Here is a 57,671-nt window from a genome sequence, read left to right as displayed (position 1 = left end):
TTCCTCTTCAGGTTCCGCAAAGGGGTCTGGCTGAGCTACTTCCTCAGCAGCGCTCAGTACCTGGTTACTATTCTCGCTGTCCTCCGTATTTCCAACCTCCACACGACGCAGCCGCACAACATCGCCAGGGGCGAACATTTTGTCTGCGGCTTTTAACAATGGCCCACGGGCACTTTCAGAGATATATGGGCGTATGGATTTAAGACCGTTTTCCCAGGGGACTTCAACTACTCGGCGGTTGCGCAATTGAACTTGCAACAGCTTCGGCTCTACCGCCGTTACTACTCCCGGCTCCAGACCGCCCAATACCGGTATCTCATTGAGTAAGTCGATAAGTTGGTCGCTGTCGTGTAGCAGCTCTGGAGGTAGGCGCTGCTCTGGGCCGCGGTAGCCGTGGCGGGCGTCGTAGGTTTCCAGACCATGTTGTAAGGCCTTACGTGCTTGGTCCTGCAGGCGACTGTCAACGGTGGTAATGACCTGGTAGCCATCGGTATAGGCGTTGTCACCAAACAGCTCTACCGCTTCTTTACGGGCCATCTCGGCAATGTAGGGGGCGTCCAAATCCAGGTCGCGGCTGTGATAGCTGGACGTTACCGGAGCGGTGATGGAATGTTTATATTCGTCTTGGTCGATATAGTCCAGGTCGAGCATCCGCTTCAGTATCCAGTTGCGGCGTACTAGAGCCCTGGTTGGGTTGGCAATGGGATTGAAGGTGGAGGGAGCCTTGGGCAAGCCAGCCATCATGGCCCACTGTGCCAGGTTCAGCTCCTTGATATCACGGCCATAGTACACATGGGCTGCGGCCTGGAAGCCATAGGCGCGGTTACCTAAGAAGATCTTGTTGATATAAAGGGCGAGAATTTCGTCTTTACTGAGTTCGCGCTCAATCTGTAAGGACAACAGGATTTCATTGAACTTGCGTACAAATCGTTGCTCTCTGCTCAAGAAAAAATTACGCGCCACCTGCATGGTCAGAGTGCTGCCGCCCGATTGGATGGAGCCGGTTCGTATCAGTTGCGAGGCCGCGCGCATTAACCCCTTGATAGAGACGCCATTGTGGGAATAAAAGCTTGCGTCTTCGGCGGCCAATACTGCTTTGATAAACGGTTCCGGGGTCTGTTCAATGGTGATAGGGTTGCGCCGTTTCTCCCCGAACTCGCCAATCAGCTTCATGTCCTGTGAGTAAACACGCAGGGGGGTCTGCAGACGTATGTCCCGTAGGCTCTCAACGGAGGGCAGCCCGGGCTTCAGATAGAGATAAATACTGGCGAAAGTCATGGCTGCGCCGGCTGTTCCGGCCAGGCAGAGCCAGAGCAGTGCTAGTAGACGATTTCGGGCTTTTACGGTCATGAAACTGCTTCTGTGTACTTCATCTTTATGAGTCGGTGAATAATTATACGAATATTGTGCGCTATTACCTATGCAAATGCTGGTTGAAGCGGTAATTTAAAGTGCTATAACATCAAACTTTCATAACCCACGGAAAAGATAAGAAAAATGGGAATTTTCCCTTTTTTGGACAAAGGCCCTAAGGCCATGCTGGGACTCGATATTAGCTCGACCGCAGTGAAGTTGCTGGAGCTAAGTCGCAATGGCAATAAATATCGTGTCGAAAGTTATGCCGTGGAACCCCTGCCACCCAATGCGGTGGTGGACAAGAACATCAATGATGTCGGTGCCACAGCTGAGGCTATTCGTAAGGTGGTACGCCGATCTAAAACCCGTTTGCGCCGCGCTGCGGTAGCCGTTTCTGGCTCGGCTGTGATCACCAAGACCCTGGAAATGCCTGCGGATCTTTCCGATGAGGATCTGGAGGCGCGTATAGCTCTTGAGGCAGACCAGTACATTCCCTACCCGCTTGAGGAGGTGAGCCTGGACTTCGAAGTGCAGGGGGCATCTGAAAAGGGCGAGGAGCAGGTGGAAGTTCTGCTCGCGGCATGTCGCAGCGAGAATATTGAGCAGCGGATTTCCGCTCTCAGCGAGGCCGATCTGGAGGCTGGTGTAGTCGATGTGGAAGCTTATGCCATAGAGCGGACATACACCCTGCTGGAGGATCAATTCCCACCTCAGGAGCAAATGGTTGTTGCAGTAGTTGATATTGGCGCCACCATGAGCGCCTTGTCAGTTCTTATTGATGGCAAAACTGTTTACACACGAGAACAGCTTTTTGGTGGTCGCCAGCTTACCGACGAAATCCAGCGCCGCTATGGTCTTTCCGCGGAGGAAGCCTCTCTGGCCAAGCACCAGGGCGGTAGTGGATTACCGGATGATTACTATGCAGAGGTACTGGAGCCCTTTCGGGATGCGGTAATCCAGCAGGTTACCCGCTCATTACAGTTCTTTTACTCTTCCACTTCCTACAGCGATGTGGATTACATCCTACTCAGCGGTGGCGTTGCAGCAATGGAGGGGTTATCCGAGTTAGTTGGTGAGAAATTGGGTAAACCCACTCTAGTCGCTGATCCTTTCCATGGGATGAGCCTCTCCTCGCGAATTAATCGCCAATCTCTGGCCAATGAGGCACCTGCGTTGATGATTGCCGCAGGGTTAGCGATGCGGGAGAAGGAGTACTGATATGGCCAAGATTAACTTACTTCCCTGGCGTCAGGAATACCGAGCTAAGAAGCAAAAGGACTTTCAGCAAGTAGCCTTTCTTGTGGTCTTGGCTGCTGGATTATCTGTTTTCTTGTGGATGAAAGCTGTGGATAAACAGGTATCCGATCAGGAAGAGCGTAACCGAGTGCTTCAGATCAAAATTAATGCCCTTGATAAGCAAGTAGCTGAAATAAAGGAACTCAAGAAAAAAAGGCAAGAACTGATTGACCGTATGCGAGTTATCCAGGAGTTACAGGGTAACAGGCCTCTGGCTGTACGTTATTTTGATGAATTGGTACAGGCAACACCCGAAGGGCTTTGGTTGCTAGAGATTAAACGCGAAGGTGGAAATTTGGACCTGTCTGGGATTGCGGAGTCTAACAACCGGGTATCATCTTTTATGCGTAACCTGGACCAGTCTGATTGGTATGAGTCGCCTGCATTGACTGATGTCACTGCAAGTCCGGAGTATGGTGAGCAGGCCAGTGCATTTCAGCTTGCTATTAAGTTGAGCGGCCGCGGAGAGAATGATAGCGGTGAAAGTGAGCAAGTAGGTACTGGCGACTAAAGGAATTTAACAATGGCTCTCGCAGATACTCTTAAGCAACTTCAAGATCTCGATATCAATGATATCGATTTTTCTAGAGTTGGGGTGTGGCCCTTGGCAGGCCGTATTGCTCTTTTACTGATTATTTCATCTATCTTGGTTGCGGTCGGGTACTACTTATGGATTGGTAATCTTTATACCAACTTGGAGAGAGCTGCCAATAAAGAAAGAGAACTTTTTGGCCAGTTTGAAATTAAGCAGTTTGAAGCTGCGAACCTCGATGTTTACCGTGACCAACTAGTGGAGATGAAGGAAACTTTTGGCGCTTTATTGAAGCAATTACCGAAAGATACTGAGGTACCAGGTCTGCTTGAGGATATTGATGAGTATGGCCGTGGGAGCGGGCTTACTATTGAGAAGGTAGCCTTAGAGGATGAATTAATTGGTGAGTTTTACGTAGAGCTGCCTATTCGTATTGAAGTTCAAGGTGGGTATCATGAATTTGGCTCTTTTGTGAGCGGAATTGCTGGCATGCCCAGGATTGTGACTCTCCATGATTTCACTATTTCAACCAACAAAGATGGCGGCGGCCTGCTTGAAATGGTGATCAATGCGAAAACATATCGCTACAAGGATCAGGAGGAAGAAGGATGATCAGAAATGTAGTCATTGGGGCTACCCTTCTTGCTCTTACAGGCTGTAGCTTGGATGCAGATCATAGTGACCTTCATGAGAGAATGGCTGAAATCGAGCGAAGGCCTAAGGGGCAGGTCGAGCCTATCCCCACCTTTACCCCATATAGTCCATATGTCTATAGCTCAGCAGCACAACGCAGCCCTTTCACTCGTCCAATATTAGAGTCGGAGCAGCGATTAGTTGGTCGTAGGCTGGAAGTCGCTCCAGATTTAGCCAGGCAAAAGGAGCTTCTAGAGAGCGTAAATTTTGATGCCTTATCTATGGTGGGTACACTATCTATTAATGGCCAGTTATGGGCACTGGTCGAAGACGGAGATAGCGGTATCCATAGAATCACCGTCGGTAATTACTTGGGCAAAAATCATGGGCGGGTAGTGAATGCGACAGCTTCACAGCTCGACGTATTAGAAATTATACCAGATGGTACCGGAGGCTGGATTGAGAGGCCGAGGGCACTCGCGTTGGAAGAGAAGGACAACGGATAATGATTAATAAGCATTTTGCCAAGTTTTTGGTCCCTTTCCAGTTATTACTGCTTGCCGTATTCATATTTGCTGCTGCATCGAAGGCTCAGGCTAACCAGCTTAATGATATCCAGTTTTCTGAATTGCCGGGAAGCAAGGTGCAGTTACGCTTAACTTTTAGTGATATTCCTCCAGAGCCCACTGGCTATACCATTGAACAGCCCGCTCGTATCGTAATGGATTTTGTAGGTGTTGAAAGTGTATTACCTGAAAAGAAGTATTCTCTCGGAATTGGTGCTGCTCGAAGTGCTGTGATCGTTTCTAGTGAAGACCGTACCCGCTTAATTGTAAATCTGGATGAGCTTCCTGTTTATACCAGTGAGCGCCAGGGGAATCAGTTGGTGATGGAAATTGGAGCTGGTACGGCAGCAACTTCTACTGTGGATATTCAGTCAGATTCTTCCTCCCGCGAAGTTGGTCTTGACCTGGGTGGTAGTAAGAAGTTTCGTGCGTCTGAGGATGTCGGCATAAGTAATGTAGACTTCCGTCGAGGCAAAGGAGGAGAGGGTAAAGTCATAATTAGCCTATCGAATCCGGCAGTGAATATTGATGTGGAGCGTACCAAGGGGAAAATTTATCTGACTTTTTTAGGGGCAACATTGCCTGAATCATTACGTCAGCGCTTAGATGTTACTGACTTTGCTACACCAGTCGAATCTATAACCGTAGACTTTGATGGGCGTAATACGGTTATTGCCGTTGATCCCGTAGATGTTGAGTATGACTACTTGGCTTATCAGGCGGATACGGAATATGTTCTAAGTGTTAAGCCTTTGTCTAACGAAGAAATTCGTGAAAAAGAAAAGGAGTTTCAGTTTACCGGTCAGAAAATATCCCTGAACTTCCAAGATATAGAAGTACGCTCAGCACTTCAGATTTTCGCAGACGTTACAGATCTGAACTTGGTTGCCAGTGATACAGTTCAGGGCCGTATTACGCTACGTCTTGATGGAGTTCCCTGGGATCAGGCCTTAGCTTTAATTCTAAAGGCAAAAGGCTTAGATAAGCGTCAGGAGGGCAACATCATTATGGTTGCTCCGGCAGCAGAAATTGCGGAGAGAGAGCGCCAGGAATTAGAGAGTCGCAGGCAATTACGAGAACTTGCGCCATTGAGGACAGAATACATTAGTGTTCGATACGCTGATGCTGGTGAGTTATTCAAGTTATTTTCTGGCCAAAATGGAGATGACCAAGGACAAGGGAGTTTTGCAGGGGGCAGCGAGGATACAAGTGAGGCAAGTATCTTGTCTAGTCGAGGTAGTGCGATCGTTGATGAGCGAACTAATACTATCATCCTTACTGATACGGAGGAAAAAATCGCTCAGTTCCGGGAGCTGATAGAAGCGATTGATATCCCTATTCGCCAGGTAATGATTGAGGCTCGTATTGTTACTGCAAATAGTGACTTTGAGCGTGAGCTTGGGGTTCAGTGGGATTTTGTAACCCATGATGGTGGGTCGGGTCTTTTCTCTGGGAAACAAAACTTAAAAGATGAAACTACATTTGGTGCCTTGGAGGGGGAGTTTGAGCCCTTGTTGGTTGATTTGGGCGTAAGTAATCCCGCAGGTAATATCGCCTACTCAATTTTAAAAAATGACTTTTACCTGGGATTAGAACTCTCTGCTATGGAAGAGGTGGGCATAGCTGAAATTATCTCCCAACCTAAAGTTGTAACTGGTGATAAGCAAGAAGCTACCATTCAATCCGGTGTAGAGGTTCCCTACCTGGAGGCTACATCGTCAGGAGCCGCTTCCGTCACATTCCGAGAAGCTGTTTTAGAGTTGAAGGTTACACCTCAGATAACACCGGATAATAATATAATCATGTCCCTGAGTATTGAGCAGAATAGTGTAGGGGATTTGTTTAGTGTAAGCGGTACTACTGAGGTCCCAACCATTAATGTTAATACCCTAACGACCAAGGTATTGGTTAATAATGGTGAAACAATCGTCTTAGGCGGTGTTTTTGAGAGCAACGTTATTGAAGGTGAAACCAAAGTTCCCTTTTTGGGGGATGTTCCTTTCCTAGGTAATCTGTTTAAGAAAACTATCAGAACAGATGATAAGCGTGAAATACTGATGTTCATAACCCCCCGTATTATGGAAGACGAGAACTTTTACTCTAAGTGATTAACCGTTCCATATTTTTAGTCGGCCCTATGGGGGCCGGCAAATCTACTATCGGCAAATTGCTTGCTGCACAATTACAGCTGCCGTTTGCCGATACCGATAAGGTACTGGAAGAGCGGACCGGTGCCGATATTCCCTGGATTTTTGATGTAGAAGGGGAGGCGGGATTTCGTCGTCGTGAAAGCGAAGTGCTTGAAGAGTTGTGCCATGGAGAGTGCCAGGTTATCGGCACGGGTGGAGGCATAGTACTGCTGGAAGAGAACCGCAGACAATTGCAGAAGTATGGTCACGTTGTCTATCTGCAGGCCAGCGTGGATCAACTATTCGAACGCACTTCCAAAAACAGTAACCGGCCGCTTTTAAGAGTCCCTGATCCACGTGCGCGTATCGAAGAAATATTGCACCAGCGCGAATCCCTGTATCGTGAAGTAGCTGATATTATTTGTGACACAGACCACTTAACGCCCAAGCAGGCTTCAGCTCTGGTGGTTGAACGCTTACAGGGCTCCCTCTCCCAATAACCCCTTAGCACACTATGCTAAAGTGCGTCTCATTTACTCAATTCGCTGATTCTCAGCGGTAGCGGGAAGGAGAGCACAATGCATTGCCTGAATGTAGAGCTGGGGGAGCGTAGCTACCCCATTACTGTCGGTTCAAAACTTCTGGGTGATCCACAGTATCTACTGCCCTATATTCGAGGACAGCAGGTCTGTATTGTTACTAATGAAACCATTGCCCCCTTATATCTAGCGCAATTAAAGAAAGGCTTGTCCAGCTTCGATAAGGTCGACGTTGTCGAATTGCCTGATGGAGAGTCCTTTAAGACCCTGGATACCCTAAACCGTATCTTTGACACCCTGCTAGAGCAACGCCATAACCGTACGACAACCCTGATTGCGCTCGGTGGCGGGGTTGTTGGGGATATGTGTGGCTTCGCAGCTGCCAGTTACCAGCGTGGTGTAGATTTCATTCAAGTGCCTACAACCCTCCTCGCACAGGTGGATTCCTCCGTTGGGGGCAAGACTGGTGTTAATCACCCACTCGGCAAAAACATGATCGGGGCTTTTTATCAGCCGCGCTTGGTTTTGGCGGACATGGACACCTTGCGGACTCTGCCGGACAGGGAGTTCTCTGCCGGTATTGCTGAGGTCATTAAATATGGGCTGATTTGCGATGAACCATTTTTTTCCTGGATTGAGGACAATATCGACGCCCTGCTGAGTCGCGATCCGCAGGTGCTGGCCTACGCTGTTGATCGCTGTTGCCGGGATAAGGCCAAAGTGGTGGCTAACGATGAGCGGGAGGCTGGGCGACGCGCCATATTGAATTTTGGCCACACGTTTGGTCACGCCATTGAAGCCGTACAGGGCTATGGGCGCTGGTTACATGGCGAAGCGGTTGCGGCGGGGATGGTGATGGCACTGGAGCTTTCACGTCTGCAAGGCGATGTAGATGAAGTGCTGCTAGAACGGGTGCGGAGCCTCCTGAATAAAGCTCAGCTACCGCAGCAATCCCCAGTGGACATGACGGTTGATCATTTCCTGAAAGCCATGCAAGTGGATAAAAAGGTGGTGGATGGAAAGCTGCGACTAGTGTTGTTAAAGGCATTAGGTGATGCAAAAGTAGTCGATGACACACCTAGGGAGATGGTTATAGAAGCGCTAAAGAACTGTGGTGCCAAGTGATGATCACCTCGCAAGACTCCTGTATCGGAGGACTAGATCACTGGAAACCACCTATACAGGAAATATATCTGCCTAATTAAGTTTTCGCAGATATAAAAACTGTAAAATATTGAAAATCCAGTGTTGGACAAGTAATATTGCGCGCCCCCCGAAAATAATGGCGGGGTATGACGACCGCCAACAAGAACAATAAAAAAAGCCCCACCAGAGGGCTTTTTTTATCTCGGGATCTTTTAGCTAGGGACCGCAGGAGAGTGTAGCGCGAGCTTTGAGCATTTTTTGCCCATAGCAGGCATGACTTTGGAAGTGCCTGTGGTCCCCCAATCGATAGTGACGAGGAATTCTATGGGTAGCAGTCTGTATCAGTTGGATGAGTTTAAAGACAACTGCGGTTTTGGTCTGATCGCTCATTTGCATGGAGTGGCGAGCCACAAGTTGGTGCAGACAGCCATTGAATCCCTTACCTGCATGACCCACCGTGGTGGTATCGCCGCCGACGGAAAGACCGGCGACGGTTGTGGCCTGCTGCTTCAGAAGCCCGATGCATTCCTGCGCAGCGTAGCCCGTGACCTGTTTGGTGCCGAACTGACCGATAACTATGCAGTAGGTTCGGTAATGTTGCCCCTCGGCGAAGGCGAGGCCCAAAGCGCACGCCAAACCATAGAACGTGAGTTGGAGGCCCAGGGGTTACATATCGTCGGCTGGCGTACTGTGCCCACCAATCCAGAATGTCTCGGACCTATTGCCCACGACTGTCAGCCACACTTTGAACAGTTGCTGATCAATGATGCCAAGCAGCCGCTGGGAGAAGCCCGCTTCAATGCGCGTTTATATGTTGCACGCCGCAGAGCTGAGCAACGGTTAAGTGGCGATGTCTATATCGCCAGTCTCTCCACCAGTGTCCTTTCCTACAAAGGCTTGACGATCCCGGCGGACCTACCAAAGTTTTTTCCAGAGTTAGCCGATCCGCGCCTGGAAACCGCAATTTGTGTATTCCACCAGCGCTTCTCCACCAACACCATGCCACGCTGGCCATTGGCGCAGCCCTTTAGGATGTTGGCCCACAATGGTGAGATCAATACCATCACTGGTAACCGTAACTGGTCAGTAGCGCGCACCAGCAAGTTCGTTACAGAGTTGATACCGGAGCTGAATGAACTGGCCCCCTTGGTAAATCGCGAGGGTTCCGACTCTTCCAGCCTCGATAATATGCTGGAAATGCTGCTGGCTGGAGGGATGGAATTACACCGTGCGCTGCGTATGCTGGTGCCGCCCGCATGGCAGAATGTTGAGGGTATGGACGCAGATTTACGCGCCTTTTACGAGTATATTTCCATGCATATGGAGCCCTGGGATGGACCCGCGGGCCTGGTGATGACCGATGGCCGCTATGCGGTCTGTACACTCGATCGCAACGGTTTGCGCCCATCCCGCTGGGTGATTACTAAAGACGATATTATTACCGTGGCCTCAGAGATCGGCGTCTATGATTACGCGCCTGAAGACGTGGTAGCCAAGGGGCGCCTCGGGCCCGGCCAGATGCTTTCCGTGGATACCCTCGAAGGTAAGCTGTACCACACCGCCGACATCGACAATATGCTCAAGCGGGCCCAGCCTTATAAGCGCTGGCTGAAGGAGAAAGCGCGACGTATTCGCTCGAAACTGGTTACCGCCCCTGTCGATAACAATTTTTCCCACCAGCAGTTCAAGGTCTACCAAAAATTATTCAGTTCCTCTCTGGAGGAGCGCGATAAGGTAGTGCGCCCCATGGCGGAAGCCGGCCAGGAAGCGGTCGGTTCCATGGGTGACGACACGCCGATGGCAGTTTTGTCGCGCTACAATCGCTCCCTTTATGATTACTTCCGCCAACAATTTGCCCAGGTCACAAACCCGCCCATAGACCCGTTGCGGGAGACAGTGGTGATGTCCCTGGAGACCTGTCTGGGGCGTGAGAAATCTGTATTTGAGGAGACGCCAGAACACGCTGACCGGGTGATTTTGTCTTCCCCGGTTCTGTCCCATATGAAATACACCGCACTGCTATCGCTGGATCGCCCCGGCTTTGATGCGGAAATATTTGATCTGAATTACGATCCTGCTGAGCAGGGCCTGAAAGTTGCAGTTGAAAGATTGTGCGAGAGGGTTGAGGCTTCAGTGCGCGCTGGCACAGTAATCGTAGTTCTTTCAGACCGCGATATTCGCGAAGGCCACTTGCCTATTGACGCGTTGCTCGCCACCGGCGCAGTGCACCACCATCTGGTGCATGCTGGCCTGCGCTGTGATTCCAATGTTGTGGTAGATACCGCCAGTGCCAGAGATGCGCACCAGCTGGCTTGCCTGGTTGGTGTCGGTGCCACGGCTGTACATCCCTACTTTTCTTACAGCATCATCAATCACCTGATCGATACCGGTGAACTTTTGCTGGATGCTGCAGAAGCACAAAAAAATTATCGCAATGGCATTATCAAGGGCTTACTGAAAATCCTTTCAAAGATGGGAATTTCCACGGTAGCTTCTTATCGCGGTGCCATGTTGTTTGAATTGGTGGGCCTCTCCAAGGATGTTGTGGACCTGTGTTTCCCCGGCGCACCTACCCGTATTGAAGGCGCCGGATTTGTTGAGCTGCAGGCGGATATGGCCTCCCGCGCCAATATTGCCTGGAAGGCGCGCAAACCGGTCTCTCCCGGCGGGCTGCACAAATATGTACATGGCCAGGAATATCACACCTTTAATCCGGATGTTGTGACCGCGCTGCGCCGTGCCGCCAGTACAGGGGATTACTCTGCCTGGCGTGATTATGCGGAGTTGGTAAACCAACGCCCGGTAGCGACTTTACGGGATATGCTCGGATTCAAAGAGAATCTCGAGCCAGTGCCATTGGAAGAAGTGGAACCTGTTGCGCAAATTGTGCGCCGCTTTGACTCTGCGGCGATGTCTCTGGGGGCGCTGTCTCCTGAGGCTCACGAATCTCTGGCGCAGGCAATGAATCGCCTGGGTGGCCGCTCCAATAGTGGCGAAGGCGGTGAAGACCCGGCGCGCTTTGGTACCGACAAAGTGTCCAAGATCAAGCAGATTGCCTCCGGCCGTTTCGGGGTGACACCGCACTACCTGGTGAATGCGGAAGTATTACAGATCAAGGTGGCCCAGGGGGCCAAGCCCGGCGAAGGTGGTCAGTTGCCCGGCGGCAAGGTGAATGGCCTGATCGCACGACTGCGCTACTCGGTGCCTGGCGTGACCCTGATCTCACCGCCACCTCACCACGATATCTACTCTATTGAGGACCTGGCCCAGCTGATCTTCGACCTGAAGCAGGTTAACCCCGATGCGTTGGTGTCAGTGAAGTTGGTATCGCGCCCAGGGGTTGGCACCATCGCTGCCGGTGTGGCCAAGGCTTACGCGGACCTGATTACCATTTCCGGCTACGATGGTGGCACCGCCGCCAGTCCGATTACCTCTATTCGTTACGCGGGGTCTCCCTGGGAGCTGGGTCTGGCGGAAACCCACCAGACCCTGCGAGTCAATGATTTGCGCGATAAAGTGCGCGTGCAAACCGATGGTGGCCTAAAGAGCGGCCTCGATGTGATCAAAGCAGCCATTCTTGGCGCCGAGAGCTTTGGTTTTGGCACTGCGCCGATGGTCGCCATTGGTTGCAAATATCTGCGTATCTGCCACCTGAATAATTGCGCTACCGGCATCGCCACTCAGCGCAAAAACCTGCGCGATGAGCACTACATCGGCACCGCCGAGATGGCCATGAACTTTTTCCGTTTTGTTGCCGAGGAGACTCGCGAGTGGATGGCGCGGTTGGGGGTGCGCAGCCTGGAAGAGTTGATTGGCCGCGTGGACCTGCTACGTGTTTTGGATGGCGAGACCGATAAGCAGAAGAAGCTCGATCTGTCGCCGCTGCTGCATACCGATGAGCTGCTCGATAGCAAACCGCAAACCTGTCAGCTTGCCAGAAATGAACCCTGGGACAAGGGCGAATTGGCCGAGCGTATGGTGGAAGAGATCCTGCCTTCCATTGAGGGTCTCGCTGGAGGTGAGTTCAGCTATCACGTGACTAATTGCGATCGCTCTCTGGGAGCACGCCTGTCCGGTGAAATCGCCAAGCGTCACGGTAATCAGGGCATGGTGGAAGCACCGATTAAATTGAGTCTCAAAGGAGTAGCTGGACAGTCGTTTGGTGTATGGAATGCCGGTGGACTGGAAATGTATCTGGAAGGGGATGCCAATGACTATGTCGGCAAAGGCATGGCCGGCGGCAAACTGGTGATCCGTCCCCCGGAGAACAGTACCTTCGCTTCCCAGGACACCAGTATTGTCGGCAATACCTGCCTTTATGGTGCCACCGGGGGCAAGCTGTTTGCCGCCGGCCGTGCCGGTGAGCGCTTTGCTGTGCGTAACTCCGGCGCCTTTTCCGTTGTGGAAGGGGCCGGTGACCACTGCTGTGAATATATGACTGGCGGTATGGTTGCAGTATTGGGACGCACCGGTTTTAACTTTGGTGCCGGTATGACCGGCGGATTTGCCTATGTGTTAGATCTGGAGCGGGATTTCTTCGACCGTTGTAACCATGAACTAATTGAGCTACGCCGGATCAGCAGTGAGATTCTGGAGCCGCACCAGAGTCACCTGCGCGAGGTAATTGAGGAATATACCAGCGAAACCGGCAGTGCCTGGGGTGAGGAGTTGCTGGATAACTTCGACGATTACCTGAGCCGTTTCTGGCTGGTTAAACCCAAGGCGGCAAGTCTTGCGGATCTTCTTTCTGACGTGCGCAAGCGCGGCGAATAAGGCTGGGGTGGAGAAACAGTATGAAAGACAGACTGAATAATGATTTCCAGTTTATCGACGTGTCCCGCATAGATCCGCCGAAGAAGGATATTATTACCCGCACCAATGAATTTGTGGAGATATACCAACCCTTCAGCGAGAACCAAGTAGCCAGTCAGGCGCACCGTTGCCTGGACTGTGGTAATCCCTACTGCGAGTGGAAGTGCCCGGTACACAATTATATTCCCAACTGGCTGCAATTGATTAGTGAGGGGAATGTGATTGAGGCGGCGGAACTCTGTCACGAGACCAATACTTTGCCGGAGGTCTGTGGCCGCGTATGCCCACAGGATCGTCTGTGTGAGGGAGCTTGTACCCTTAACGATGGTTTTGGTGCTGTGACCATTGGCAATGCGGAAAAGTATATTACCGATACTGCCTTTGCCCTGGGCTGGCGCCCGGACTTGAGCAATGTGGAAAAGACCGGCAAAAAGGTTGCGATTGTGGGCGCCGGCCCCGCCGGTCTGGGTTGTGCCGATATCCTGGTGCGCAATGGTGTGCAGCCGGTGGTATTCGACAAACACCCGGAGATCGGCGGTTTGATTACTTTTGGTATCCCGGAGTTCAAACTGGAAAAGTCAGTGATGCAAAAGCGTCGCGAAGTGTTTGTCGAGATGGGGGTGGAGTTTTGCCTCAATACCGAAGTGGGCAAGGACATAAGCTTCGAGCAGTTGCTCAGCGATTACGATGCGGTTTTCTTGGGCATGGGTACCTACAACTATATGCGCGGAGGCTTCCCTGGTGAGGAACTGCCGGGAGTTCATGATGCCCTGCCGTTCCTGGTGGCCAATGTGAACCGCAATATGGGCTGGGAGAAAGATCCTTCCGAATTTGTATCGGTGGAAGGCAAGCGTGTGGTGGTACTTGGCGGTGGTGATACTGCCATGGACTGTAACCGCAGCTCGATTCGCCTCGGTGCTAAGAGCGTGACCTGTGCCTATCGCCGCGATGAGGAAAATATGCCCGGTTCTCGTCGTGAAGTGGCTAATGCCAAGGAAGAAGGGGTTCAATTCCTGTTCAACCGTCAACCGGTGGAGATTGTCGGTGATGGCAAGGTCTCTGGGGTTAAGGTGGTGACCACAGAACTGGGCGAACCAGATGAAAATGGCCGTTGCCGTCCACGGGTGGTGCCCGAATCAGAAGAGGTGATACCCGCGGATATTGTATTGGTGGCTTTCGGCTTTCGCCCGAGCCCAGCTGAGTGGTTTTCCGAGCACAATATTAAGGTTGCCGATTGGGGTGGCGTTGTCGCCCCAGAGAAACAGAAGTACAAATTCCAGACATCGAATCAGAAAATCTTCGCTGGTGGCGATATGGTGCGCGGTTCGGATTTGGTGGTAACCGCTATCTGGGAAGGGCGTCAGGCCGGTGAGGGTATCCTCGACTACCTGGATATCTGAGTTCCTCCTGTCGGTTATGGGAGGGGGCTACTCCTCCCTGCTCTCTACTTTGCTGCTGTTCTCTACCAGTGTGAGCGTGTTTTTGACAAAGACCCTCTGCGTCTTTTCCAGCCTGAATATCCCGTCGGGTTTAGCAGGCCAAACACCGCTATATTTTTTCCACCCTGTTTATAGTGGCCCCGCCCCCTGTACAATGGCCGCCTTTTTAGCCCGCTCGGTGTGCATATGTCTGATACCAAACCGTCCGAATTGAAAAACGACCGCTTCCTTCGCGCTCTACTGCGCCAGCCCGTGGATCGAACGCCAGTGTGGATGATGCGCCAGGCGGGCCGCTATCTGCCAGAGTACCGTGCCAGCCGAGCCGAGGCCGGTAGTTTTATGGACCTGTGTCGCAACACCGAGCTGGCATGTGAGGTGACCCTGCAGCCCCTGGAGCGCTATCCCCTGGATGCGGCGATCCTGTTCTCTGATATTCTCACCATCCCCGATGCCATGGGATTGGGTCTTTATTTTTCCGAGGGCGAGGGGCCGAAATTCCACAAGCCCCTGCGTACTGCTGCGGACATTGAAGCCCTGGAAGTGGTCAACAGTGAACGCGATCTGGATTATGTAATGAATGCGGTGTCCACCATTCGCCGCGAATTGAATGGGCGCGTACCGTTGATTGGTTTTTCCGGCAGCCCCTGGACACTGGCTACTTATATGATCGAGGGTGGCTCCAGTAAGGATTTCGCCCGCTGTAAGGAAATGCTTTATAACCGTCCCGAGCTGATGCACCAGTTGCTGTCAGTACTGGCCGACTCTGTCACTGATTACCTGAATGCACAGATTCGTGCTGGCGCCCAGGCAGTACAGATTTTTGATACCTGGGGTGGAGCACTTAGTCACAGTGCCTATCGCGAGTTCTCCCTGCATTATATGGCGCGCATCCTGGGTGGCTTGATCAAAGAAGTGGACGGTCGCCGGGTGCCGGCGATCCTGTTCACCAAAGGCGGTGGCCAGTGGTTGGAGGCGATGGCGGAAACTGGCGCAGACGCCCTGGGACTGGACTGGACTACAGATATCGGCATTGCCCGCGCCCGAGTCGGTGAGCGGGTGGCCTTACAGGGCAACCTCGATCCTTCAGTGCTCTATGCCAGCCCCGAGAGAATACGCCAGGAAGTGGCATCGATACTGGAGGCATTTGGTCACGGTTGCGGCCATGTATTCAACCTTGGCCATGGAATTACGCCAAAGGTCGACCCCGCTCATGCCGGCGCCATGATTGAGGCTGTAGTGGAGCTTTCTGCGAAGTATCACGTTTAATTGTGGTAACTAGTGTCTGAGTCTGTGAATGCAGTCTCACTTTGGGCGGGTGCTCGTCAATATCTCTCCGTGATATAAATGTGCGCCTGCTCCAGAGGGTCCCGGCTTTTTGCCCAACCTTGTGGTTTGGGCAGCTTTCAGGCAATTATCTCAGCGGTCGGCACCTCTCCAAGTGGCAATAGAACAGGCAAAAATCTCTGTTGGTGACCTTCAACGCGGCATGTTTGTATCCAGGCTGGACAGGCCCTGGACCCGGACACCTTTTGCGTTACAGGGTTTTTATATCCGCGATCTGGAGGAGGTTCGTCAGCTGCAGAAATACTGCCGCTTTGTCTATGTAGATGTTCACAAAACCGTTGGCAGCGCAGGTGCAACCTTGCGTCGCTTGGTTGGCCGCAGTAATGCCAGTGCGACCGCACAGGGGCGCAGTGCCTCCCGCGTTTCCATTCCCTGTCGCCCAGTCGCAGTTTCCCACAAAGCCTATCCACCACCGCAACCCGCCCGGCGTGAGGCTGGCAACGCGCGCAAGCTGCATGGGCAGATTTTACATGGGATGGGGCAGGTAGTGGGCTTGGTGGCCAGTAACCGTCCACTGCCGTTACAACAGGTTAACCGGGTGGTGGAAGACCTGGTGGAGAGTGTATTGCGCAGCCCAGATGCATTCGCCTGGCTGGCGCGGGTACGCGATAGGGATGAGCACACTTATAGTCACTCGGTACGCGCCAGTATCTGGGCAGTACTGTTTGGCCGCCATATCGGTCTGGCCAGGCGTGAACTGTTACTGTTAGGTGTGGCTACCCTGCTCAAGGATGTGGGCAAATTGGCGATTTCCGCTGAAGTGTTGCAGATGAAGCAGCGCAATCCACGCAGCGAGCTGGAATATCGAAAGTTTGTGCAACACAGTACAGGTATGCTCGCCGCCGATGCACAGATTGACCCCCAGGTAATAAATATTGTGCGCTGTCACCGCGAACGCCATGATGGCAGCGGCTACCCGGACGGCCTGCGCGGCGACAAGATACCGGTGTTGGCCCGTATGTGTGGAATCGTGACATATTACGATGAGGCCACAAACCCTCGCGGGGCCAGCGAACCAGTGGCCCCATCTAGTGCAGTCGCGGGCCTGTATGACTTGCGTGGTATCGCTTACCAAGAGCAGTTGGTCGTTGAGTTTATCCAGGCGATAGGGTTATATCCCACAGGTACCCAGGTTGAGCTTTCTAACGGTGAAGTGGGTGTAGTGGTGGAGCAATCCTATGGTCGGCGCCTCAGGCCCAAGGTGATGATTGTGTTGGATGAGCAAAAACGCCAATTGAGCAAGCCCCGCCTGTTCGATTTGGCTGCCGCCGAGGACCGTGAGAAAAAGCTGGTTGAGCGAGGTAAGATGAGTGCCCATGAGGGAATCAGCATTGTGCGTGATATAGAGCCCGGCGCTTACCCGCAGGTGGATACTGCTGCAGTGCGGGATAATTATCTGTTTAAAGGCAGTGGACAGTTATCTCGCTTTGTTTCGCGCCTAGTGAAATAGCTGAACGCTTCAAACGAATAAATTATCCGCGAAGGGCGGTGTGATCCGCCCCCTCAAACTTGCCTGAGTATCAGTCTTTCTCCGCGACTAGGTTGCCAAAGTGTTCACCCATCTGCACAGGAGATTCCGCCTCCAAAGCGTCCAACCAGCGCACCTGATCCGCGCCAAATAGCATGATCACTGTCGAGCCCAGTTTAAAGCGACCCATCTCCTCGCCCTTTTCCAGGTGAATCGGCGCATTATCGAGATAATTGGTGCTGCGTACTTCGCGTCTATGCGGGGTTACCTGGCCTGTCCAAACGGTCTCAATTCCGGCAACAATCATGGCGCCGACCAAGATCATCGCCATCGGACCGGCGGCGGTATCGAATACACAAACCAGACGCTCATTGCGAGCGAACAGGCGAGGCACGTTTTCCGCAGTGACTGTGTTGACTGAGAACAGTTGGCCTGGCACATAGGTCATGCTGCGCAGGGTGCCGGCGATGGGCATATGTACCCGATGGTAATCCTTGGGTGACAGGTAAACCGTGGCAAAGTGGCCATTATCAAACTCTGCTGCCAATTCAGGATTTCCGCCCACCAGTTCCAACAGGCTGTAATCATGCCCTTTGGCCTGGAATATACGGCCATTGTGGATGCCTCCAAGTTGGCTGATGGCGCCATCTGCCGGGCAGGCAAGGCTGGATTCACCAGCGACAATTGGACGTGCATCCTCTTTTAGTTCACGGGTGAAGAAATCGTTAAAGGTGCGATAGGCGGTGTAGTCGGTCTCCTTCGCCTCCAGCATATTGACGCCATATTTCTCCACAAACCAGCGGGTAAATGGGTCTTTGATCGATTTGATTTCGGTGTTTGCCAGCCAGCCGGCAGCGCGGGACAAGACGTGCTGCGGGGTGAGGTATTGCAGTGCGGCAAAGAGTTTTGGATTCATAGAATTACAACGTTTCTCGGTGATTCTTACTGTTTTACCGGCGTATCGGGCAGGTTGCCCCACTCGCTCCAGGAACCGGGATAGGCACAAATATCGAAGCCCAAGGATTTACCCACGAGCCAGGTAAAGCCGGAACGGTGGTGACTCTGGCAGTGGGTAACGACCCGGTGCTTATCATCGATCCCCAACTCGGCGAGAAACTCTCTCGCATCAGTGCGAATACGCAAGTCGCGCTGGGGGTCCATAAGTTGGGTCCACTCGCAGTTGATGGCACCAGGGATATGCCCACCTTTCATGGCCAGTACCCGTTCGCCCGAATATTCCTGCGGTGATCGTGCATCCCAGACAGTGAAATTCGGGTTGTCCAGTTGCGCCTGGATTTGCTCGGCATCCATGGTTGAGGCTGTGTCGATGGATACCTCGATATTACTGGGGGTGATCTGCGGCTCCTCAGTGGTGAGAGGCAGCCCCGCACCGCGCCAAGCGCGCATGCCACCATTTAAGTAGCTGTAGTTGCGGTGGCCAATCACCTCCAGTGTCCACAGGAAACGTCCTGCCCAACCGCCACCCTCGTCATCACAGGCGACTACATGGGTTTCCGGACGCAGACCAATAGAGCGGAATATATGAGTCAGCTGATCCAGATCTGGCAGTTTCCCCGGTGCCGGAGGTGTACCCGCCATCAAGACATGGAACGGCAGGTGTAAGGCACCCGGAATATGGCCGCTCAGATAATTTTGGCTGGAGCTAAGATCGACAATTAATAGCTCTTCGTGTTCCAGCTCGGCGACGAGATCCTCCGCCTCAATAATCAGGTTCAATATTTATTCTCCGATTCCAGGCTGTTACGCAGGTGCAGAAAACTGTTCATACGGCGCTGGCTAATTTCGCCATTGGTTAGTGCCTCGTGGATGGCGCAGCCGGGCTCCCCCTGGTGGCGGCAGTCGCGAAAGCGGCAATGGCCAATAAATGGGCGGAACTCAACGAACCCCTCCAGTAGTGCGGCCTCCTCCATGTGCCATAGGCCAAACTCCCGGATGCCGGGGGAGTCTATCAGATCGCCACCACTGGGCAGATGAAACAGTTCCGCCGCGGTGGTGGTGTGAGTCCCCTTTAGAGTGGCTTCCGATAAGGCGCCGGTGCGCGCTCCGGCGCTGGGGAGCAGGGCGTTTACCAGAGAGGATTTACCCACGCCAGACTGGCCTACAAAAACACTGCTGCCCTGGGCCAGGGTTTCCAGCAATTGGGGCAAGCCCTCCCCGGTTTTGGTGGAGAGTTTGAGTACCGGATAGCCCAGATCGGGGTAGGGAGCCAGCAGCTCTTCCAGGGTCTTGCAGTTGCTGTCGTCGATCAGGTCTATTTTGTTCAGCAACAAAATAGGGGCAATACCCGTGGTTTCCGCAGCCACCAGGTAGCGGTCGATGGCGTTTGCAAAGGGCTCAGGATAGGGGGCGATAACAATAACAATGCGATCGATATTGGCGGCCACAGTTTTCAAGTCACCGTAGCGATCTGGTCGCTGCAGTTCCGATGTACGGGGTAGGCGCGCGCCGACAACGCCATAGCCACCGTCGCTCTCACTGGTAGCCGGGCGCCAAGCTACCTGGTCGCCAGTAACCAGTGTCTCGATATTGGCGCGTAGGTGGCAGCGCTGACGCAGGGAGGAATCACTCTCACTTTCCACCAATATCTGGGTGCCGTAATTGGCGATCACCAGGCCGGTCTGTTCCTGGGCCAGCTGGACTTCATCCATCGCTTGTTCTGCTGACTGTTCGCGTTTGCGCGCGCGCGCCTCTCGCTCTTGCTGGATTTTGCTGATTCGCCATTGTTGGCGTCGGTTCAATTTGCGTTTACTCATGCGCTGGCACCTGGGGATCAGCGGCGGATTATAGCTATTGCAGGGGAGTTGCGGTAACTTGCGCGGAAAGTTTGAGGAGAACCCTGTGGACCAGAACAACCTGATCTGGATTGACCTGGAAATGACTGGCCTCGATCCGGAAAAAGAGCGCATTATCGAGATCGCTACCATAGTGACCGATTCGCGCCTCAATATCCTCGCCGAGGGCCCAGCTCTGGTGGTTCACCAGAGTAGTGCGCTGTTGGATGCCATGGATGATTGGAACACTGAGCAACATGGTGGCTCCGGTTTGGTGGCGCGGGTAAAAGAGTCAAATATTTCCGAGCGGGAAGCGGAGCGGGAAACCCTGGAGTTCTTGCGGCACTGGGTGCCGGAGGGCGCTTCTCCTATGTGCGGTAACTCTATCGGCCAGGATCGCCGCTTTCTGGTCAAATATATGCCGCAGTTGGAATCCTATTTCCATTATCGCAACCTGGATGTGAGCTCGGTGAAGGAACTGGCCAGGCGCTGGCGCCCGGAAGTACTGGATGGTGTAAAAAAACATAGTAATCATCTGGCTCTGGATGATATCCGCGATTCGATCGAGGAGCTGCGCCATTACCGCGAGACATTTTTTCGTCTCTGATTCTCTGTTTCATTTTGTGTATCGCCGCGCCCCTTATCTGGGGGCGCGCTTGATCTTGCGCTTGCGCTTTCGGCCACTGCGCAAACGTGCCAGGGCCCAGTCGATATGCTCAAGCACCAGCGGTGTGGCAATTTTTCGCGCGTGTTCCAGGGTATCAAAAACCGCATCGCTGGCTTCGCCATTGCCGAGAGCAACCGCCAGGTTGCGCTGCCAGCGCTCGTAACCAATACGGCGAATTGGCGAGCCTTCGGTCTTGCGCAGAAACTCTTCCTCGCTCCAGTTGAACAGCGCCAATAGCTCGCCGTTATCCAGTCCGTGGCGCGGGTGGAAATCCTGCTCGGCGGTGGGCTTGGCGAATTTGTTCCAGGGGCAGATTGTCTGGCAGTCGTCGCAGCCAAAAACACGGTTGCCGATGGGCTCGCGAAACTCTTCGGGGATTGACCCTTTATTTTCGATGGTTAGATAGGAGATACAGCGGCCCGCATCCAGGGTGCGGGGGCCGATAAATGCATCAGTTGGGCATACCCGGAGACAAGCCACACAGTCGCCACACTCGTCGGCAAAGTCACCCTTGTCAATAGGCAGGGGGAGGTTGGTATAGATCTCGCCGAGGAAAAAGAACGAGCCGGCCTTTGAATTGATCAGTAAACAGTTCTTGCCCACCCAGCCGAGACCGGCCTTGCGGGCCAGTGCCCGCTCCATTACCGGGGCGCTGTCAGTAAAGGCGCGTCCCTTTGATTCGATACCGTGTTCGGCACAGAAAGCATCAATTTTCTTGGCCAGGCTGGCCAGGCGTTTGCGAATCAACTTGTGGTAATCGCGCCCATTGGCATAGCGGGAGACATAGGCCTTGCTGGAGTCTTTCAGCACCTTGATTGGTTGGGTATCTGGAGGCAGGTAGTCGAGGCGCACACTGATAGCTCGGATGGTACCTTCCTCCAGTAGTTCTGGGCGCCAGCGCTTTTCTCCGTGAGCGCCCATCCACTCCATATCTGCGTTGTAGCCCGCATCAATCCAGGCACGCAGGCGCTCGCCATCCTCTTCCAGCTGGCAATCAGTAATGCCTACTTGCTGAAAGCCCAGCTCACGCCCCCAGATTTTAATCAGGTCGGCTAATTCGGCGAGCAGTGATTCGGTCATAAGTAAAAGCAGCTCGATATCCCGTGCAAGCACATTGTTTGGCCGGGGCGGTATACTTTGCTGTCAGTGCAACTGACAGCGATGCAATCGCCTATTTTGCCACAGATGAATTCTTGACCACATTGCGGGAGCCGCATGGATACGCCACAACCTCTGTACAGTGCCGAATCGGTACGGGAACTCGACCGACAAACCTTAGCTGCGCTGGAAATCCCTTCCATTCAATTAATGAAACGCGCTGGCCGCGCCGCCTTTAAGCATTTGCAGGCGCAATGGCCTGATATTGGCCGCATCCAGGTCTTTTGCGGCGGCGGTAACAATGGAGGGGATGGCTATGTAATTGCGGCCCTGGCAGCGCAAAAAAAGATACCGGTTACTGTTTATGCCTGTACCGATTCGAAAAAACTGCAGGGTGATGCGCGTGAGGCTCACGACTATGCCCGTCGCGAGGGTGTAAAGGTGTTGACCTCTCTCGCCGAGCTGGATAGTGCCGACGGTGACACGCTGATTGTGGACGCCCTGCTCGGAACTGGGTTTAGTGGGGAATTGCGCACAGATGTCGCCCACGCAGTGGAGAGAATTGAGAAAAGCCCTGGACCGGTCTTAGCCGTGGATATCCCCTCCGGCCTGAGCGCCGATACAGGAGCCGCCGGCTTCGCTGTCACGGCAGATATGACGGTGACTTTTATTGGGCGCAAACTGGGCCTCTACTGCGGCCGGGGTCCGGCACTGTGTGGCGAGGTGAAGTTCGAGGACTTGGGTGCTCCTGCGCAAGCCTATAGCGCCGTTCAGGCCTTGGCACAACGCTACACGGCGGCGAGTATTAAACGCCTACCGGCGCGCGCAGCGGATAGTTTTAAAAATCAGTTTGGCCATATCCTGATCGTTGGTGGCGACAGCGGCTTTGGCGGAGCAGCATTAATGGCCGCCCAGTCCAGCGCGCGCGCTGGTGCTGGCTTGATTTCCCTGGCCACCCGCCCGGAGCACTTGTCCGCAGCTTTGACTCGCTGCCCTGAAGTGATGGCACACCCGGTTATTTCCGGACAGGAACTGGAGCCACTTATTGAAGGCCCCAGTGTTATTGCGGTAGGCCCTGGCCTCGGTCGCTCTCCCTGGAGTGAGCAGCTGCTTGCCCGCGCTGGCCGTGCAAAGGTGCCCCTGGTGGTGGATGCCGATGCATTGAATATCCTGGCCGAAGGCCGGGTATTGGCCGGCATGAAGCGAGATGACTGGGTACTGACCCCCCATGTGGGAGAGGCGGCGCGTCTGCTTGGCATTGATACCGCGGAAGTCATGGCCAATCCCCGTGCGGCAGCTCTCGCAGTTCAGCAGAAATTCAGTGGTGTGGTGATACTTAAGGGTGCGGGTACTGTGATCGCCCATGAAAGTGGTGTCGACCTGATTAACGCAGGCAATCCGGGTATGGCTTCCGGTGGTATGGGCGACCTGCTGACGGGAATTGTTGCTGCACTGATCGGCCAGCACCTGCCATTGGTGGAGGCGGCTCGCCTGGCGGTATGGCTGCATGGAGAAGCGGGTAACCGTGCCGCAGAGGAGGGTCAGCGCGGTTTATTGGCGACCGATTTACTGCCCTGGATTCGACGGTTGGTGGACTGACTGTGAGTGAACTCAAATTGTATTTAGCGGACGAAGAGGCAACGGTGGCTGGCGGAGAGGCGTTGGGCCGAGCCTGCCTGGCCAGTGGTCTACAGGAGGGGCTGACCCTGTACCTGAACGGTCAATTGGGTGCTGGAAAAACCACTTTTTGCCGAGGAGTGTTGAGAGCATTTGGCCATGAGGGCGCAGTAAAGAGCCCCACTTATACATTGGTGGAGCCCTATGAAATGGGCGCCCAGCGGGTTTATCACTTCGATCTGTACCGGCTTGGTGATGCTGAAGAGTTGGAGTTTATGGGAGTGAGGGACTATTTCGCCCCCCACTGTCTGAGTCTGGTGGAATGGCCGGAGCGCGGTGCCGGTGTATTGCCGGAGCCGGATTTGCAGCTGGACCTGGAAGTTCCAGATAGTGGCAGGCAGCTACTATTGACTGCCTGCACCGGCCGAGGCAGCGCAGTGCTCGGTATGATGGAAAAATTGTTGCGGGACTAATGAGCAGACCTTGTTTAGAGGGTGCGTGAATAACAATAAGTGAAAGGACTGGGATGTAATGAGTTTGATGTGGCGGACACTGGTGGCCTTGGTTTTTGGGCTGGCGATGATAGTGCCGCTGGAGGCGGCAGAAGTGGAGGGTGTGCGTCTGTGGCGTGCGCCGGATCATACGCGCCTAGTTTTTGATTTAAGCGGGCCGGCGGAACACAAGCTCTTTACCCTGAGTGGGCCGCACCGGGTAGTGGTGGATATTGCTGATACCAAGCTGCAGGCCCAGTTGGATGCACTGGATTTAAAAGATACTCCTATCGCTCAGTTACGCCATGCGCGTCAAAACAAGAAAGACTTACGCGTGGTGCTCGACCTCAAACAACAGATCAAGCCGCGCAGTTTCGCTCTGCGCCGCCACGAGCAGTTGCCAGATCGCTTGGTAATAGACCTTTACGACAAGGTCAAGAGCGAGGAAAAAACCCTGCAACAGGTCAGTCGGGAGCGAGATATTGTAGTGGTTATTGATGCCGGGCATGGTGGTGAGGACCCCGGGGCCCTGGGGCCCGGCAGGCTGCGGGAGAAAGATGTGGTGCTGGCCATTGCCAAACAGCTGAATAAGCGAATTAATAGTAAGCGCGGCTTTAGCGCCAAGTTGGTGCGCTCCGGTGATTATTACGTTGCACATCGCGATCGGGTAAATTTTGGTCGCAAACGGGGGGCTGACCTGTTTGTCTCTATCCATGCAGATGCTTTTACCCGCAAGGATGCCCGCGGTGCTGGTGTCTATGCTGTATCCACCCGGGGCGCCACCAGTGAAACGGCGCGCTTCCTGGCCCAGCGGGAAAACGAATCGGACTTGATTGGGGGTGCTGGCAGCCTGAATCTGGGGGATAAGGATGACACTCTGGCCGGTGTATTGTTGGATCTGTCCATGACCGCCACCATGAATGCGAGCCTGGATATTGGAGCCAGTGTACTGACACAGCTGGGATCGGTGACCCATTTACACAAGAAGCGGGTGGAACAGGCCAACTTCGCTGTGTTGCGCTCGCCTGACGTGCCTTCAATCCTGGTGGAGACTGGCTTTATCACCAATCCCCAGGAATCAAAGCGCCTGCGTGACCCGAAATTCCAACGTAAACTGGCACAAAAAATCAGCGACGGTATAGTGGCCCACTTCAGCAGTCGCCCACCGGCGGGAACCTGGCTGGCGGTTAATCAGGATGCTAGGGAGCGGCGCCATGTTATAGCCCGCGGCGAGACCCTGTCCGGTATTGCTGCGCGCTACAAGATTTCAGTGGCTGCGTTAAAAAAAGCCAATGGCATCAATACCTCTATTATCCGTGTTGGGCAGACGCTGAGCATTCCCTCAGGCTAACAACACTTGAAACCAGACGCCTTATCGGACCGGTCAAAGCAGCACTAACAGGCCAGAATCCATGCACGAACGTATCCAGCAATTATCGCCCCGTCTTGCCAACCAGATCGCCGCTGGTGAAGTTGTGGAACGCCCGGCTTCGGTGGTCAAAGAGCTGCTGGAAAACAGCCTCGATGCCGGCGCCACACGCCTGGAAGTGGATATCGACAACGGCGGTATCAAGCGTATGAAAGTGCGCGATAACGGAAAAGGAATCGAGCGCGAGGACCTGCCTATGGCACTGGCCCGCCATGCCACATCGAAGATCCACGCACTGGAGGATCTGGAGGCGGTTGCTACCTTGGGCTTTCGCGGTGAGGCTCTCGCCAGTATTTCCTCGGTGGCACGCCTGGCCCTGACCAGCAGCCGCGATGAGAGTGGTAAGGGCTGGCAGGTGAGTGCGGAGGGCCGCGATATGCAGGCGCAGCTGGCGCCGGCGGCCCACCCGCGCGGCACCACGGTGGATGTGCGTGACCTGTTTTTTAACACTCCGGCAAGACGGAAATTCTTGCGTACGGAAAAGACCGAATTCAATCGCGTTGACGACACCATCAAGCGATTGGCACTGTCCCGTTTCGATGTTTCCATCAGTCTGCGTCATAACGGCAAGGGTGTGCACAACTTGCGCGCGGGTAGTGGCCGTGTGGAGATGGAGCGACGTGTGGCCCAGATCTGCGGCCCTGCGTTTATGCAGAATGCCCTACATATCGATGTCGAGCGCAGTGGTTTGCGCCTGTGGGGCTGGGTGGCTGAGCCTGCGTTCTCGCGTTCCCAGGCCGACCTGCAGTTCTTCTATGTCAACGGCCGCGCCATCCGCGACAAGGTGGTAAGCCACGCGGTACGCCGCGCTTTTGCCGATGTGCTCTATCACGGTCGCCACCCAGCATTTGTACTTTATCTGGAGCTGGACCCGGCATCTGTGGATGTCAATGTGCACCCCACCAAGCACGAAGTACGCTTCCGCGATGGCCGTCTGGTACATGACTTCCTGTTTGGTAGCCTACATCGAGCGCTGGCCGATGTACGCCCCGGACAAAAGGAGGAAACTGTTGAGGAAGTAGTGGCAGAGGCCGCTCAACCTACGGATACGGGAAGAGCTTCCGGGATCCAGGTTGGAGAGTTTGCCGGGCAGCAGAAAATGCCGCTGAGCAGTAAACCATCCCCGGCAAACCTGCAACAGCAGATGAACGCTTACGGTACTCTGCATCGGCCATATCAGGAAAATTCTGCAGTTGCTGAGCCGGTAGCTGTCGGGACCGAACCGACTACCAGTGTGGCTGGGGTGGCGACATTATCTGTGGCTGACGAGACGGGCTCTGGCGAAGAGGTACCTCCGCTGGGGTTCGCCATTGCTCAATTACATGGGATTTATATTCTCGCGCAGAATGAGCAGGGCATGATTGTGGTGGATATGCATGCCGCCCATGAGCGTATTGTGTATGAGCACATGAAAACTGCTCATGCCGCTGGCGGTATCCAGGCGCAGCCGTTGCTGGTACCGGTGAGTCTGGCGGTAAGCCAGCGAGAGGCGGACTGTTTCGAAGAGCGCAGTGAGGTTTTTACATCCCTCGGTTTTGTACTGCAGCGAGCCGGGCCTGAGACCCTGTTGGTGCGCCAAGTGCCCACCATGCTGCACGGGGCAGAAGTGGAGCAACTGGTACGCGATGTTCTCTCTGATTTGTTAGGACAGGGGGATAGCGAGCGTATCGGTGAGCGAATTAATGAAATTCTAGGCACTATGGCCTGTCATGGCTCGGTGCGTGCCAACCGCCGCCTGACGCTACCTGAGATGAATGCCCTGTTGCGGGATATGGAGCGCACCGAACGCAGTGGCCAATGCAATCACGGCCGCCCCACCTGGACCCAGGTTAAACTGGCGGATATGGATAAGTGGTTTATGCGTGGTCAATAGCCGCGTGTTAAAAATGGGTGGTGATTTGAACGAGCACACACCAGTTGAGAGACCCCGCGCAATTTTCCTGATGGGCCCCACTGCATCGGGCAAGACAGATTTGGCCATGGCATTGGCAGATAATCTGCCGGTAGAGTTGATCAGTGTCGACTCGGCCCTGGTTTATCGTGGCCTGGATCTGGGTTCCGCCAAACCGAGCCCTGAAGAGCTGGTGCATTACCCCCATCGTCTTATCGATATTTGCGATCCCAGTGAGTCCTATTCCGCAGGGGAATTCCGTAGGGATGCTCTCCAGGCTATGGACGAAATCAGTGCAGCGGGTAAGATTCCTTTACTGGTGGGCGGAACTATGCTGTATTTCCGTGCTCTCCTAGAAGGTATGGCAAAACTGCCTGGGGCCGATGCACAATTGCGTGCAGACATCGAGGCGCGTGCGGAACGAGAGGGTTGGCCGGCTTTGCACGCAGAACTGGCCGAAGTAGACCCCGAATTGGCGGCGGAGTTACATCCGAACCATTCAGTGCGAATTGAGAGGGGGCTCGAAGTCTACCGTCTCACCGGAGAGCCTCTTTCCAAGCTGCGTCGTGAGCAAGCTGGAGGTGGGGTACAGGAGCGGTACAAAGTGAACCAGCTGGCGATTATGCCGAGGGACCGTGCCCTGTTACACCAGCGCATAGAGCTGCGTTTTAAGCGGATGCTCAATGATGGATTTGTTGAAGAGGTGCGCGATCTGCGCGCTCGCGGCGACCTGCACGAGGACTTGCCTGCGATCCGAGCGGTAGGTTATCGCCAGGTGTGGCAGTTCCTGGATGGCCGTATCGATTACGATGAAATGGTTACTGCGGGTATTGCCGCTACGCGGCAGCTGGCCAAGCGCCAGTTGACCTGGTTGCGACGCTGGCCGGAGTTACAAACTTTACATACTCAGAATACAGATGGTGAGGAGCGTGAGAATGACGAAATATTGGCGGAAGCCTTGAAATTTCTCGCTTGAGCATCCATAACGTGGTTGGGCTAATAAACGACAAGCTCATTCAGTCAGTTTTCAAAGGGCCGGCCTTTTCCGGCTTGCTACTACACTACTTACACGCGTATTCAACCTCAGTCGTTTTTTGATCCGCGCACTTCGCGGATACGATTGCAGCCTGCATACCGCATTCAGCTTTTTGACAAGGAGAAAAAAGATGTCAAAAGGGCATAGCTTACAAGACCCTTACCTCAACGTACTGCGCAAAGAGCGTATCCCGGTTTCTATTTATCTGGTGAACGGCATCAAGCTCCAAGGACAAATTGAATCTTTCGACCAATTTGTGGTGTTACTCAAAAATACCGTCAGCCAAATGGTATACAAGCACGCCATTTCTACTGTTGTACCGTCTCGCGCTGTACGCGTGCCCCTGCTTAACCCGGCGGCGCAGCATGGTGGTGAAGGTAACGGAGAAGGCGGTGAGCGCGAATCCTTTAGCTAATTGAACCGCGCAATTTGACCAGCGCCCCCATTACCGGGGCGCCAGCAGCCGAGCGAGCCCTTAGCGGTTTGCCAGCTGCCACTTCAGCCTGGAAGGCGGGTTATTGCCCGTTTCCGCAATAGAGATTTCCCATTGTTTTTCGATCGACCGGAATCCGGTGAGCTGGCCGTACTGGTACACCTAGAACTCTCCGCAATCGACAGTCCCGATGACCCTCGTGAATTTGAGGAGTTGGCCCTCTCTGCCGGAGCAGATCCGGTCAGCTTTATCTTTGGCCAGCGTGCAACGCCGGACCCGAAAACTTTTGTCGGGCGCGGTAAACTGGAAGAAATTCACCAAGTGGTAAAAGATCAGGGCGCGGAGCTTGTGATCTTCGATCATATCCTTTCCCCGAGTCAGGAGCGCAATATTGAGCGCGAACTGAAATGCCGGGTGCTCGACCGGACTGGCTTGATCCTGGATATTTTTGCCCAGCGCGCGCGTACCCATGAGGGTAAGTTACAGGTGGAGCTGGCACAGTTGCGCCATATGGCCACCCGGCTTGTGCGTGGTTGGACCCACCTGGAGCGCCAGAAGGGGGGTATCGGCCTCCGTGGACCGGGCGAAACTCAGTTGGAGACGGATCGCCGCCTGTTGCGTGCACGTATCGACTCCATTGAGAAGCGCCTAGAAAAAGTCCGGCGCCAGCGGGAGCAGGGTCGGCGCGCGCGTTCTCGTGCGGAAGTGGCCACAGTATCGCTGGTGGGTTACACCAATGCCGGCAAGTCCACCTTATTTAATCGCCTCACCGATGCCGAGGTCTATGTGCGCGATCAGCTGTTCGCCACACTGGACCCGACCATGCGCCGGGTTGAATTACCCAATGTTGGCGCCATGGTATTGGCAGATACAGTAGGTTTTGTATCGCACCTGCCGCATAAGCTTGTGGAGGCTTTTCGAGCCACACTGGAGGAAGCCGCCCAGGCCACCCTGTTGCTGCATGTGGTAGATGCCGCTGCAGAGAATCGCCTGCACTTGATCGAAGAGGTGCAGAGTGTACTTGAGGAAATTGGCGCTGCGGACCTGCCGCAGTTGTTGGTGTATAACAAGATTGACCTGCTGGCTGATTGCGAGCCGCGCATCGATCGCGATGAGAGCGGCGTGCCGCGTGCGGTGTGGCTGTCTGCGGCGAATGGTGTTGGCTGTGAGCTGCTAATCGAAGCGATCGCTGAGCGCCTGGGCGAACAGATGGTGCGTGGTCAGCTGGTGGTGAAACCCCAGCACTCCCGCCTGCGCGCGCAGTTGTACCAGATCAACGCCATCCAGAGCGAGATTTATCGCGATAATGGCGACTGTGAGCTTCAGCTATTGTTACCGCGCAGCGACTTCCAGCGTCTGCTGGCCCGGTTCACAGTCGATGGTGAAGGTCCCGAATGGTTGCCGAAGGAAGATGGTGAGGAGGATAGTAGCGAGCAGGAGTATTAACCCCCTGCTTGCCTTAGAGAAAGAATTCTACGCGACTGCGATTGCGACAAACTTGCCTCCAGCTGAGTTCTGGCGGCAATATTTTACCGGCGGGGGATGCTAGAATCCGCCGGAGACAAAGCTTAAATGATCAGAGTTGGAGTAAGTTAAATGGCCTGGAATGAGCCGGGTGGCAAAGACAAAGACCCGTGGGGCGGTGGCGGCGGTGGCAATCGTAATAACGATGGCCCGCCAGACCTTGATGAGTTATTTCGTAAAGTCCAACAAAAGTTGGGCGGCCTGTTCGGGGGGGTAGTCCCAGTACAGGCACGGGTAATTTTCCCTGGATGCTGCTTATTGGTCTCGCCGTATTGATTTATGGGGGCCTGGGGATCTATCAGGTCAATGCCAACGAGCAGGCGGTGGTATTGCGCCTGGGCAAATACCACTCAACAGAATCTGCCGGATTACACTGGAATCCACCGCTGATCGATAGTGTTACCAAGGTCAATATGACCGAGGTACGTACCGAGCGCACTACTGGCCAGATGCTGACCGAAGACGCCAATATCGTTGAAGTGGTATTGACCGTACAGTGGCAGGTTGGTGATGCCGAGTCCTATGTACTGCGTGTGCGTGACCCTGTAAAAAGTCTGCAGGAGGCGACTGACAGTGCCCTGCGCCATGTGGTCGGTTCCCTGACCTTGAACGGCGTAATCTCTCAGAACCGGACCCAGGTATCCACAGATACCCAGCAGCGTCTGCAGGAATATCTGGACCTCTACCAGACCGGTATTCTTGTCGATGTGGTCAACTTGACCGACGCCAAGGCTCCTCGCGAAGTTCAGGACGCATTTGATGACGTAACCAAGGCCCGTGAGGACGAGGTTCGTTTGCAGAATGAAGCTCAGGCCTATGCCAACCAGGTAATCCCGGTGGCTCGCGGTCAGGCCCAGCGGATTATCGAAGAGGCTGAGGGTTATAAGGCTCGCGTTGTGGAGAGTGCCCGCGGTGAGGCGGTGCGCTTCGAGAAGCTGCTGACTGAATACCAACTCGCCCCGGAAGTGACGCGTGAGCGCCTTTATCTGGACGCGGTTCAGGAAGTGATGTCCAGCACCTCGAAAGTGATGGTGGATGTCGAAGGTGGCAATAACATGATGTATTTGCCATTGGACAAATTGGCCCAGGAAAGCACCAGTCAGGCGGGACAGCGCAAAGACACTTCACCGATAGTGATTGAGGAAGTCTACCAGCGTATTGTCGAGCGCCTGCGCCAGGACGCTACCAATGGCCGTCGCAGCCAGTCTGTCCGCTAGGAGGTGGTGGAATGAACAACAAAACTTTGGGAATTATTGCCGTCCTACTGGTCGGCATTCTGGTGATTTCCTCCAGTGCCTTCGTGGTGAAGGAAACCGAAAAAGCGGTGCTGCTGCGATTTGGTGAGCTGGTTCGGACTTATTACGAGCCGGGGCTTTACTTCAAGATTCCGTTTGCAGAAAAACTGCGCAAGTTTGACGCGCGTATCCAAACGGTTGATTCCAGCCCGGTGCGTATGCTCAACAGCGAAAACAAGTTCATGATGGTGGATTCGTACGCCAAGTACCGTATCTCCGACGTGAGCAAGTTTTACATTGCCACACGTGGTGACGAGCGCAATGCAGTTCGTCTGTTGTCGGAGCAGATCAATGACCGCCTGCGTAACCAGTTTGGTGTGCGCGATCTACACGAAGTGGTCAGTGGTGAGCGCGATGAACTGATGTCAGAGATCACCAAGAACCTGAACCAGATTGCACAGAAGAACCTGGGTGTGGAAGTGATCGACGTGCGCGTAAAGCGTATCGACCTGCCACCGGAAGTTTCTGAGTCGGTATTCCAGCGTATGCGCGCCGGCCGTGAACTGGAAGCGCGGGATCACCGCGCCAAGGGTCAGGAGGCCAGTGAGCGTATCAAGGCTAACGCAGACCGCCAGAGGGTAGTGATCGAGTCCGAGGCCTATCGCCAGTCTGAAGAGCTGCGTGGTGCCGGGGATGCGGAGGCAGCCGGAATTTATGCCGCGGCCTATAACAAGAATCCCGAGTTCTACAGCTTTACCCGCAGCCTGCAGGCCTATAAAGAGTCTTTCCAGAGTAAGTCCGATATGCTGCTGGTGGACCCAGATAGTGAGTTTTTCCGCTATCTGAAGGACCCCAAAGGGCAATAAATCAACCTGCCGGGCAAATGGCAGCGGCTGTCCTTGCGACAGCCCTACCTTCCTGCCGGCAGTTGGTGCTAAAATCACGCAAACCGGGCCTCGCCCGGTTTTTTTGTGGAAGGTGCTGGCGCACCTCATTAACCCTGATAAACCTGTTTCATCATGACTCAAGCTGATCGCTGGATGTTGCCGGATGGCATCGCTGAAATTTTGCCTGCGGATGCCGTTCAGGTTGAGACCCTGCGCCGCCGACTTCTGGACCTCTACCATTGCTGGGGGTACGAGTTGGTAATACCGCCGATGCTGGAGTTTACCGAATCCCTGTTGATTGGGATGGGGCGCGATGTGGATCTGAGTACCTTTAAGGTCACCGACCAGATCTCTGGCCGTACTCTCGGCATTCGCGCCGATATCACTCCACAAACCGCGCGGATTGATGCACACAGTTTCCCTCGCGTTGGCGCCAACCGGCTGTGCTACGCGGGCCAGGTTCTCTATACCCGGCCGCGCACTGCTATGGGCTCGCGCGCTCCACTCCAGGTCGGTGCTGAGTTATTTGGCGAGGACCGTTTAAGCGGCGATATTGAAGTAATCTCGCTGATGCTGGAGAGCCTGCAGGTTGCCGGCATTGAGCAGATATACATGGATCTCGGTCATGTGGCTATTTACCGCAGTCTTGCCGAAGCGGCGGGGTTGAGCGAGGCCCAGCGTGGTGAACTATCTGCCCTGTTGCAAAACAAGGCGAGTGCCGATGTGCGAAGCTGGGTTGCCGCAAATGTTGCAGATGTGCAGGTGGCCGCCTGGCTGCAGGCGTTGCCGAGTCTTGCCGGTGGACTGGAATGTCTGGCAAGGGCTCGCGAGCTGCTCAGTGGAGCACCTGAGCCGTTGCTGGCGGCACTATCCGATTTGCTTCAGGTGGCTGAAGCCCTGAGCGAGCGCTACCCGGCAGTGGAGCTATTTTTTGATTTGAGCGAAGTGCGCGGATACGACTACGAGACAGGGCTGGTTTTTGCTGCTTACACCCCTGGTCACGGCCAGGCTCTCGCCAACGGCGGACGTTATAACGGTATTGGTGCGGTATTTGGGCGGGATCGCCCGGCTACAGGCTTCAGTAGTGATCTGGTGGCCCTGAATACCCTGGGTAATCGGGCCGTGCCAAGCGCCGGGGCCATTCGTGCTCCGGAATCCAGTGGTGTGGAGGGTGCCGAACTTTGGCGCATAGTTGATGAGCTGCGCAAGCGTGGAGAGGTGGTAATCGCTACCTTGTCTGATGGTGCGGATAGCGATCTTCACTCGCGCTGCGACCGCGAGCTGGTACTTGAGGGCGGTTCCTGGGTAGTAAAATCGCGGGACTGATTGATAGTGGGCGCAGTGGATGTGCCGGTATAGGTGCGGTGTATGCCGCAAGATCCATTGATGTCGGGGGCCTAAAACTCCCGCAGAGAGAAACCTGAGTTAGAGATTTTTACAGATGGGCAAGAACGTAGTAGTGCTGGGAACCCAGTGGGGTGATGAGGGCAAGGGCAAGATTGTCGATTTGCTGACAGAGCAGGTCTCCCTGGTGGTGCGCTTTCAAGGCGGACACAACGCCGGCCACACCCTGGTCATCGATGGTGAAAAAACTGTATTGCACCTGATCCCCTCGGGTATCCTGCGCCCCAGCGTAACCTGCCTGATTGGCAACGGCGTGGTGCTATCCCCCGAAGCACTCCTCGAGGAGATGAAGGACCTGGAAGAGAAGGGTGTTCCAGTCAGGGATCGTTTGCGCCTGTCACCGGCCTGCCCGCTGATTCTGCCAGTACATGTGGCGCTTGATGAAGCTCGTGAAAAGGCCCGCGGTGATAATGCGATTGGAACCACTAAACGCGGAATTGGCCCGGCCTATGAAGACAAGGTTGCCCGTCGCGGTTTGCGCCTCGGGGATCTGTGTAATTGGGACAATTTCTGCAACCAGCTCAAGGAGCTGATTGATTATCACAATTTTGCCCTGACCCAGTACTACAAGGTGGAGTCGGTCAGTTACGAGGACACCCTGGAGTTGGCGAAAGTCTGGCGCGAGCAGTTGGTGCCGATGATCACTGATGTAGCCAGTGATCTGCACGACGCTCGTGAGCAAGGTGAGCATATTCTGTTTGAGGGTGCCCAGGGATCCCTGCTGGATATCGACCACGGCACCTATCCGTTTGTAACCTCCTCCAACACCACGGCCGGCGGTACAGCCACAGGCTCCGGTTTTGGCCCCCTGTATCTGGACTATGTGTTGGGTATCACCAAGGCCTACACCACCCGTGTGGGTAGTGGCCCTTTCCCGACCGAGCTGGACTGTGAAGTTGGCAGTCACCTGGGTGTGAAGGGTAAAGAGTTTGGTGCAACTACCGGGCGTGAACGCCGCACCGGCTGGTTCGATGCAGTGGCAGTGCGCCATGCGATCCGTATCAACAGCATTTCCGGCCTGTGCCTGACCAAGCTCGATGTGCTTGACGGTCTAGAGGAAGTGAAGGTCTGTGTGGGTTACCGCAACAACGCTGGCGAAGAGATGCCAGTGCCTTTTGATGCCGCTGGCTGGGAGGGTGTGGAACCGGTTTACGAGAGTATGCCAGGTTGGACCGAGAATACTTTCGGTGTGCGTCGTGAGGCGGATCTGCCGGCTAATGCCAAGGCCTATATCGCTCGTATTGAGGAGCTGGTGGGAGCGCCGGTAGACATTGTTTCTACCGGTCCAGACAGGAATGAGACTATTGTTCGCGCTTCTTCCGCTCTTTGTGAAATGGGAATCCAAAACGCCAGCGAATAAGTCTTGCTGACCCGGTTGTGAATAGCCGGTCTGATCCTGGCCTTGCTATTTTAGGTGAGGCCTCTGATCATTAGACCTGATTCAAGTTATTGGTCGGGTGCTTTCAGAGCGCTCGGGACCAGAATTCAACCGGGCCAATCTATGACTTCAACCGTTTCCGTTGCCAGCCGCTATAGCTTCGCAGAAGAAATTGCCAATAGCGTCACTCATGGTGTCGGAGCCCTTCTAGCCATCGCTGGCCTGGGCGTTCTCTGCGGTTTTGCCGCTTTGCGTGGCGATGCCTGGCATATCGTCAGTTCAAGCGTTTACGCGTCAACACTGATCCTGTGTTTCCTCGCCTCTACCCTGTATCACTCGGTCAGCCATATCGGCGCCAAGGCAATACTGCGTACCTTGGACCACTCTTCAATTTTCTTACTGATAGCCGGAACTTACACACCTTTCACCCTGGTAACCCTGCGCGGGCCCTGGGGATGGTGGCTGTTCGGGGTTATCTGGGGGCTGGCCTTACTGGGACTGATTATCCAGTTCACGCCGCTGAAAAAAATCCGCGCCTTGTCGATTACTCTCAGTGCGCTAATGGGTTGGGTGGTAATCGCGGCGATCAAGCCGCTGGCGAATAGCCTTGAGACCGGTGGCCTGTGGCTACTGGTGCTGGGGGGACTCTGTTATACAGGTGGCATCGCTTTCTACCTATGGCGCAGCCTGCGCTTCCATCACGCTATCTGGCACCTATTTGTGCTGGCCGGTGGCATCTTGCACTTCTTTGCCGTTCTCTTTTACGTAATTCCGTGATTTTTGCGGCCCTGTTCACAGGGCTGTGTGATAAGCAGAACTTCCCCCAGGCTCGGCTGTCATCATTAGTGACTGGTCAGGCGGATAGCATAATTTGAGAAATCCGCCTTTCGGAAAAGAGAGGCTCGTCCTAACCTTGTGCGAGCAAAAAGTTGTGTCAAAGGTACTCTCATGCCCAGATTGCACAGGTTCTCCGTATTACCCTATTTTCTCCTCCTTTGCCTGACGTTTTTTTCATTGGGGGCCCAGGCCGCTGACAAGCCGGACCCGGCATTCGAGAAGTGGGTCCAGGACTTCCGTAAAACTGCGATCAAAAGCGGTATCTCCCCCCAGGTTTATGACCAGGCATTCAAGGGTATTAACTCCCCCGATCAATGGGTGCTGGACCGCGCTAACTACCAACCAGAATTTAAGGCGCCAGTTTGGCAGTACTTCGACAATCGGGTACAGAAGCGCGCTATCGAGCGGGGAAAGCAGGAAAAAGAGAAGATGAAGCCCTGGCTGGACAAAATCCAGAAGCGCTTTGGGGTGGACCCCAATATCCTTCTGGCAATCTGGTCGGTGGAGTCGAGCTTTGGTGGCATTCTCGGTAATGAAAAGGTGATGCGTAGCGTGGTCCGCTCCCTGGCCACCCTGGCCTATGCCGACCCACAGCGCAGGAAGTTCGGGCGCCAGCAGCTCCTTGCGGCTCTGAAGATACTACAGGCCGGAGACGTTGAAGGGCAGCACCTGCTCGGTTCTTGGGCCGGGGCCATGGGCCACACCCAATTCATCCCCACAAGTTATCAGGCTTATGCGGTGGATATCGATGGGGATGGCAAGCGCGATATATGGAATTCCATCCCTGATGCTCTGGCCACTGCGGCCAACTTGCTGTCAAGCAATGGTTGGCAGCGTGGTAAGCCCTGGGGCTATGAGGTCACAATTCCCGCACGCAAAATGCCAGGGGGCAAGCTGACAGTAGCGGAGTGGGAGAAGCTTGGGGTCAAACGCGCCAACGGCGAGCCGTTTCCCAGTAAGAAAGCCGTGGCGGAGCTGAAGCTTCCAGATGGGCGCAACGGCCCGGCTTTCCTGGTGTTCAAAAACTTCTTCGTCTTAAAGCGCTACAACAACTCAGATCGCTATGCGACCGCGATTGGGCTGTTGGCGGATCGCATCGGCGGCGCAGCACCATTAGTGAACGACTGGAAACGGCCTTTTACTCCTCTGGACAGTGGCCAGGTAGAGGAATTGCAGAAGCTGCTAAAGCAGAAGGGTTTTTACACCGGTGAAGTCGATGGCAAGGCCGGGCCTGGCACACGCAAGGCAGTACGAGCATTTGAAAAGCGTGCCGGCGTTGAAGTCAAAGGCTTCCCGAGCAAAGAGGTGCTTGAGCTATTACAGCAACAGTAGCCAGCTAGAAGTTTTCATCAGGCAACAAGCTGTCCTGCAGCAATTCAAGATTTTCTGCTACTCCTTGGGGCTCTCGGAAATAGGCGATGTGATACATCGCCTCGCCCTCTTGTACCAAGGGGATATTTTGCTTGCCAATAATGATCCCCTCACCATTGCAACGTACCTGATCCAACTCCATGCCAAAGGGATCGGCGATGGTGGCGAGCAGTTCGCCTTCAAATACTTGATCCCCCAGTGCCTTGATATGGTTTGCGATACCGCTATCGCCGGCCCGCAGCCAGCCGCTGCTACGAGCAATAAACGGCTCTATCGGGTTAGCGCGCCGGCTTTTTGGCAGCATTTCCAGGTAGCGCATTACATTGATTACGCCCTTAATCCCCGCACGTATACACAGCTCGTCAAATCTCAGTGCCTCGCCGGCCTCATACAGCAGGATTCTCACCCCCAGGTCGGCAGCGGCCTGGCGTAACGAGCCGTCGCGGATTGAGGCATTGAGTAATACCGGTACGCCGAAAGCCCTGGCCATGGCGCGGGTAGTTGCGTCGTCCAGGTTAGCGCGCACCTGGGGTAAGTTGCTGCGATGTGCTGCGCCGGTGTGAAGGTCGATACCGTAATCGCACTTGGCTACGATTTCCCGCAGGAAAACATGAGCCATACGTGCGGCCAGGGAGCCCTTGCCTGAACCGGGGAAGGATCGGTTGAGGTCGCGCCGGTCGGGCAGGTAACGAGTGTGTTGTAGTACCCCGTAGACATTGACCATGGGTACGGCAACAAGTGTGCCGCGCAGTGACTTGAGACTGCGACTCTGGATCAGGCGGCTGATCACCTCAATGCCATTCAGTTCATCCCCATGTACCGCCGCGCAGACAAAAATTGTGGGGCCATCCCGTTTGCCGCGTTGTACGTATACGGGGATAGCCATTTCAGTGTTGGTATAAAGGCTCACCACCGGCAGGTTGATTTGTTGGGATTCCCCCCGAGCCACCGCAGTACCGCCGATTTCAAAGTCCGGACAATCTTGCATATTCCCGCCGTACGAATGTAGTCACTAGATTGTAGAGGGCAGGGCCATGAAGGCGCCTCATGTCAGAGCTTGGGCAGGGGGGCGTGTGGGCAAAAACCCGTGTCCCGTTCAGCCAAATCTGCAGCGCCGGGTTCCAGTAACCCGAAGTGTGGTACCAAAGGCCGGTTTCGATATCTGCAATCAGGTTGGAGCCCCGCCAGGGGCTGGGCTCCTGGCCAAAACCACTGTCAGCAGTGGTTCCGGTCTCGCTGCCCCGAGACCACTGTATGGCACCTTGTGTATCAAAGATGGCAAGGGGTTTGCCTTCCGCACTGGTCAGGTAGTGTTCACTGTTGCCGGAACTCCAGTGACAGAGTATGGAGTGGTTCAAGGGGTGTTGTATCCAGTGGCCGATGCCGCGGGATTTACCATCGATCTGATGTGCCTCTGCCCAGATACCGAGACCGCTCCAACTCGTGGTTACACGTCGTTGGCGTGTCGATTTACGGTGGGTACAGGTCATGCTCAGACGGCGCCCAAAAGGATCGTAACGGAAATAGGTTTTGAACTCGCCGCACTCCGCAGTGCTCATCAGCCCCCAACCATCGTATTGGTACTGGTAGTCCTTACGTCCGGGAATCTCCCGTTCGCTTGTAACGTTACCGCGTTTGTCGCGCTCGATCTGTGCCTGGGCAAATCCGGCAGGGCGCATAGGGGTAGTGAGCTGTAGTGGAGCTTGCCGGTCGAACTGCCAGGTGAGTGCCAGGCCGCTTTCCAGAGCAGAGAGCCGCCCCGACTCAAATTTATAGGTACTGCGAACATCCCCCTGGACATGTACGTGGTTCTGTCCCTCTACTTCGGTGCGCAGGATTGGCTCTCCATTGGCGTCAATGCCGTATAGAGAGCCGCAGGGTGCAAGAGTATAGGATAAGTCGAGATCGTCAGAGCTGGCGCTTTTTAGCCAGCCGCGAGAGTCATACTGATATCTGAGGCTGAAATCGCGAACATCGCTGCTGTCGTGATTCTCGGCAATCACCCGATTGCGCTGATCGTATTTGAAGCGCACCGAGGAGTGCAAATTGTTGGCTTGTATCAAGCGCTGGCGTGCGTCGTAATGAAATTCGTTATTCTGGCCGTTGTTGTTGCGGATTCCGGCGATAGCGCCATTTTCACTGTAGTGAAAGTACCAGCGACAATCGTTATCGCAGTACTCGCTAAGGGTGCCGTCGGTATTGTAGTGCCAGCGCAAGTGACGTTTATCCGGCGTATGGTGCGAAACCAACTGGCCTATAGGATCGTAGTGCCAGCGGTAGTGTCCGTTGGGTGTATCCAGTTGGGTTAGCTGTCTGTGAGCATTGCAGTGCAGTTCCCAACTATTGCCATCGGCAAACTGGATCTGGCATATATTGCCGGTACTATCGTACTCGCAATGCAGGCTCTGACTGTTGCCAGCATGAATGGCGTAGGGCAGTCCGCGTTCCGAGTAGTCCAGGCCGTATTGATGTAGGCCGATGCGGGATTCGCGCAGTTCCCCTTTAGGCCCATAGCGCCACTCGCGCCAGGTCTCTTCATTGACCACCATTGCGCTCATCCGTTGCCAGTGGTCGTACTCAAATCCCCAGACTTTCTCCCCGCAGCGCGCTGTTTGTAGTTGGCCTTGCCCGTCCCAGGCGAATTCCACCCTGCCGCCCTCCGGGTCGGTGATTTTTGTCAACTGGCCGCGATCGCTGTAGAGGAAATTCCACTCCTGTTGCTCGGGATCTACGATTGCCAGTGGCCGGCCTTTGTCACTAAAGCGGTACCGCCATACCTGGTCCCCATTGAGTAATATGCCTTCAGGGAATCCGTTTTGATCGTATTGATAGCGGCTACTGACTCCTGCACGGGTGCTGCGCCGGATGCGCCCTAGCTCGTCGTAGCGGTAGAAAGTACGCTGACCACCGGCACCTATGTGCTGGCAGAGGTTGCCGTAGGTATCGTAGAGCCAGCTGTTTCGGCGCAGGCCCTGTTCCTCGCTGACTAACTGGCCAAATCGGTTAAAGCGCAGCTGTAGTGGGTCCCTGTCGATAGTTTCCACAAGGCAGGAGCTGTGGGTGTGCTGCCAGCTGAGCAGGGTTTCCGTTTCCTCGCGCCTTATTTTGTGGCAACGACCCTGGCGGTCGTATTCAAACTGGCTGCTGCCTGACTGACTGCAGCGTATTTCGGTCAAAGACAGGTCGTGGTAGTTGTAGCGCTCTCTCTTGCAGCCCCGGTAGACATCAGTGAGTAGGCCCCCGTGAAAATCATAGGCACACAGGTTTCGCTGCTCTTCGGGAGCGTGATTGTTGAGCAATCTGCTGATGCGGCCACCGTGAAGCTGGAACTCCACTACTCGGCCCCAGGACGTGACGATTTTCCTCGGGAGCCCCTCGCTGTAATCGATGGTCAGGGCATTGCCGAACTGGTCGCGAATTTCGGTAAGAGGCAGCGCACTGTTAACCCCGTCGGCACGAAAGATTTTATGGGGTTGGTTAAACGCCGTGAGACGATAGCTGTGCAAGCTTTGGCGAAACAGCAACAGGCGCTCGAAGCGGTTGTAACAGCCGTGGCCGATTGCAGGCAACTGGAAGTGAACTCTTCGCCCCTCGGCGGTGTACAGTTCGACAGTGTTGTCCTGCACTGACAATTGCTCACTTAACGAGTGGCGCCAGCCAGTGCCGATACCGCAGTCCTCGGTGATAGAGGAGCGGTAATAGCGTTTCCAGTGGAAGGGTAGTGGGCCTGGTAGTGTCAGGTCGGTTTGCTCAAAGGCCAGCTCGCCGTTTGCTCCATTGATCCAGCCCTCAATCCGGTGGCTGCGCTGTATCGAGGGAATACAGATATCGAGGGGGTTGACCCCAGGAATATTAATCAAGCTTGTCGGGCCGTCACCAATACCGGGCAGTAACTGTCCCACCGGTGCAGAGGCGACAGTGTAGGTATTGACAGAAACCCCCGGGGCCTGCGGCCACAGCGGGTGGGTGTGATCGGCAGAATCGGTTGGTGCGGGCAGGTTATGGATACCCGTCAACCACTGGCAGGCAGCAGCCGGACTCCCCTGTGGAAAAGTAACAGAGGGTGGGCTGAGAATCTTGAGTAGATTGGGTACTAGCTGGGTGAGACGTTCCGGTGTCATGCTTCAGCTTCCGGCAAACAGGTTTATCGTTGCGATTTTCGAATAGTCACATCGGGTGACTGGGGCCTCTGAGTCACATTCTGCTCTTGTGCAAGCATTTGTGGCATAGGCTGCGAGGAGTACTCGAGAATACCTGCACTGATGTTATCTCGTCCCCCAAGCCTGTTAGCATCGTCAATAAAGCGATAAACACACTCCAGTGCGGGGCGATGGGTAGCCAGGACCCGCTCGATTGCGTGGTCATCCAGGTATTCAGTGAGGCCGTCGCTGCAGACAAGTAGCAGGGCGTTTTGAGTCAGCTTCCAACTGTTAATTTCCGCTTCCACGCTGCTCGAGACTCCAAGGGCGCGAGTAATATGATTGCGCACATTGGACTGTTTGGCCTGTTCCGGAGTCATCTGACCACTATCAACCATTTCCTGTACAACACTGTGATCCCGTGTAAGACGCTGTAACCCGTAGTTGTTCCATAAATAGGCCCTGGAATCGCCGATATGGGCAACGATCAGGAAGTCGTGCCACATAACTGCGACCACGATTGTTGTTCCCATTTTGGAAAATTGAGGGTTCGTATTTTTGGTGTTCAGCAGAGCGTTGTTGGCACTGTTGATGGCATCGATCAGCGTTGCGCGTAAAATCAGTTGTTGCTGCTCGGGAGTGCAGGAAATAAAGGTGTGTTGTAGCAGGCTGTCGAGGTGGGATTGGATGGTCTCAGCCGCGATTTTGCTTGCTGTAGCGCCACCTGTATAGCCTCCCATACCATCGGCTACAACCATGTAGGCGAAGGGTTTATCCGCGCAGGCATGCCAGCGGATGCTATCCTCATTCTCCTCGCGAACTTGACCGATGTCAGTGCGCCCGTTGACCGCCAGACTTATCTGATCCATGTCTGGTGCAACTCCCCTTTATTAAATAGCAATAAAATGCGGCGTAACATTATTACAACCGAATAACCAGTTCTTATGTTAACTTGGCCACAGACTAAGTTTGAAATTTTTTTCCCTAGTTTGCGATAATAAAACCTTTATTCATCAATAGAAAAGGCACTGCGCCTGTTTAATAAGGATTCGCTGGCAAAATGCCCCGTTTGCCTAGGCTCAACCTGATAAATATTCCCCAGCATATAGTGCAGGTCGGTCACAATAACCTGCCTTGTTTCTTTGATGAGGAGGATTATCAATATTATTTGATTAGTTTGCGTAATGCTGCTGACCAGTACAGCGTGGATGTTCACGCTTATGTTTTACTGCCCAATATGATCCAGATTATTGCAACGCCACGGATTCCCGATGGGATATCCTCGATGATGCAATCTCTCGGGCGTCGCTATGTCCAGTTTGTCAATCACCGTTACAAACGTTCCGGCACCCTGTGGAGAGGGCGTTACAAATCCAGCCTGATTGACTCTGATGCCTACCTGCTGACTTGTTACAGGTACGTCGAGTTACGCCCCTTGTATCTGGGTTTGGCGGACTCTTTGGGTAACTACCAATGGTCGAGTTTTAATCATCATGTAAACGTTAAGCATGACTATTTGATCAAGGATCACCATTTATATACTGCCTTGGGAGAAAATTCTGTGGAGCGTGCCCAAGCGTACCGCAAACTTTTCCGTTACAGCTTTGATCGACGCCTACTCGATTACATTGCTGAAACCATTAAATTGGGTCATGTATTGGGCGGCGATGCATTTAAAGAGAAAATTGAACAAATCGCGAATCAACGAGTTCGTCCATTAAGGCGCGGTCGTCCTAGAAAGACAAAAAAAATCGAAGAAGAAGCTGTAGAAACAAAATAAATAAAAACGCATGATGAATACAGGGAAGTAGAGAAACTCCCTGCGTAGTTTTTGCTGCCATGGAGTATTGATAGTGAGTAGAGCCACCATAGCGACGGGATTTCAAATTCTCGGCGACGATAAAAAAGGAAGAAATATGGATTTGGGCACTGATAACCTGAAGGTCGCTATTCTCGGCGATTTTAGTGGGCGGGCCAGTCGTCGCCAGTGTGAGCCGGATACTATCGCCCAGCGCAGGGTTTACTTGTTAAATCGTGACACCTTCGAAGGGGTTTTTGCCGACCTGGGGGTGAGCCTGCAGTTGCCGGTGATGGACAAACCTCTATTTCTTCCCTGTTTTGATGACTTGCACCCGGACTATTTATACAGCCGCCTGCCGCTTTTTGATAAATTTATCGAGCTTGAGCAGCGCCTACGCGATCCGCAACAGTTTCAACAGGCCGCTGAAGAAATCCAGCAGTGGAAGCCCGAGTTGCGCGAGTCCTCCGCTGAGAGCACATCCTTTTCCACCGAGCAATCTTTTCTCGATGAGATTCTTGCGGCAGGCCGTGAGCGTCATGCAAGGGAGAGCGGTAGTGCAATTGAGGTAGACCAGCTGATCAAGGACATCGTCGCGCCCTATGTTCAGAAGAGCGCTGACCCGCGCCAGGGCGAATACCTGGATGCCCTCACTGAAGCCACTTCAGATGTAATGCGCAAATTGATGCATCACAGTGATTTCCGCCAACTTGAGGCAAGCTGGCTCAGCTTGCAGTTTTTGCTTCGACGCTTCGAAGAGCACCCCAACTTACAATTACACCTCATAGATATCAGCAAGGAAGAATTGCTCGCTGATTTTGCCAATGCGGAAAGCGACCTGGAAAATTCGCAGGTATTCAAATTGCTGGTGGAGCGGGAAACAGCATCCGGAAATCGCCCGTACAACTTGGTGCTTGGCGACTTTTATATCACCGATGAAGAGCGTGATTTACATCTACTGATAGACCTTTCTACTATTGCCGAAGCGGCTGGCAGTGCGCTGTTATTAGGCGGTGATAGCAAGTTGGCTGGTTGTCCAAACCTGGCTGGCTCTGTTGACCCAGATGATTGGTACTTTCCAATGAGCGAGCGCTTTGCCGAGAGTTGGCAGGCGGTGCGGGAATACTCCGCGAGCGATTATGTAGCTCTGGCAGCTCCACGATTTATGCTGCGTTTGCCTTTCGGTAGTGAGACCTCCACTACCGAGCACTTCAACTTTGAAGAGCTGACCCCCGAGCAGGGCCATCAGTATTACCTGTGGGGCAACAGCGCTTACCTGCTTGCCCTGGCTATTTGTCAGGGTTTCTCCGCAAGTGGACAGCTTGGTGTGCCGTCATCAGTTACTTTTGAAAGCTTGCCATTGCACTTGCGCAAACTGCCTCAGGGGCAGTGGGTAACCCCTTGTGCCGAAGCGCTGCTCACTGATCGTGGCGCGTCGAAATTCATGCAGGCGGGGCTCAATACCATGCGTTCCGTGCAGGGGCGGGACCAGATCATTCTGCCCCGTTTAACCTCTCTCTCCGGTGGTGCTTTAAAAGGCCCCTGGGACTGAAAACAGTAACCCGGGGTGCTATCAGCAATCCGGGTCTAATGATATGACTGGCAGATTTTCCCCGACCATTTCGCGAAGTAAAGCGGCCAGCTGGCGCCGCCCCCCACTATCGCGAAGTATATTAACAGTGTGAGTCAGGAAGACATGGACCTAATTCTCTCGGTATTGGCCGACCCTGCGGGGGCCAATATGCTCAAGCACACCAAACTGTTCACGAAAGAGGGCGGCAGTTTGGGCCGTTCAGCAGATAATAATTGGGTACTGCCCGATCCCGACCGGGTTGTTTCTTCCAGGCATGCGCAGATCTCTTTCAGTGAAAACCAGTTTTTCCTGACGGATACCAGCACAAATGGCACTTTCCATAACGATGGCGACACCCCCCTGGGCAAGGGCAATAAAATAGCCTTGAAAGAGGGGGATATCGTCAATGTAGGGGAGTATCGTCTCAAGGTGACACTGCGTCAGCCACAGGCAGAAAGTAACCTGCCCAAGGGCCTGGATAGTGCGGATTTTCTCGATACTTCGGATCGCACCACTTTTAATGCCAGCGCCATGGCAAAGATGCAGAGCCAGGCTGAGGCCAAGCAGCTGGATAATTGGCTGGAACCTGGTGCGGGGGGGAATAGCGATATTTCCCAATCTGGGGAGTGGGGCTATGTTGCATCGAGTAATCAGGGTACCCCCTCCGGAGATAACCTGCTCGGTGCAGAATCGGGCCCCCTGGACCCGCTTTCCGCTTTTGATCAACCGCAAACTTTTACTGGCGCCGAGGCACCTGGACTGGGCTCGCTCACAGGAGCCCCTGCCAGCCAGAGCAATTCGGGGCAGTGGTCTGACGACGAATGGTGGAAAGAAGGTAGCGCCCAGGATCATGTACCAGCGGATCGTCACGCAGTACATATCGCCCCTGAGCCACAACCACCCGTACAGCCACCAGAGCCGCCTCCTGTACAGCCACAACAAATAGCTCCGCCCCCGCAGCAATTCCAGGCCCCACCTGTACAGCCACAGTTGACGCCGCAACAACCATCAGTGGTTCCTCCACAAGTGCAGGTCGCACCGCCTCCGCCCCAGGTTCCACCAGTGCAGAGCCAGCCACAGGTGGCCCCTCAAGCACCGCAGGACAACCCGTTCGCCGACTCCTTTGCGGCGATGCAGGGGCAGCAGGTTGAGGGTGCACCGGGCTTTGATTCTGCTCAAGGGCTGGCCAGTGGTCCGGCAGACTTTGCTGCACAGGGGCAGAGCTTTTCTCAATTGCAACAGCCACAACCTAAGGTGCAACCTCAGCCACAGATACCTGAGTCCCCACCCCAACCGGTGCAGCCGCCGCCCGCGCTAGGTGCGGGAGTGCTGGCTTCGACGCTGGGCCTGAATATCAACCCGGCCCAGCGGCAACTTGCGGATCAGCAAGCTGCCGAAATCGTACGCGAGACCGTTGCACGCCTGATTGATCTTCTGCGTGCGCGCACCAGCATCAAAAATGAGTTGCGTGTGCAGCGCACCATGATTCAGACCGAAGCCAATAATCCACTCAAGTTCAGCGCCACCGAGCGCGATGCCCTGGAAGCAATGTTTGCCGGCAACGGTGCATTTATGCAGCCGAAAGAGGCGGTGCGAGATAGCTTTGATGACCTTTCGGATCATCAGGTGGCGGTGCTCGCCGGTATGCGTGCGGGTTACAGTGCGATGCTGAAGTATTTCAGTCCAGATAATATCGAGCGTCGCCTGGGCAACACGTCAGGGGTGTTCGGCAATAAAAATGCAAGAAAATGGGAAGGCTTCAGTGCGATGTATCGCGATCTGGTGGGCGACCCCGATGCTTGTTACCGCAAACTGTTTGGTGACGAATTTGCGGTGACTTACGAAAACCAGTTGTCTGAGCTGAAAAATGCCAGACAGTTGAAAAATTAATTGATCGAAAAGAGGGAATTGGTCGTGTCGATAAAAAAACTATTACATATCACCTTGTTGGGGATACTGGTGGTGACCCTTGCGGCCTGCCAGACCACCAGGCGCACCCTGAACCTGGATACCAGTGTGGAGTTGTCGGTCAATATCCGTGAGGACGTCAACCCCGATGACGATGGGCGTGCTTCACCGGTGGTAGTGAGAGTATTTATGCTGGCCGATGACCGTCAGTTTGCCCGCGAGGACTTCCTCAACCTGTATGAAAATGCTCAGTCGCGCCTGGGCAAAGATCTGCTGGATACCATCATCCTGAAAGAATTTGCCCCAGGTGAGCAGCGTGTGGAAGCACTGCAATTAACCCCGGATGTGAAATATATCGGGCTTCTGGCTGAATTTGTGCAGTACCAGCAAGCCGATGCCCTGCTGGTATTGCCAATTACCGATCACAAGAAAAATGAGTTTCGGGTAGCCCTGGCCGATACCCGTATTGGCACGCCTGATGATATTGCCAAGCGTCGCCGCGGAATAGTTTCCCCGCTGTCTCGCCAGGATACTGGGCAGCGTCCGGGTGATACGGTAACTATCTCCAGCGAAGATTATGAGGCGATGCAGAAACGCCTGCAGGAAATGGAAAAATCTAAATAGAGCGGTGACAGCCGTTTTGATCAGCCCCCTTTTATTTAAGTCCTGCATCAACTGAGGCGGGCCTTACAAGGAAGACTTATGTCGGCAAATAACAAGGTGATCTGGAGCGAGGGCATGTTTTTGCGCCCGCAGCACTTTCAACAGCAGGATCGCTATCTCGAACAACTGATTGAGGCGCGTACTGCCTCATTGGGTCCATATACCTGGGGTGTGGTTGAGCTGGGAATCGACAGCGAGCCCCTTTCCATGGGGAAAATTTCGGTTTCCCGTGTGCGCGCTATATTTCCCGATGGTACTCCCATTCTGGCGCCGGAAAACGAGCACTTACCAGATGTCCTGGATGTACCGGTCAATGCTCGCGATGAAGTAGTTTTCCTGTGTGTGCCGATGAAGCGCCCGGGTAGCCAGGAGTCTATCCGCGACCAGGAGGACTTCCCCCAGGCGCGTTTCCAGACGGCCAATTTCGATGCGCGCAACAGTGCCGCTGCCTCCGGTGAGTCCGCCCGTATCCAGGTGGGCAAGCTGCGTGTTTGCCTTAAACTGGAGAGTGATGACCTGAGCGGTTACGCTGCCATCGGTATTGCCCGTATACGTGAGCGCCAGCCGGAAAAACCAGTCGAGCTGGATACCGACTATATCCCGCCGCTTTTGAATACCGAGACCTCGGCGGTGATCAAGGCCTATATCGAGGAGGTTAAGGGCCTGCTCGACCACCGTGGTTCGGCGCTGGGGCACCGCCTCAGCGACAGCGGCAGAAGTGGTTCTGCGGAGATTGCGGATTACCTGTTGTTGCAGGTGATCAACCGCTTCGAGCCATTATTGAAGCAGATTACTTCACAGCCGCGCCTGCACCCGCACAGCTTGTTTGTAGAGTTACTGCAGTTAGCCGGTGAGCTGTCTACCTTCACTTCCTCGACCAAGCGACCGCCGGATATTCCCGGTTACGCCCACGAAAACCTGCAGCTAAGCTTTTCCGGGCTGTTTTCCGCATTGCGCCAGTCTCTCTCCACAGTATTGGAACAGACCGCAATTCCTATGGAATTGGTGCAGAGAAAGTTTGGTATTTATGTGGCACCAGTGACCGACCCTTCGCTGCTCAAGAGTGCCAGCTTTGTGATGGCCGCTAAAGCCGATATGCCAGGTGATCTACTGCGCAGCCGTTTCCCCACTCAGTCCAAGGTGGCACCGGTGGAGGCCATCCGCGAGTTGATTTCCGCACAGCTGCCCGGCTTGAAAATGCGCCCCTTACCGGTGGCGCCGCGACAGATCCCCTATCATGCGGGGTTTACCTATTTCGAGTTGGAGCGCAGCGGTGAACTGTGGCAAGCGATGGTGCGCTCTGGCGGTTTCGCCGTGCACCTCGGAGCGGAATTCCCAGGGCTGACTATGGAGCTCTGGGCGATAAGGAATAACTGATATGAGCAATGACAGCTTTTCGCCACCTTCGGCGCCTAACGCGGGTGACAGGACAGTAATGATTCCCACACCGGGTGCGGCAGCACCGGCTCAGCCGGCAGCAGCCGCGCAGCAGCCGTTTTTTGCCAGTCCTGGCGGCAGTGTGGATATGCAGATTCGCAACAGCCTGAACCCACTGGTTTCCGCCGCCTCCAAGTTGCTGGGCGTGATTATCAAGCTGCGTACCACCATGAACCACTCTAATGTGCCGGATTTGCACAAGCGCCTGACCAAAGAGATTCAGGCATTTGAGCGTGAGGCTAAACAGTTGGCTTTAACTCCGGAGTCGGTTCTCACTGCGCGCTATCTGTTGTGTACTGTGGTGGATGAAGTGGTGCTCACTACCCCCTGGGGAACCGCCAGTGGCTGGAGCCAGCACTCGCTGCTGAGCCTGTTTCACAAGGAAACCTTCGGTGGAGAGAAGTGCTTCGCCATCCTGCAGCGCATGCTTGAAACTCCGGCCTCTCACTTGGAGCTGCTGGAACTTTTCTATCTGTGCCTGAGCCTCGGTTTCCAGGGTAAGTACCGGCTGGTACAGCGCGGCCACGAGCAGATTGAACAGATACGGGATGAGCTGTACCGCACAATTGAACAGCACAAGCCGGCTATGGATCGGGATTTGTCCCCCCGCTGGCAAGGCTGTGTCGAGCGCAAGTCGCGCTTGATCCAGTATGTACCGCTGTGGGTCATTATGAGTGTTGCCTTGGGCCTGTTGGTCGCTACTTATAGCGGCTATCGCTGGTGGCTATACGAAACAACAACGCCGGTAGCTGATCGCGTTGTAGATCTCACAGGCAGTGACAGCGAAGCCCCGGAAGGGGAAGGGTAACACTCGGACCGAACCGACCCGGAGCGGCAGAGCCCGGGGAGATGGAGCTATTCATGAAACGCTTGCGCGACTTTTTTACCAACAAATGGGTGCTTGGACTGATCGGCTTGTCGGCCCTGTCCGTCCTTATTTGGTTTGGGGCGGATTACATCAAGTTCGGCAGTGACAATGCCACGCTTTCGCCCACCATTCGCATCACCATCATTGTATTTATCTTTGCTATCTGGCTGGTATGGAACCTGAGTCAGTGGCTGGTGGAACGACGCCAGAATCAGGCGTTAATCAAGGGCATTGAGGAGTCCCAGGAGGCTGCGCAGGACCCTGACGAGGAGCACTCCCGCGAAGAGCTGGATGCTCTGTCCGGGCGTTTCCGCGAGGCTATGGAAGTGCTGCGCAACGCCCGCTTCAAGTCCGACAAAGGCAAGGTATCCCTGTATCAGCTGCCCTGGTACATCATTATTGGCCCGCCCGGGTGCGGTAAAACCACGGCCCTGGTGAACTCTGGTCTGGAGTTTCCCCTTGCACAAAGTCACGGTAAAGAGGCTCTCGGTGGTGTCGGCGGTACGCGCAACTGCGACTGGTGGTTTACCAACGATGCAGTGTTGATTGATACCGCCGGCCGTTACACTACCCAGGATAGCCACCGGGTCTATGACAACAGCGCCTGGAAGGCATTTCTGAGTCTACTCAAGCGCTATCGCCGTCGCCGACCGATCAACGGGGCCATGGTTGCCATCAGTTTGCAAGACCTGATGGTACAGACTGAAGAGCAACGCCAGCACCAGGCGAAGACTATTCGCCAGCGCGTGAATGAATTACAGCAGGAGCTGGGAATCCGATTCCCAATTTATCTCACATTTACCAAGTGTGATTTGGTTGCGGGTTTCAGCGAGTTTTTTGACAACCTGTCCCAGGCCGAGCGTGAGCAGGTCTGGGGTGTGAGTTTCCCACGAGAGGCGAATGCTACAGCAGGTGCGCCCATCGATAACTTCAAGGCGGAATTCGGTCAGTTGATTGAGCGACTGAACCAGCGTGTCCTGTGGCGGGTTCACCAGGAACGCAATGTTGAGAAGCGCGCTTTGCTGCAAGGTTTCCCCGCACGCATGGAAAGTCTGTCGGACATTCTGACAGATTTTGTTAAGCAGTCCTTTGAACCGAACCGCTACGAAACCGTGCCCATGGTTCGGGGGATCTACTTCACCAGTGGCACTCAGGAGGGCAGTCCGGTCGATCGTATGATGGCCTCGGTAACGGCTGACTTTGGCCTGGAGCGCAGTGCCGGGAGTAAATTCCAGGGGGCGGGCAAAAGCTTCTTCCTGCAACGCCTGCTAAAGGACGTCATCTTTCCCGAAGCTGAGCTGGTTGGTGTCAATCGCAGGGTGGAAACCGCCAACCAGTGGTTGCGCAGAGGAGTGTATGTCACTTTGGCGGTAGTATTTGTTGGGTCGATTTTCCTCTGGAGTGGCAGCCTGGCCTCGAACAAACTGTCCATGGCGGAAGTTAACGATAACCTTGCTGCCTATCAGCAGGCCGAGGTTGAACTCAAGGGCAAGAGACCTACGCCTGTGAGCGCCCTGGAAATGCTGGAGCCCCTACGCCACTCCACATCTGTATACGATCGCGAGGAACACCCTTGGATTTCCAATTTGGGGCTGTATGACAACCGCATCGACCAAGCTGTGGACAAACTCTACCGCCATAAATTGGATACCGTTTTCCTGCCGGCACTGCTGCGCGACATTGAGAGTAATCTCAGTCGCTTGGGCAGCGAGGACCCGGCCCTGGTCAGCACGCTCAAGACCTACCTGATGTTCTTTAACCCGGATAAGTTGGATATCGCCAGCGTGGAGGCCTATTACACTTCGCGCTGGGAACGCCAGTTGCCAGGAGAAGCAAAGGAGCAGGAAAATCTACGCTACCACCTCGACCAGTTATTAGCTCAGCCGATACCCGCGAGTGTTCAGCAGAATGAACGGGTGATAGCGCGTGCTCGCCAGCAATTGAGGCGCATCCCGGTACCGCAAAGGCTTTTCGCCCAGCTGCAAAATAGCGATTTGGGTCAGACTTCAGTGGATCTCTACCAGGAAATTGGTGGCGATACCCAGCAGGTTTTTGGTGTGAGCGCCAATGACTCCCGCTTCAGCATTCCCTTCCTGTACACCAAAGCTGGATATAAGGAGATGGATTTCGGAGCTGATTCCCAGCTGATGACCAATATGGCTGAAGAGCGCTGGATTTATGGCGGGGACCTCAGTGGTGAGGACTTTACCGAAGCTGACCGCAAGAAACTCGGCGAGGACGTGAAGCGAATTTATCTGGGAGAGTACCTGCAGCAATGGCAGTCTTTTCTTGGTGGTTTCAGCATCCAGAGGTTCAAGAGCACTTCTGAGGCACTGGAAGTTCTCTCAACTTTGTCTGATCCAGTGTACTCACCACTGTTGGCGGTGACTGAAATCACTTCGGACAATACCCGCCTGACACCGCGTCCCGAGTTATCGGTCGATGCCAAAGGGGTGCCGTTGCCCGTATCCAGCACCACACGCAGACTTGGTGGCGCCGCACTTGATGGTGCTGCGGGTGCCCTTAAAGATCACTACAAGCCCAATATTGTCGACGTGCGTTTCGAGGAAGTACAACGCATCACTCAGAGTGAAAAGGGCAGGCCGGCGAGAGTCCAGGAGTACCTTCTCACTATCAACAAAATCCAGGAGTACCTGACCGAGATTGATAGTGCTCCCGATTCCAATGAGGCCGCTTTTGCTCGCGCCAAGGCCCGCTTTGCCGGTGGTGGTGACGCTATCAAGCAATTGAGGGTCAAGGCCGCCAACGCTCCCGCCCCCTTCGATAAATGGCTGACCGATATCGCTGATAGCACCTGGGCGCTGGTGATGGCCAAGGCAAAAGGCCACCTCAATCGAGTTTGGCGCGAAGAGGTCTACCTCAGTTACGCGAACAGCCTGGCCAACCGTTACCCGCTGCGCAGTGATCGTGATCAGGAGGTGCCGGTTATGGAGTTCAACCAGTATTTCAAACCGGGGGGTATTCAGCAGAAGTTTGTCGATGAATACCTGAAGCCATTTGTTGATACGAGAAACTGGCGGGTGAAGTATGTGGAAGGGCAGGGTATGAGCCTTTCCAAACAGACATTGTCACAGTTGCGCCGCGCAGAAAAAATTCGCAAGACCTTTTTCGCTGCGGGAGAAAGTGCATCCTATTCGTTTCGTATAGAGCCCACCAAGCTGGATTCCAGTGTGCGTCTGTTTGAGTTGGAATTGGGGGATCAGCGAGTTCCCTATTCCCACGGGCCCAAGACCAGCAAGAAACTCACCTGGCGTGGAGGTGAGAGCAACAGGGCCAGGATTATTTTTGAAGACCTGAATGAAACAGTGCACCGCAAGCATTTTGAAGGGGACTGGGCATGGTACCGCCTTCTCGCCAGTTCAGATTTGGAATCTGGTCGCAGCAATGCAGAGAGACTGGTGACCTTCTCAGAAGAGGGGCGAAAGGCGCAGTTCAGGCTGATTGCCTCCAATATAAATAATCCGTTTGATCGCAGCCTGCTGCGAGGGTACCGGTGTCCGGAAACCCTGTGAACGGGGAGAGAGTGATTTGCACAACACGATAGGTATATTTGGCAAGCTGCCGGGGCACGGGGATTTTATCCAACGCCAGCTGCCCGGCAGTTTTGTCAGTGTGTGGGATGAGTGGCTTCAGCGTGCTGTACACGGCTCCCGGGAAATTATGGGTGACGAATGGTTGGATTATTATTTGACCAGTCCGATTTGGCGTTTTGTGCATGGAAAGGGTGTGATCGATGAAAGCGCCTGGGCGGGGATACTTGTTCCCAGTGTGGATAGTGTTGGCCGATATTTTCCGCTGACGATCGCCGCGCCGCTGCCTCCGGCAACTGATGCATTTGCCTTTATGTCACAAGCGAAAGACTGGTTCCAGGGATTGTCCGAACTGGCGGTCAGCGCTTTGCAAAATATGCTGCATGCGGATCGTTTGTTTGAGGCCTTTGCCCAGGTTCCTGAAGGGATGGGCAGGGTAGTGCTTGCGAGATCTCAGTCCGACTTTTTTGTATCCAGTGGTGATAGTTCGGGTATTGAAAGTAGTTATGCGGGGCTGCTGGGGCAAGTGTGCGGAAAGAGCTTTGCCAGTTATAGCCTGTGGTGGTGTGAAGGGTCACAGCACCTGGCTCCGACCAGCTTGTTGTGTCCATCACTGCCGAGTCCTGAATTCTATTGCTCCATGTTGGGGGCAAGGCAGTAGCCATCGGCGGTGTAAGAAACGGAGGGAGCCACAGGATGAAACAAATAGTTGTACTAAATAAAAACAAGCACCGCTGGCATAGTTTTGAGGCCGGCAAACTTTCTAACAGCGATAGCCAGCATATCTGTCCAGTATACCCGGCCGAATTCCACGCGGTTGCGGGGGACTGCCCAATTGTCTTTGCCAAGTCAAAGGACGGTGAGCGCCTGGAGAGTTGTGCCATGTTGGGTATCAAACCCGGTAAGAATCTATTTTGGCAGGAGGGGAAATGGCAGGGAAACTATATACCGGCAACCTTGAGAGCGTACCCTTTTTACCTGCAGTACAGGGACAATAATCCAAAAAGTGCAGTGGTCTGTATCGATTCTTCAGCGTTGTCGCCGGCGGAGCCCCGTGGGTCAGGACATAAATTATTTAAAGAAAGCGGCGAGCCCAGCCAGCATTTGGCAAGTGCGAGGGATCTACTGCAAAAAATTCACCAGCAAAAGATGCAGGGCAAGGAATTTATCCACTGCCTCATCGAGATGGACCTGCTACAGGAACAGGTGGTACTGGTGGATCTGCCAGGCAATACAAAACACCAGCTTAGCGGGGTTTTCTGTATTTCTGAGAAGCGCTTGAATGAATTGAACGGACGCGACATTTTAACTTTGCGAAAGTGTGGTTATTTGGCATATATCTATGCACATATTTTCAGTCTGAAGCAGTCTGGGAACTTGAGCCATCTGTTCAATAAATATCATGCGCGTTCTCTGCATTAATTTATCTGATCGTATAAAAGAGCCCAATATCCAGTAGGTTAATTGGGTTGGAAAAATGGTATTTGATCGACGGTATGCTCCAGGGCTGATGTCGTTTGTTGGCAGGGCACATAGATCGTGTCCAGAGGTTGCCCACCTATCAATCGCTGCAGGAAGCAAGGGTTATAAGGTATGTCGTACGTTGTGGTATTTACAGGGGAAATCAGGAAACATTTTGAACGGCGCCGGGCAATTGCGGCACTGGGGAGTGAATTTGGCTTTAGTTTCAGTCAAATAAAAGCCCTAATGGCCAGTTCCAGATCCCAGTTAAAGAAAAGTAGTGACAGGGCGGATGTCTGTCGATTTATGCACAAATTGTGGAATTCTGGTTGGCACTCCCAATTGTTTATAGATGTTGAGCTTTTACACTGCACCAGGGTATCCAGTGAAAGTGGTGAGCCAGAGCTACCGGTTGTTCTGGGCAAGCTGCACACAACAGATCCTGATATTTCCATCAGCGCACCGCGAAGCTGGCATTCATGTGACAACCTGAATCCCAGTGCCGTGATTCAGGCAGGCAATATTGAGGCCAATCGCTACCTGATTGTTTTGGCTCAGGATCGCTCAGAGCTTCCCGCTGAGCTGACACTTGCCGATTACGGTGAGGCACAGATGAAACAGTGTCTGGGCAAGGTCGCCGGTGGGGAACTGCTGTATGGACCCGAGTTGATCGAGCGTGCATGGCAAACCGGTATCCTGTATGAAATGCGTGCAAATATCGGCCGGGATTCTGTGCAGTACTTGGTGGCTTTTTTCCAGAGCACACAGAGCTTTTATACCCTGTTCCTATGGACTGACTTACAAGGCTTTACACAGAGTAAAACCGAATTTATTCAGGTAGTGGCAACTTTTCAATCACAAGGGTAAAAGTGGAAACCGCAGAAAATAAGGGCTCAGCTGTAATCGCCGTGTAATTGACCTGAATAAAAGTCCAAATAGTAAAAATTTAACAAAAATAATTCGTCCACCTTTGTGCTGCGTGCACTTTTTTTCGGGTATTGTTGGCTCATCGTGTCATTTGCCTTGATTAGATCTTTACAACGTGTACTCTTCTCGAGATTCTAATTGAAGGAATTGTTTCGGTAGAAGGGACTTATTTCATGGCATTCCCAAATACAATAAATATCGAAGAACTTACTGCCCCGATCTCCTCGGATAGCCCGGCGGGAGAGGATATTCGGGAGGATCGCTCGCCGACTTCGGACTACTACTCCATCAAGGATGCGCGCAACAGTGCCCGGGCCGCAGAGCGCTCGGCTATGTTTGATGTAGCAGATACTGATCTGCTGGCACCCTGGCGAGATGTAGCCAAATCTGCCGAAAAGATTCTCACCAAGAAAGGCAAGGATCTGGAGGTGGCCAGCTGGTACACCGAGGCACTTATCCGTCTGCACGGCTTTACTGGCTTGCGAGATGGTTTCCAGCTGATCGACCAGTTGATTGAAAATTTTTGGGACGGCCTGTATCCACTACCCGATGAAGACGGCATAGAGACCAAAGTAGCCCCGCTGACTGGCCTCAATGGCGACGGTGGTGATGGTACCCTGTTGATGCCGATCCGCAGTGCTCCGGTGACGCCTGAGGGGGACTACGGTGATTTTTCGTTCTTCCAGCACCAGCAGGCGCGCGATGCCGATCGAATTGCTGATGACGATGCTAAGGCCGCACGAATTGAAACCCTGGGCTACAGCCTTGAAGACGTCAACCTGTGTGTGAACAGCGCGAGCAATGACTGGGCTCAAAACCTGATTGAGACTATTGAGTCCTGTGCGGCCCACTATAAAAACATAAACGACACCCTGCGCAAAAGTTGTGGCCATGATGCACCACCCTCGACAAATGTTTCCTCATTGTTGGATGAGGTAACGCGCACAGCCAGGTTTATATACAAGGCCCAGTTAGAATCGATAGCCGCCCTGGCTGAGGCGGAATCAGCACAGAGTGATGAAGTTGAGGCAGGAGAGACTGTTTCAGGGGAAGCGGTTCCAAATGTTGCGGCAACCCTGGTAGCCAACGCTATTGCTGCGCCGACAGGGCCGGTGTCATCGCGCGAGGATGCGCTTCGATTACTGGAGCAGGCAGCCAAGTATTTTCGCACTTACGAACCCCACACTCCCTTGGCACCCGGCTTGGAGAGACTTATAGGGTGGGGTCGAATGACGGTTTCCGAATTGATGACAGAGTTGCTGCCGGACGAACAGTCCCGCGCTCTCTACTCCCAGCTCACAGGAGTGCGCCTGGATGGCACCGATACCCAGCGCTACGTTGCGCCACCGGTATCGAGTAGCACCCCTTCGTCTGCACCGGCTACATCTGAGCCTGCGTCTGCCACTTCTGAGCCTGCGCCTGCTTCTGATGCTGCTTGGGGCGGTCAACCACAAGAAGAAGCCAGCACAGGTTGGTAGTTAATTGAGAACAGCAGTCCCTAAATCTAGGAAAGGAGACCTGAGATGTCTGAGAGCATCCACAATAAACTAAAGCGTGTGCGCAAGCCGCGTGTGCATATTACTTATGACGTAGAAACTAATGGCGCTGAAGTCAAAAAGGAGCTTCCTTTCGTGGCGGGCGTCATGGGCGATTACTCAGGTGATAACACTGAGAATCGTAAGTCGTTGAAAGATCGTAAATTCGTTCAAATCGATCGCGATAACTTCAACGATGTAATGGCCAAGGTAAATCCGAAGTTGAACCTGCAGGTAGAAAATACCCTGTCGGGAGACGGCAGTAAGATGGCTGTAGATCTCGACTTCAGACAAATGGATGATTTCTCTCCAGAGCAGCTTGTCGAGCAGGTAGAGCCGCTGAAGCAGCTTCTGGAAGCGCGCAGTAAATTGCGTGACCTTCTGAGTAAGGCCGACCGCTCAGAAGAGCTGGAAAAGGTTCTGGAAGATATCCTGAAGAGCACGGAAAACGTTGGTGCTAT

At 54.0% G+C, this 57,671-nt stretch carries 44 protein-coding genes and 1 pseudogene (2 of these 45 cut by a window edge); 37 read left to right on the top strand and 8 right to left on the bottom strand.

The features are described 5' to 3' along the window. Positions 1-1,350 carry the 5' portion of a penicillin-binding protein 1A gene (locus GL2_RS05510; protein ID WP_143729657.1) on the bottom strand. It extends 1,311 nt beyond the left edge of the window, so 1,350 of the gene's 2,661 nt are visible here — the first part of the coding sequence; its start codon is at positions 1,348-1,350; its stop codon lies beyond the left edge, outside the window. 147 nt (positions 1,351-1,497) lie between these two features. On the opposite strand from GL2_RS05510, the gene GL2_RS05505 reads away from it, so the two are divergent. The 11 genes from GL2_RS05505 (at position 1,498) to GL2_RS05455 (ending at position 17,242) form a co-directional block, all read left to right on the top strand. After that, positions 1,498-2,574, top strand: coding sequence for a pilus assembly protein PilM (locus GL2_RS05505; protein ID WP_143729656.1), 1,077 nt, complete (start codon positions 1,498-1,500; stop codon positions 2,572-2,574). Between the two features lies 1 nt (position 2,575). After that, entirely contained in the window at positions 2,576-3,163 is a 588-nt protein-coding gene (locus GL2_RS05500) for a PilN domain-containing protein (protein WP_143729655.1), read from the top strand. Between the two features lie 12 nt (positions 3,164-3,175). Then, positions 3,176-3,796 carry a type 4a pilus biogenesis protein PilO gene (locus tag GL2_RS05495; protein ID WP_143729654.1) on the top strand — a complete coding sequence of 207 codons (621 nt, stop codon included), beginning with the start codon at positions 3,176-3,178 and terminating at the stop codon, positions 3,794-3,796. Next, positions 3,793-4,323: a pilus assembly protein PilP gene (locus GL2_RS05490; protein ID WP_143729653.1), complete on the top strand. Its 531-nt coding sequence runs from the start codon at positions 3,793-3,795 to the stop codon at positions 4,321-4,323. The genes GL2_RS05495 and GL2_RS05490 overlap by 4 nt, the downstream gene beginning before the upstream one ends. Beyond that, positions 4,323-6,491, top strand: coding sequence for a type IV pilus secretin PilQ (gene pilQ, locus GL2_RS05485; protein WP_143729652.1), 2,169 nt, complete (start codon positions 4,323-4,325; stop codon positions 6,489-6,491). Before GL2_RS05490 ends, pilQ begins: the two co-directional genes overlap by 1 nt. 29 nt (positions 6,492-6,520) lie before the next feature. After that, entirely contained in the window at positions 6,521-7,012 is a 492-nt protein-coding gene (locus GL2_RS05480) for a shikimate kinase (RefSeq protein ID WP_232053773.1), read from the top strand. A gap of 78 nt (positions 7,013-7,090) precedes the next feature. After that, positions 7,091-8,176 (top strand): 3-dehydroquinate synthase, encoded by a 1,086-nt coding sequence (gene aroB / locus GL2_RS05475; RefSeq protein WP_143729651.1) that lies wholly within the window; start codon positions 7,091-7,093, stop codon positions 8,174-8,176. 345 nt (positions 8,177-8,521) lie between these two features. Next, positions 8,522-12,970 (top strand): glutamate synthase large subunit, encoded by a 4,449-nt coding sequence (gene gltB / locus GL2_RS05470; protein WP_143729650.1) that lies wholly within the window; start codon positions 8,522-8,524, stop codon positions 12,968-12,970. Positions 12,971-12,990: 20 nt separating this feature from the next. Beyond that, the gene (locus GL2_RS05465) at positions 12,991-14,409 is read left to right on the top strand and encodes an FAD-dependent oxidoreductase (RefSeq protein ID WP_143729649.1); all 1,419 of its coding nucleotides are present in this window, start codon (positions 12,991-12,993) and stop codon (positions 14,407-14,409) included. A 225-nt stretch (positions 14,410-14,634) separates the two neighbouring features. Next, positions 14,635-15,714: a uroporphyrinogen decarboxylase gene (hemE, locus tag GL2_RS05460; protein WP_143729648.1), complete on the top strand. Its 1,080-nt coding sequence runs from the start codon at positions 14,635-14,637 to the stop codon at positions 15,712-15,714. 172 nt (positions 15,715-15,886) lie between these two features. Then, positions 15,887-17,242 carry an HD-GYP domain-containing protein gene (locus tag GL2_RS05455; RefSeq protein ID WP_143729647.1) on the top strand — a complete coding sequence of 452 codons (1,356 nt, stop codon included), beginning with the start codon at positions 15,887-15,889 and terminating at the stop codon, positions 17,240-17,242. 70 nt (positions 17,243-17,312) lie between these two features. Here GL2_RS05455 and asd read toward each other — a convergent pair whose 3' ends face one another. The 3 genes from asd to rsgA are packed head-to-tail and all read right to left on the bottom strand — an operon-like array spanning position 17,313 to position 20,034. Further along, entirely contained in the window at positions 17,313-18,176 is an 864-nt protein-coding gene (gene asd / locus GL2_RS05450; RefSeq protein WP_143729646.1) for an archaetidylserine decarboxylase, read from the bottom strand. A gap of 26 nt (positions 18,177-18,202) precedes the next feature. Further along, positions 18,203-18,997, bottom strand: a complete 795-nt coding sequence (locus tag GL2_RS05445; protein ID WP_143729645.1) for a sulfurtransferase — start codon at positions 18,995-18,997, stop codon at positions 18,203-18,205. Continuing rightward, entirely contained in the window at positions 18,994-20,034 is a 1,041-nt protein-coding gene (gene rsgA / locus GL2_RS05440) for a small ribosomal subunit biogenesis GTPase RsgA (RefSeq protein ID WP_143729644.1), read from the bottom strand. Before rsgA ends, GL2_RS05445 begins: the two co-directional genes overlap by 4 nt. An 85-nt stretch (positions 20,035-20,119) precedes the next feature. On the opposite strand from rsgA, the gene orn reads away from it, so the two are divergent. Next, positions 20,120-20,659, top strand: coding sequence for an oligoribonuclease (gene orn / locus GL2_RS05435; RefSeq protein ID WP_143729643.1), 540 nt, complete (start codon positions 20,120-20,122; stop codon positions 20,657-20,659). Between the two features lie 33 nt (positions 20,660-20,692). On the opposite strand, the gene queG is transcribed toward orn, so the two are convergent. Continuing rightward, entirely contained in the window at positions 20,693-21,799 is a 1,107-nt protein-coding gene (queG, locus tag GL2_RS05430) for a tRNA epoxyqueuosine(34) reductase QueG (protein ID WP_172621068.1), read from the bottom strand. Positions 21,800-21,934: 135 nt separating this feature from the next. On the opposite strand from queG, the gene GL2_RS05425 reads away from it, so the two are divergent. The 13 genes and pseudogenes from GL2_RS05425 to GL2_RS05365 all read left to right on the top strand — a co-directional run bounded on the left by GL2_RS05425 (position 21,935) and on the right by GL2_RS05365 (position 37,311). Continuing rightward, a complete protein-coding gene (locus tag GL2_RS05425) occupies positions 21,935-23,416 on the top strand; it encodes an NAD(P)H-hydrate dehydratase (protein ID WP_143729641.1) in 1,482 nt (493 codons plus the stop codon). A gap of 2 nt (positions 23,417-23,418) precedes the next feature. Beyond that, the gene (gene tsaE, locus GL2_RS05420; RefSeq protein WP_143729640.1) at positions 23,419-23,907 is read left to right on the top strand and encodes a tRNA (adenosine(37)-N6)-threonylcarbamoyltransferase complex ATPase subunit type 1 TsaE; all 489 of its coding nucleotides are present in this window, start codon (positions 23,419-23,421) and stop codon (positions 23,905-23,907) included. A gap of 58 nt (positions 23,908-23,965) precedes the next feature. Then, the gene (locus GL2_RS05415) at positions 23,966-25,276 is read left to right on the top strand and encodes an N-acetylmuramoyl-L-alanine amidase (protein WP_143729639.1); all 1,311 of its coding nucleotides are present in this window, start codon (positions 23,966-23,968) and stop codon (positions 25,274-25,276) included. A 61-nt stretch (positions 25,277-25,337) separates the two neighbouring features. Next, on the top strand, positions 25,338-27,227 hold the full coding sequence (mutL, locus tag GL2_RS05410; protein ID WP_143729638.1) for a DNA mismatch repair endonuclease MutL: 1,890 nt from the start codon (positions 25,338-25,340) through the stop codon (positions 27,225-27,227). Between the two features lie 70 nt (positions 27,228-27,297). Next, positions 27,298-28,221 carry a tRNA (adenosine(37)-N6)-dimethylallyltransferase MiaA gene (gene miaA / locus GL2_RS05405; RefSeq protein ID WP_232053826.1) on the top strand — a complete coding sequence of 308 codons (924 nt, stop codon included), beginning with the start codon at positions 27,298-27,300 and terminating at the stop codon, positions 28,219-28,221. Positions 28,222-28,411: 190 nt separating this feature from the next. Then, complete coding sequence (gene hfq / locus GL2_RS05400) at positions 28,412-28,696, top strand: RNA chaperone Hfq (RefSeq protein WP_020413623.1); 285 nt, start codon at positions 28,412-28,414, stop codon at positions 28,694-28,696. A gap of 132 nt (positions 28,697-28,828) precedes the next feature. Next, a complete protein-coding gene (hflX, locus tag GL2_RS05395; RefSeq protein ID WP_143729637.1) occupies positions 28,829-30,160 on the top strand; it encodes a ribosome rescue GTPase HflX in 1,332 nt (443 codons plus the stop codon). A gap of 150 nt (positions 30,161-30,310) precedes the next feature. After that, a pseudogene (gene hflK / locus GL2_RS05390) lies at positions 30,311-31,455 on the top strand (FtsH protease activity modulator HflK). 11 nt (positions 31,456-31,466) lie between these two features. Then, on the top strand, positions 31,467-32,339 hold the full coding sequence (hflC, locus tag GL2_RS05385) for a protease modulator HflC (protein WP_143729636.1): 873 nt from the start codon (positions 31,467-31,469) through the stop codon (positions 32,337-32,339). Positions 32,340-32,492: 153 nt separating this feature from the next. Next, entirely contained in the window at positions 32,493-33,686 is a 1,194-nt protein-coding gene (locus GL2_RS05380; protein ID WP_143729635.1) for an ATP phosphoribosyltransferase regulatory subunit, read from the top strand. 115 nt (positions 33,687-33,801) lie between these two features. Further along, positions 33,802-35,124: an adenylosuccinate synthase gene (locus tag GL2_RS05375; protein WP_143729634.1), complete on the top strand. Its 1,323-nt coding sequence runs from the start codon at positions 33,802-33,804 to the stop codon at positions 35,122-35,124. A gap of 141 nt (positions 35,125-35,265) precedes the next feature. After that, on the top strand, positions 35,266-35,919 hold the full coding sequence (locus GL2_RS05370; protein ID WP_143729633.1) for a hemolysin III family protein: 654 nt from the start codon (positions 35,266-35,268) through the stop codon (positions 35,917-35,919). A gap of 171 nt (positions 35,920-36,090) precedes the next feature. Continuing rightward, positions 36,091-37,311: a lytic murein transglycosylase gene (locus GL2_RS05365; RefSeq protein ID WP_143729632.1), complete on the top strand. Its 1,221-nt coding sequence runs from the start codon at positions 36,091-36,093 to the stop codon at positions 37,309-37,311. A 4-nt stretch (positions 37,312-37,315) separates the two neighbouring features. Here the strand turns inward: GL2_RS05365 and GL2_RS05360 are convergent, their stop codons facing one another. From GL2_RS05360 to GL2_RS05350, 3 genes are read right to left on the bottom strand one after another with little or no spacing between them, the layout of a single operon-like run. Beyond that, positions 37,316-38,338: a succinylglutamate desuccinylase/aspartoacylase family protein gene (locus tag GL2_RS05360; RefSeq protein WP_143729631.1), complete on the bottom strand. Its 1,023-nt coding sequence runs from the start codon at positions 38,336-38,338 to the stop codon at positions 37,316-37,318. Beyond that, on the bottom strand, positions 38,316-41,471 hold the full coding sequence (locus GL2_RS05355) for a DUF6531 domain-containing protein (protein WP_143729630.1): 3,156 nt from the start codon (positions 41,469-41,471) through the stop codon (positions 38,316-38,318). The genes GL2_RS05360 and GL2_RS05355 overlap by 23 nt, the downstream gene beginning before the upstream one ends. A 23-nt stretch (positions 41,472-41,494) precedes the next feature. Continuing rightward, the gene (locus GL2_RS05350; RefSeq protein WP_143729629.1) at positions 41,495-42,358 is read right to left on the bottom strand and encodes a Stp1/IreP family PP2C-type Ser/Thr phosphatase; all 864 of its coding nucleotides are present in this window, start codon (positions 42,356-42,358) and stop codon (positions 41,495-41,497) included. Between the two features lie 191 nt (positions 42,359-42,549). Here GL2_RS05350 and GL2_RS05345 point away from each other — a divergent pair, with 191 nt between their 5' ends. The 12 genes from GL2_RS05345 to tssB form a co-directional block, all read left to right on the top strand. After that, entirely contained in the window at positions 42,550-43,269 is a 720-nt protein-coding gene (locus GL2_RS05345; RefSeq protein ID WP_143729628.1) for a transposase, read from the top strand. Between the two features lie 73 nt (positions 43,270-43,342). Next, entirely contained in the window at positions 43,343-44,839 is a 1,497-nt protein-coding gene (locus tag GL2_RS05340) for a type VI secretion system contractile sheath domain-containing protein (RefSeq protein ID WP_143729627.1), read from the top strand. Between the two features lie 144 nt (positions 44,840-44,983). Beyond that, entirely contained in the window at positions 44,984-46,750 is a 1,767-nt protein-coding gene (gene tagH, locus GL2_RS05335; RefSeq protein WP_143729626.1) for a type VI secretion system-associated FHA domain protein TagH, read from the top strand. Positions 46,751-46,774: 24 nt separating this feature from the next. Further along, positions 46,775-47,392, top strand: coding sequence for a type VI secretion system lipoprotein TssJ (gene tssJ, locus GL2_RS05330; RefSeq protein WP_232053772.1), 618 nt, complete (start codon positions 46,775-46,777; stop codon positions 47,390-47,392). 78 nt (positions 47,393-47,470) lie between these two features. Further along, positions 47,471-48,808, top strand: coding sequence for a type VI secretion system baseplate subunit TssK (gene tssK, locus GL2_RS05325; protein WP_143729625.1), 1,338 nt, complete (start codon positions 47,471-47,473; stop codon positions 48,806-48,808). Between the two features lies 1 nt (position 48,809). Further along, the gene (gene icmH, locus GL2_RS05320) at positions 48,810-49,676 is read left to right on the top strand and encodes a type IVB secretion system protein IcmH/DotU (RefSeq protein WP_143729624.1); all 867 of its coding nucleotides are present in this window, start codon (positions 48,810-48,812) and stop codon (positions 49,674-49,676) included. A 53-nt stretch (positions 49,677-49,729) separates the two neighbouring features. Beyond that, positions 49,730-53,269: a type VI secretion system membrane subunit TssM gene (tssM, locus tag GL2_RS05315; protein ID WP_143729623.1), complete on the top strand. Its 3,540-nt coding sequence runs from the start codon at positions 49,730-49,732 to the stop codon at positions 53,267-53,269. 16 nt (positions 53,270-53,285) lie between these two features. Beyond that, the gene (gene tagF, locus GL2_RS05310) at positions 53,286-53,948 is read left to right on the top strand and encodes a type VI secretion system-associated protein TagF (protein ID WP_172621067.1); all 663 of its coding nucleotides are present in this window, start codon (positions 53,286-53,288) and stop codon (positions 53,946-53,948) included. 35 nt (positions 53,949-53,983) lie between these two features. Beyond that, on the top strand, positions 53,984-54,709 hold the full coding sequence (locus GL2_RS05305) for a SapC family protein (RefSeq protein WP_143729621.1): 726 nt from the start codon (positions 53,984-53,986) through the stop codon (positions 54,707-54,709). A 171-nt stretch (positions 54,710-54,880) separates the two neighbouring features. Further along, on the top strand, positions 54,881-55,615 hold the full coding sequence (locus tag GL2_RS05300; protein WP_143729620.1) for a hypothetical protein: 735 nt from the start codon (positions 54,881-54,883) through the stop codon (positions 55,613-55,615). 233 nt (positions 55,616-55,848) lie between these two features. Further along, a complete protein-coding gene (gene tssA, locus GL2_RS05295; RefSeq protein WP_143729619.1) occupies positions 55,849-57,153 on the top strand; it encodes a type VI secretion system protein TssA in 1,305 nt (434 codons plus the stop codon). A 45-nt stretch (positions 57,154-57,198) separates the two neighbouring features. Further along, positions 57,199-57,671, top strand: the 5' portion of a protein-coding gene (gene tssB, locus GL2_RS05290; RefSeq protein ID WP_143729618.1) for a type VI secretion system contractile sheath small subunit. The gene runs 49 nt beyond the window's last position; 473 of the gene's 522 nt are visible here — the first part of the coding sequence; the start codon lies at positions 57,199-57,201; the stop codon falls past the right edge of the window.

Source organism: Microbulbifer sp. GL-2 (assembly GCF_007183175.1).
Classification (GTDB): Bacteria; Pseudomonadota; Gammaproteobacteria; order Pseudomonadales; family Cellvibrionaceae; genus Microbulbifer.
This window is presented reverse-complemented; position numbering and strand designations above follow the sequence as displayed.

Bases quoted from the DNA above. Each gene is read 5' to 3' on its own strand.
- tssM (WP_143729623.1), top strand. From the start codon at position 49,730: ATGAAACGCTTGCGCGACTTTTTTACCAACAAATGGGTGCTTGGACTG.
- hemE (WP_143729648.1), top strand. From the start codon at position 14,635: ATGTCTGATACCAAACCGTCCGAATTGAAAAACGACCGCTTCCTTCGC.
- icmH (WP_143729624.1), top strand. From the start codon at position 48,810: ATGAGCAATGACAGCTTTTCGCCACCTTCGGCGCCTAACGCGGGTGAC.
- queG (WP_172621068.1), bottom strand. From the start codon at position 21,799: ATGACCGAATCACTGCTCGCCGAATTAGCCGACCTGATTAAAATCTGG.
- miaA (WP_232053826.1), top strand. From the start codon at position 27,298: ATGGGCCCCACTGCATCGGGCAAGACAGATTTGGCCATGGCATTGGCA.
- tssA (WP_143729619.1), top strand. From the start codon at position 55,849: ATGGCATTCCCAAATACAATAAATATCGAAGAACTTACTGCCCCGATC.
- gltB (WP_143729650.1), top strand. From the start codon at position 8,522: ATGGGTAGCAGTCTGTATCAGTTGGATGAGTTTAAAGACAACTGCGGT.
- GL2_RS05425 (WP_143729641.1), top strand. From the start codon at position 21,935: ATGGATACGCCACAACCTCTGTACAGTGCCGAATCGGTACGGGAACTC.
- pilQ (WP_143729652.1), top strand. From the start codon at position 4,323: ATGATTAATAAGCATTTTGCCAAGTTTTTGGTCCCTTTCCAGTTATTA.
- GL2_RS05355 (WP_143729630.1), bottom strand. From the start codon at position 41,471: ATGACACCGGAACGTCTCACCCAGCTAGTACCCAATCTACTCAAGATT.
- GL2_RS05490 (WP_143729653.1), top strand. From the start codon at position 3,793: ATGATCAGAAATGTAGTCATTGGGGCTACCCTTCTTGCTCTTACAGGC.
- GL2_RS05415 (WP_143729639.1), top strand. From the start codon at position 23,966: ATGAGTTTGATGTGGCGGACACTGGTGGCCTTGGTTTTTGGGCTGGCG.
- GL2_RS05345 (WP_143729628.1), top strand. From the start codon at position 42,550: ATGCCCCGTTTGCCTAGGCTCAACCTGATAAATATTCCCCAGCATATA.
- GL2_RS05465 (WP_143729649.1), top strand. From the start codon at position 12,991: ATGAAAGACAGACTGAATAATGATTTCCAGTTTATCGACGTGTCCCGC.
- GL2_RS05495 (WP_143729654.1), top strand. From the start codon at position 3,176: ATGGCTCTCGCAGATACTCTTAAGCAACTTCAAGATCTCGATATCAAT.
- hflC (WP_143729636.1), top strand. From the start codon at position 31,467: ATGAACAACAAAACTTTGGGAATTATTGCCGTCCTACTGGTCGGCATT.
- GL2_RS05505 (WP_143729656.1), top strand. From the start codon at position 1,498: ATGGGAATTTTCCCTTTTTTGGACAAAGGCCCTAAGGCCATGCTGGGA.
- tssK (WP_143729625.1), top strand. From the start codon at position 47,471: ATGTCGGCAAATAACAAGGTGATCTGGAGCGAGGGCATGTTTTTGCGC.
- rsgA (WP_143729644.1), bottom strand. From the start codon at position 20,034: ATGAGTAAACGCAAATTGAACCGACGCCAACAATGGCGAATCAGCAAA.
- hfq (WP_020413623.1), top strand. From the start codon at position 28,412: ATGTCAAAAGGGCATAGCTTACAAGACCCTTACCTCAACGTACTGCGC.
- GL2_RS05480 (WP_232053773.1), top strand. From the start codon at position 6,521: ATGGGGGCCGGCAAATCTACTATCGGCAAATTGCTTGCTGCACAATTA.
- GL2_RS05370 (WP_143729633.1), top strand. From the start codon at position 35,266: ATGACTTCAACCGTTTCCGTTGCCAGCCGCTATAGCTTCGCAGAAGAA.
- GL2_RS05305 (WP_143729621.1), top strand. From the start codon at position 53,984: ATGAAACAAATAGTTGTACTAAATAAAAACAAGCACCGCTGGCATAGT.
- GL2_RS05365 (WP_143729632.1), top strand. From the start codon at position 36,091: ATGCCCAGATTGCACAGGTTCTCCGTATTACCCTATTTTCTCCTCCTT.
- GL2_RS05360 (WP_143729631.1), bottom strand. From the start codon at position 38,338: ATGCAAGATTGTCCGGACTTTGAAATCGGCGGTACTGCGGTGGCTCGG.
- tagH (WP_143729626.1), top strand. From the start codon at position 44,984: ATGGACCTAATTCTCTCGGTATTGGCCGACCCTGCGGGGGCCAATATG.
- GL2_RS05380 (WP_143729635.1), top strand. From the start codon at position 32,493: ATGACTCAAGCTGATCGCTGGATGTTGCCGGATGGCATCGCTGAAATT.
- GL2_RS05375 (WP_143729634.1), top strand. From the start codon at position 33,802: ATGGGCAAGAACGTAGTAGTGCTGGGAACCCAGTGGGGTGATGAGGGC.
- mutL (WP_143729638.1), top strand. From the start codon at position 25,338: ATGCACGAACGTATCCAGCAATTATCGCCCCGTCTTGCCAACCAGATC.
- asd (WP_143729646.1), bottom strand. From the start codon at position 18,176: ATGAATCCAAAACTCTTTGCCGCACTGCAATACCTCACCCCGCAGCAC.
- GL2_RS05500 (WP_143729655.1), top strand. From the start codon at position 2,576: ATGGCCAAGATTAACTTACTTCCCTGGCGTCAGGAATACCGAGCTAAG.
- aroB (WP_143729651.1), top strand. From the start codon at position 7,091: ATGCATTGCCTGAATGTAGAGCTGGGGGAGCGTAGCTACCCCATTACT.
- GL2_RS05350 (WP_143729629.1), bottom strand. From the start codon at position 42,358: ATGGATCAGATAAGTCTGGCGGTCAACGGGCGCACTGACATCGGTCAA.
- GL2_RS05300 (WP_143729620.1), top strand. From the start codon at position 54,881: ATGTCGTACGTTGTGGTATTTACAGGGGAAATCAGGAAACATTTTGAA.